55 protein-coding genes, 4 tRNA genes and 1 pseudogene (2 of these 60 cut by a window edge) are annotated in these 55,132 nt (G+C 72.9%); 19 read left to right on the forward strand and 41 right to left on the reverse strand.

The features are described from left to right. From pstC to AC3X7Z_RS05465, 5 genes are all read right to left on the reverse strand, one after another. A protein-coding gene (gene pstC, locus AC3X7Z_RS05445) for a phosphate ABC transporter permease subunit PstC (RefSeq protein WP_489975264.1) crosses the window boundary here: on the reverse strand, window positions 1–370 show its beginning. It extends 581 nt beyond the left edge of the window; the window shows 370 of its 951 coding nt (coding positions 1–370); it begins with the start codon at window positions 368–370; its stop codon lies beyond the left edge, outside the window. 78 nt (window positions 371–448) lie between these two features. Beyond that, window positions 449–1,579, reverse strand: a complete 1,131-nt coding sequence (locus tag AC3X7Z_RS05450; RefSeq protein ID WP_186339278.1) for a phosphate ABC transporter substrate-binding protein PstS — start codon at window positions 1,577–1,579, stop codon at window positions 449–451. Window positions 1,580–1,696: 117 nt separating this feature from the next. Further along, entirely contained in the window at window positions 1,697–2,563 is an 867-nt protein-coding gene (locus AC3X7Z_RS05455; RefSeq protein WP_489975265.1) for an NUDIX hydrolase, read from the reverse strand. Window positions 2,564–2,631: 68 nt separating this feature from the next. After that, entirely contained in the window at window positions 2,632–2,793 is a 162-nt protein-coding gene (locus AC3X7Z_RS05460; RefSeq protein WP_186339280.1) for a hypothetical protein, read from the reverse strand. A 197-nt stretch (window positions 2,794–2,990) separates the two neighbouring features. After that, window positions 2,991–3,194 carry a cold-shock protein gene (locus AC3X7Z_RS05465; RefSeq protein WP_056598399.1) on the reverse strand — a complete coding sequence of 68 codons (204 nt, stop codon included), beginning with the start codon at window positions 3,192–3,194 and terminating at the stop codon, window positions 2,991–2,993. A gap of 285 nt (window positions 3,195–3,479) precedes the next feature. On the opposite strand from AC3X7Z_RS05465, the gene AC3X7Z_RS05470 reads away from it, so the two are divergent. Then, window positions 3,480–5,006: a M81 family metallopeptidase gene (locus AC3X7Z_RS05470; protein ID WP_489975266.1), complete on the forward strand. Its 1,527-nt coding sequence runs from the start codon at window positions 3,480–3,482 to the stop codon at window positions 5,004–5,006. Here AC3X7Z_RS05470 and AC3X7Z_RS05475 read toward each other — a convergent pair. Next, the gene (locus tag AC3X7Z_RS05475; RefSeq protein WP_489975267.1) at window positions 4,989–5,717 is read right to left on the reverse strand and encodes a copper homeostasis protein CutC; all 729 of its coding nucleotides are present in this window, start codon (window positions 5,715–5,717) and stop codon (window positions 4,989–4,991) included. The two genes, AC3X7Z_RS05470 and AC3X7Z_RS05475, sit on opposite strands and share 18 nt — an antisense overlap. 101 nt (window positions 5,718–5,818) lie before the next feature. Here AC3X7Z_RS05475 and AC3X7Z_RS05480 point away from each other — a divergent pair, with 101 nt between their 5' ends. Next, window positions 5,819–6,589 (forward strand): aspartate/glutamate racemase family protein, encoded by a 771-nt coding sequence (locus AC3X7Z_RS05480; protein WP_489975268.1) that lies wholly within the window; start codon window positions 5,819–5,821, stop codon window positions 6,587–6,589. 74 nt (window positions 6,590–6,663) lie between these two features. On the opposite strand, the gene AC3X7Z_RS05485 is transcribed toward AC3X7Z_RS05480, so the two are convergent. Then, a complete protein-coding gene (locus AC3X7Z_RS05485) occupies window positions 6,664–8,433 on the reverse strand; it encodes an ABC transporter substrate-binding protein (protein ID WP_489975269.1) in 1,770 nt (589 codons plus the stop codon). A gap of 62 nt (window positions 8,434–8,495) precedes the next feature. Continuing rightward, window positions 8,496–9,674 (reverse strand): AfsR/SARP family transcriptional regulator, encoded by a 1,179-nt coding sequence (locus AC3X7Z_RS05490; RefSeq protein WP_489975270.1) that lies wholly within the window; start codon window positions 9,672–9,674, stop codon window positions 8,496–8,498. Window positions 9,675–9,763: 89 nt separating this feature from the next. On the opposite strand from AC3X7Z_RS05490, the gene AC3X7Z_RS05495 reads away from it, so the two are divergent. Together AC3X7Z_RS05495 and AC3X7Z_RS05500 are read left to right on the forward strand one after the other, a co-directional pair. Continuing rightward, a complete protein-coding gene (locus tag AC3X7Z_RS05495; RefSeq protein WP_489975271.1) occupies window positions 9,764–10,327 on the forward strand; it encodes a CGNR zinc finger domain-containing protein in 564 nt (187 codons plus the stop codon). Window positions 10,328–10,387: 60 nt separating this feature from the next. After that, window positions 10,388–10,460, forward strand: a tRNA-Lys gene (locus tag AC3X7Z_RS05500). Between the two features lie 27 nt (window positions 10,461–10,487). Here the strand turns inward: AC3X7Z_RS05500 and AC3X7Z_RS05505 are convergent. After that, a complete protein-coding gene (locus AC3X7Z_RS05505; RefSeq protein WP_489975272.1) occupies window positions 10,488–11,510 on the reverse strand; it encodes an NADPH:quinone reductase in 1,023 nt (340 codons plus the stop codon). Between the two features lie 113 nt (window positions 11,511–11,623). Between AC3X7Z_RS05505 and AC3X7Z_RS05510 the strand changes: the two genes are divergently transcribed. Beyond that, complete coding sequence (locus AC3X7Z_RS05510) at window positions 11,624–12,712, forward strand: phosphatase PAP2 family protein (RefSeq protein ID WP_186339286.1); 1,089 nt, start codon at window positions 11,624–11,626, stop codon at window positions 12,710–12,712. A 12-nt stretch (window positions 12,713–12,724) separates the two neighbouring features. On the opposite strand, the gene AC3X7Z_RS05515 is transcribed toward AC3X7Z_RS05510, so the two are convergent. Then, window positions 12,725–14,212 (reverse strand): NAD(P)/FAD-dependent oxidoreductase, encoded by a 1,488-nt coding sequence (locus AC3X7Z_RS05515; RefSeq protein WP_186339287.1) that lies wholly within the window; start codon window positions 14,210–14,212, stop codon window positions 12,725–12,727. A gap of 227 nt (window positions 14,213–14,439) precedes the next feature. Between AC3X7Z_RS05515 and AC3X7Z_RS05520 the strand changes: the two genes are divergently transcribed. Continuing rightward, window positions 14,440–15,375 carry an ATP-binding protein gene (locus AC3X7Z_RS05520; protein WP_186339288.1) on the forward strand — a complete coding sequence of 312 codons (936 nt, stop codon included), beginning with the start codon at window positions 14,440–14,442 and terminating at the stop codon, window positions 15,373–15,375. Between the two features lie 58 nt (window positions 15,376–15,433). Here the strand turns inward: AC3X7Z_RS05520 and AC3X7Z_RS05525 are convergent, their stop codons facing one another. From AC3X7Z_RS05525 to AC3X7Z_RS05535, 3 genes are all read right to left on the reverse strand, one after another. Further along, on the reverse strand, window positions 15,434–15,787 hold the full coding sequence (locus AC3X7Z_RS05525; RefSeq protein ID WP_186339289.1) for a metallopeptidase family protein: 354 nt from the start codon (window positions 15,785–15,787) through the stop codon (window positions 15,434–15,436). Between the two features lie 175 nt (window positions 15,788–15,962). Next, a tRNA-Asp gene (locus AC3X7Z_RS05530) sits at window positions 15,963–16,039 on the reverse strand. A gap of 88 nt (window positions 16,040–16,127) precedes the next feature. Continuing rightward, window positions 16,128–16,203: transfer RNA gene (locus tag AC3X7Z_RS05535), tRNA-Glu, on the reverse strand. Window positions 16,204–16,365: 162 nt separating this feature from the next. Between AC3X7Z_RS05535 and AC3X7Z_RS05540 the strand changes: the two genes are divergently transcribed. The 6 genes from AC3X7Z_RS05540 (at window position 16,366) to AC3X7Z_RS05565 (ending at window position 22,164) form a co-directional block, all read left to right on the forward strand. Next, window positions 16,366–16,755, forward strand: coding sequence for a response regulator (locus AC3X7Z_RS05540; protein WP_186339290.1), 390 nt, complete (start codon window positions 16,366–16,368; stop codon window positions 16,753–16,755). 218 nt (window positions 16,756–16,973) lie between these two features. After that, window positions 16,974–18,098, forward strand: coding sequence for a cytochrome P450 (locus AC3X7Z_RS05545; protein WP_489975273.1), 1,125 nt, complete (start codon window positions 16,974–16,976; stop codon window positions 18,096–18,098). A 343-nt stretch (window positions 18,099–18,441) separates the two neighbouring features. Next, window positions 18,442–19,428, forward strand: coding sequence for a sensor histidine kinase (locus tag AC3X7Z_RS05550; RefSeq protein WP_489975274.1), 987 nt, complete (start codon window positions 18,442–18,444; stop codon window positions 19,426–19,428). Between the two features lie 46 nt (window positions 19,429–19,474). Continuing rightward, window positions 19,475–19,548 (forward strand) — tRNA-Phe (locus AC3X7Z_RS05555). A gap of 92 nt (window positions 19,549–19,640) precedes the next feature. Next, complete coding sequence (locus AC3X7Z_RS05560) at window positions 19,641–20,954, forward strand: hypothetical protein (RefSeq protein WP_489975275.1); 1,314 nt, start codon at window positions 19,641–19,643, stop codon at window positions 20,952–20,954. A gap of 118 nt (window positions 20,955–21,072) precedes the next feature. Further along, window positions 21,073–22,164: a Glu/Leu/Phe/Val family dehydrogenase gene (locus tag AC3X7Z_RS05565; protein WP_489975276.1), complete on the forward strand. Its 1,092-nt coding sequence runs from the start codon at window positions 21,073–21,075 to the stop codon at window positions 22,162–22,164. 286 nt (window positions 22,165–22,450) lie between these two features. Here the strand turns inward: AC3X7Z_RS05565 and AC3X7Z_RS05570 are convergent, their stop codons facing one another. The 16 genes and pseudogenes from AC3X7Z_RS05570 to AC3X7Z_RS05645 all read right to left on the reverse strand — a co-directional run. Next, the gene (locus AC3X7Z_RS05570; RefSeq protein ID WP_186339295.1) at window positions 22,451–22,639 is read right to left on the reverse strand and encodes a DUF3073 domain-containing protein; all 189 of its coding nucleotides are present in this window, start codon (window positions 22,637–22,639) and stop codon (window positions 22,451–22,453) included. A 155-nt stretch (window positions 22,640–22,794) separates the two neighbouring features. Continuing rightward, complete coding sequence (gene purM / locus AC3X7Z_RS05575) at window positions 22,795–23,862, reverse strand: phosphoribosylformylglycinamidine cyclo-ligase (RefSeq protein ID WP_489975277.1); 1,068 nt, start codon at window positions 23,860–23,862, stop codon at window positions 22,795–22,797. Window positions 23,863–23,914: 52 nt separating this feature from the next. Further along, window positions 23,915–25,429: an amidophosphoribosyltransferase gene (gene purF / locus AC3X7Z_RS05580; RefSeq protein ID WP_186340313.1), complete on the reverse strand. Its 1,515-nt coding sequence runs from the start codon at window positions 25,427–25,429 to the stop codon at window positions 23,915–23,917. A gap of 83 nt (window positions 25,430–25,512) precedes the next feature. Continuing rightward, window positions 25,513–26,553, reverse strand: a complete 1,041-nt coding sequence (locus AC3X7Z_RS05585) for an NAD(P)H-binding protein (protein ID WP_489975278.1) — start codon at window positions 26,551–26,553, stop codon at window positions 25,513–25,515. A 67-nt stretch (window positions 26,554–26,620) separates the two neighbouring features. Beyond that, window positions 26,621–27,091: an SRPBCC family protein gene (locus tag AC3X7Z_RS05590; protein ID WP_489975279.1), complete on the reverse strand. Its 471-nt coding sequence runs from the start codon at window positions 27,089–27,091 to the stop codon at window positions 26,621–26,623. Between the two features lie 267 nt (window positions 27,092–27,358). Next, window positions 27,359–28,708 (reverse strand): dipeptidase, encoded by a 1,350-nt coding sequence (locus AC3X7Z_RS05595; protein WP_489975280.1) that lies wholly within the window; start codon window positions 28,706–28,708, stop codon window positions 27,359–27,361. A 137-nt stretch (window positions 28,709–28,845) separates the two neighbouring features. Continuing rightward, complete coding sequence (locus AC3X7Z_RS05600; RefSeq protein WP_186339301.1) at window positions 28,846–29,640, reverse strand: GntR family transcriptional regulator; 795 nt, start codon at window positions 29,638–29,640, stop codon at window positions 28,846–28,848. Between the two features lie 38 nt (window positions 29,641–29,678). Then, a complete protein-coding gene (gene pdxA, locus AC3X7Z_RS05605) occupies window positions 29,679–30,746 on the reverse strand; it encodes a 4-hydroxythreonine-4-phosphate dehydrogenase PdxA (protein ID WP_489975281.1) in 1,068 nt (355 codons plus the stop codon). Continuing rightward, the gene (locus tag AC3X7Z_RS05610) at window positions 30,743–31,861 is read right to left on the reverse strand and encodes a four-carbon acid sugar kinase family protein (protein ID WP_489975282.1); all 1,119 of its coding nucleotides are present in this window, start codon (window positions 31,859–31,861) and stop codon (window positions 30,743–30,745) included. The genes pdxA and AC3X7Z_RS05610 overlap by 4 nt, the downstream gene beginning before the upstream one ends. Continuing rightward, a complete protein-coding gene (locus tag AC3X7Z_RS05615; RefSeq protein ID WP_186339304.1) occupies window positions 31,858–32,904 on the reverse strand; it encodes a 2-keto-3-deoxygluconate permease in 1,047 nt (348 codons plus the stop codon). The genes AC3X7Z_RS05610 and AC3X7Z_RS05615 overlap by 4 nt, the downstream gene beginning before the upstream one ends. 364 nt (window positions 32,905–33,268) lie before the next feature. Further along, window positions 33,269–34,078 (reverse strand): GNAT family N-acetyltransferase, encoded by an 810-nt coding sequence (locus tag AC3X7Z_RS05620; RefSeq protein ID WP_186339305.1) that lies wholly within the window; start codon window positions 34,076–34,078, stop codon window positions 33,269–33,271. Between the two features lie 9 nt (window positions 34,079–34,087). After that, window positions 34,088–36,505 carry a phosphoketolase family protein gene (locus tag AC3X7Z_RS05625; protein ID WP_489975283.1) on the reverse strand — a complete coding sequence of 806 codons (2,418 nt, stop codon included), beginning with the start codon at window positions 36,503–36,505 and terminating at the stop codon, window positions 34,088–34,090. A gap of 71 nt (window positions 36,506–36,576) precedes the next feature. Continuing rightward, complete coding sequence (locus AC3X7Z_RS05630) at window positions 36,577–36,915, reverse strand: sterol carrier family protein (RefSeq protein WP_186339307.1); 339 nt, start codon at window positions 36,913–36,915, stop codon at window positions 36,577–36,579. Between the two features lie 112 nt (window positions 36,916–37,027). Then, window positions 37,028–37,753: an alpha/beta hydrolase gene (locus AC3X7Z_RS05635; RefSeq protein ID WP_489975384.1), complete on the reverse strand. Its 726-nt coding sequence runs from the start codon at window positions 37,751–37,753 to the stop codon at window positions 37,028–37,030. 101 nt (window positions 37,754–37,854) lie between these two features. Beyond that, on the reverse strand, window positions 37,855–38,115 hold the full coding sequence (locus tag AC3X7Z_RS05640) for a hypothetical protein (RefSeq protein WP_489975387.1): 261 nt from the start codon (window positions 38,113–38,115) through the stop codon (window positions 37,855–37,857). Window positions 38,116–38,293: 178 nt separating this feature from the next. Next, window positions 38,294–38,692: pseudogene (locus AC3X7Z_RS05645) on the reverse strand (hypothetical protein); the annotation flags it as partial. A gap of 19 nt (window positions 38,693–38,711) precedes the next feature. Here AC3X7Z_RS05645 and AC3X7Z_RS05650 point away from each other — a divergent pair. Beyond that, window positions 38,712–38,957: a hypothetical protein gene (locus tag AC3X7Z_RS05650; RefSeq protein WP_489975284.1), complete on the forward strand. Its 246-nt coding sequence runs from the start codon at window positions 38,712–38,714 to the stop codon at window positions 38,955–38,957. Here AC3X7Z_RS05650 and AC3X7Z_RS05655 read toward each other — a convergent pair. Beyond that, on the reverse strand, window positions 38,954–39,910 hold the full coding sequence (locus tag AC3X7Z_RS05655; protein WP_489975285.1) for a helix-turn-helix transcriptional regulator: 957 nt from the start codon (window positions 39,908–39,910) through the stop codon (window positions 38,954–38,956). The genes AC3X7Z_RS05650 and AC3X7Z_RS05655 overlap by 4 nt on opposite strands. Window positions 39,911–39,970: 60 nt before the next feature. On the opposite strand from AC3X7Z_RS05655, the gene AC3X7Z_RS05660 reads away from it, so the two are divergent. Both AC3X7Z_RS05660 and AC3X7Z_RS05665 read left to right on the forward strand, forming a co-directional pair. Beyond that, window positions 39,971–40,996 carry an ATP-binding cassette domain-containing protein gene (locus AC3X7Z_RS05660; protein WP_186339309.1) on the forward strand — a complete coding sequence of 342 codons (1,026 nt, stop codon included), beginning with the start codon at window positions 39,971–39,973 and terminating at the stop codon, window positions 40,994–40,996. After that, a complete protein-coding gene (locus AC3X7Z_RS05665; protein WP_186339310.1) occupies window positions 40,993–41,739 on the forward strand; it encodes an ABC transporter permease in 747 nt (248 codons plus the stop codon). Before AC3X7Z_RS05660 ends, AC3X7Z_RS05665 begins: the two co-directional genes overlap by 4 nt. A 63-nt stretch (window positions 41,740–41,802) precedes the next feature. Here the strand turns inward: AC3X7Z_RS05665 and purL are convergent, their stop codons facing one another. Genes purL through AC3X7Z_RS05680 form a run of 3 tightly spaced genes read right to left on the reverse strand, consistent with a single transcriptional unit; the run spans window position 41,803 to window position 45,797 of the window. Next, the gene (purL, locus tag AC3X7Z_RS05670; protein ID WP_489975385.1) at window positions 41,803–44,112 is read right to left on the reverse strand and encodes a phosphoribosylformylglycinamidine synthase subunit PurL; all 2,310 of its coding nucleotides are present in this window, start codon (window positions 44,110–44,112) and stop codon (window positions 41,803–41,805) included. A gap of 33 nt (window positions 44,113–44,145) precedes the next feature. Continuing rightward, on the reverse strand, window positions 44,146–45,420 hold the full coding sequence (locus tag AC3X7Z_RS05675; RefSeq protein WP_489975286.1) for a hypothetical protein: 1,275 nt from the start codon (window positions 45,418–45,420) through the stop codon (window positions 44,146–44,148). Then, window positions 45,417–45,797: a hypothetical protein gene (locus tag AC3X7Z_RS05680; RefSeq protein WP_186339312.1), complete on the reverse strand. Its 381-nt coding sequence runs from the start codon at window positions 45,795–45,797 to the stop codon at window positions 45,417–45,419. Before AC3X7Z_RS05680 ends, AC3X7Z_RS05675 begins: the two co-directional genes overlap by 4 nt. Before the next feature lie 144 nt (window positions 45,798–45,941). Between AC3X7Z_RS05680 and AC3X7Z_RS05685 the strand changes: the two genes are divergently transcribed. The 3 genes from AC3X7Z_RS05685 (at window position 45,942) to AC3X7Z_RS05695 (ending at window position 48,976) form a co-directional block, all read left to right on the forward strand. Continuing rightward, window positions 45,942–47,027 (forward strand): hypothetical protein, encoded by a 1,086-nt coding sequence (locus AC3X7Z_RS05685; RefSeq protein ID WP_489975287.1) that lies wholly within the window; start codon window positions 45,942–45,944, stop codon window positions 47,025–47,027. A 24-nt stretch (window positions 47,028–47,051) separates the two neighbouring features. Further along, entirely contained in the window at window positions 47,052–47,450 is a 399-nt protein-coding gene (locus AC3X7Z_RS05690) for a hypothetical protein (protein WP_186339314.1), read from the forward strand. Between the two features lie 152 nt (window positions 47,451–47,602). Beyond that, window positions 47,603–48,976 (forward strand): glycoside hydrolase domain-containing protein, encoded by a 1,374-nt coding sequence (locus AC3X7Z_RS05695; RefSeq protein WP_489975288.1) that lies wholly within the window; start codon window positions 47,603–47,605, stop codon window positions 48,974–48,976. A gap of 111 nt (window positions 48,977–49,087) precedes the next feature. On the opposite strand, the gene AC3X7Z_RS05700 is transcribed toward AC3X7Z_RS05695, so the two are convergent. Genes AC3X7Z_RS05700 through purS form a run of 3 tightly spaced genes read right to left on the reverse strand, consistent with a single transcriptional unit; the run spans window position 49,088 to window position 50,486 of the window. Further along, on the reverse strand, window positions 49,088–49,543 hold the full coding sequence (locus AC3X7Z_RS05700; RefSeq protein WP_489975289.1) for a DUF3817 domain-containing protein: 456 nt from the start codon (window positions 49,541–49,543) through the stop codon (window positions 49,088–49,090). Beyond that, entirely contained in the window at window positions 49,540–50,208 is a 669-nt protein-coding gene (gene purQ / locus AC3X7Z_RS05705) for a phosphoribosylformylglycinamidine synthase subunit PurQ (RefSeq protein WP_186339317.1), read from the reverse strand. The genes AC3X7Z_RS05700 and purQ overlap by 4 nt, the downstream gene beginning before the upstream one ends. After that, the gene (gene purS / locus AC3X7Z_RS05710) at window positions 50,205–50,486 is read right to left on the reverse strand and encodes a phosphoribosylformylglycinamidine synthase subunit PurS (RefSeq protein ID WP_186339318.1); all 282 of its coding nucleotides are present in this window, start codon (window positions 50,484–50,486) and stop codon (window positions 50,205–50,207) included. Before purS ends, purQ begins: the two co-directional genes overlap by 4 nt. Before the next feature lie 134 nt (window positions 50,487–50,620). Here purS and AC3X7Z_RS05715 point away from each other — a divergent pair, with 134 nt between their 5' ends. Continuing rightward, window positions 50,621–51,448, forward strand: coding sequence for a DUF72 domain-containing protein (locus AC3X7Z_RS05715; protein WP_489975290.1), 828 nt, complete (start codon window positions 50,621–50,623; stop codon window positions 51,446–51,448). A gap of 115 nt (window positions 51,449–51,563) precedes the next feature. On the opposite strand, the gene AC3X7Z_RS05720 is transcribed toward AC3X7Z_RS05715, so the two are convergent. The 5 genes in view from AC3X7Z_RS05720 to AC3X7Z_RS05740 are tightly spaced (at most 32 nt apart) and all read right to left on the reverse strand, a layout consistent with a single transcriptional unit that may run on beyond the window. Beyond that, on the reverse strand, window positions 51,564–51,749 hold the full coding sequence (locus tag AC3X7Z_RS05720) for a hypothetical protein (protein ID WP_186339320.1): 186 nt from the start codon (window positions 51,747–51,749) through the stop codon (window positions 51,564–51,566). After that, entirely contained in the window at window positions 51,749–53,311 is a 1,563-nt protein-coding gene (locus tag AC3X7Z_RS05725; RefSeq protein WP_489975291.1) for a long-chain-fatty-acid--CoA ligase, read from the reverse strand. The genes AC3X7Z_RS05720 and AC3X7Z_RS05725 overlap by 1 nt, the downstream gene beginning before the upstream one ends. Window positions 53,312–53,343: 32 nt before the next feature. Then, complete coding sequence (locus AC3X7Z_RS05730; RefSeq protein WP_241005459.1) at window positions 53,344–53,892, reverse strand: SRPBCC family protein; 549 nt, start codon at window positions 53,890–53,892, stop codon at window positions 53,344–53,346. Then, window positions 53,781–54,683, reverse strand: a complete 903-nt coding sequence (locus tag AC3X7Z_RS05735; RefSeq protein WP_186339322.1) for a phosphoribosylaminoimidazolesuccinocarboxamide synthase — start codon at window positions 54,681–54,683, stop codon at window positions 53,781–53,783. Before AC3X7Z_RS05735 ends, AC3X7Z_RS05730 begins: the two co-directional genes overlap by 112 nt. 16 nt (window positions 54,684–54,699) lie before the next feature. Continuing rightward, window positions 54,700–55,132: the 3' portion of an antibiotic biosynthesis monooxygenase gene (locus AC3X7Z_RS05740; RefSeq protein ID WP_489975292.1), read on the reverse strand. The gene runs 119 nt beyond the window's last position; the window shows 433 of its 552 coding nt (coding positions 120–552); its start codon lies off the right edge, out of view; it ends in the stop codon at window positions 54,700–54,702.

A 55,132-nucleotide genomic window follows, 5' to 3' on the forward strand; every position in this document is an offset into this window, starting at 1 on the left:
CGGCCGCCAGCAGGTCGACGAGGTAGCCGACCGGCTTGGCCAGTCGCCGGGGCGCGTAGTGCGAGATCACCAGCGCGAGCCCGATGGCCAGCGGCGTCACGATCACCATGGCCAGCGCGGCCGAGAAGACGGTGCCGAACAGCAGCGGCCCGACGTACGACCAGATGCTCGGCTTGCCGTAGGCCTGCTCGCCGGACGCCTCGAGCGCCGGCAGGCCCTGGATCACCAGGAAGACGGCGACGCCGGCGAGCATGCCGACGACGAGCAGGGCCGCTCCGAGCGCGGTGCGGCTGAAGACCGCGTCCCCCACGCGGGTGGTCCGGGCGCGTTGTCCCGAGTCGGGGACGGGCTCCTGGATCGCGGTGGTCACTGTGCTCCTCCGGGGTGACGACGTGTCGGACGGGGTCGGGCCCGGTGGCCCGACCCCCGCCTCGGTGCTGTGGGCGGCTCAGCCGGCCGAGATGGTGTCGACGATGGCCTGCGCCTCGGAGATCACCGTGGCGGTGAGGGGCGCCGAGCCGGCCTCGCTCTGGCCCATCTCCTGGCCCTCGTCGCTGAGGATGTAGGTGAGGTAGGCCCTGACGTTGGACGCGGTCGCCTCGTCGTCGTAGGACTCGCACGCGACCATGTAGGACGTCAGGACGATCGGGTAGACCCCGGCCTCCTCGGTCGTGTAGTCGAGCTCGTAGGCCATGTTGACCGCGGAGTCCTCGTCGAGCCGGGGCGACACCTCGAAGATCTTGGCGGCCGCCTCGGCGCTCGGTGCGACGAACTCGTCGCCGACGCCGATGTGGGCCTGACCCAGGCCGCCGGCCTGGCTGGCGTCGGCGTAGCCGATGGTGTGGGGGGCGTCGGTGACGACCTGCACGACGCCCGAGGTGCCCTTGCCGCTCTCGCCGCCGGCCTCGTTGGGCCACTGCTCGACCTCGCCGTGCGGCCAGGCGTCGCCGGCCACGGTGGACAGGTAGTGGGTGAAGTTGCCGGTGGTGCCCGACTCGTCGGAGCGGTGGACGGGGGTGATGTCCTCGCTCGGCAGGTCGGCGTCCGGGTTGTCCGCGACGATGGCCTCGTCGTCCCAGCGGGTGATGTCGCCGGCGAAGATGCGGGCCAGCGTCTCCGGCGAGAGGTTGAGCTCGTCGACGCCCTCGAGGTGGTAGACCACCGCGATCGGCGAGACGTAGTTGGGGATGGTGATGGGCTCCGAGCCGCACCTCTCGGTCGCGGCGCTGAGCTCGCCCTCCTCGTCGTCGAGGTAGGAGTCGGTGCCGGCGGTCGGGAAGCCGCCGGAGATGAAGTTCTCCCGGCCGCCGCCGGAGCCGACGGGGTCGTACGACACGGTCACGCCGGGCGCGACCTCGCTGAAGCCGACCATCCAGGCGTTCTGCGCGGACTCCTGCGAGGAGGCGCCGCCGATGGCGAGCTCGCCGGAGAGGTCGGCGAAGTCTCCGTCCCCCGGCCCGCCGGTGGCGGCGGCCGCCTCGTCGGCGGAGTTGCCGCCTCCGCAGGCGGTCAGGGACAGGGAGAGGGTGAGTACGGCGACGCTCGGGGCGAGCAGCGTGCGGAGGGAGGTGCGGTTCACGTCGGTCGCTCCTGCTGGAGGTCTGAGGGGTGCTGACGACCAGAAGGTAGGCAGCGCAGGAGAACGACCACCGCGCCGACGGTGAACGCGCGGTGAACTCGGCCGGACCGGTTGGCGTCAGGGGTGCACGAGCTGCGACGCCACGACCCGGCCCTCGCGGTGGTGGGCGATGAGCATCGCACCGGGCTCGAGGGTGACGTCGGGCACCTCGAGCGCGTCGAGCACGGTCGGCAGCACCGGCCGGTGGGTGCAGAGCACCGCGCCCCCTCCGTCGACGTCGTCGTCGAGGAGGGCGTCGACGAGGTCCACGACGGCCTCGACCGTGGCGTCCTCCTCGCTCAGCTCGTCGTGGAGCACGACGGGACAGCCCGCCACGTCGGCGTACGGCGCCACCGTCTGCACGCAGCGGGTGCTGGAGGAGGAGTGGACGGCCGTCACGCCGAAGGCGGCGAGCAGGGGCACGAGCCGCTGCGCCTGGGACTCGCCGAGCTGGACGAGTGGGCGGAGCCGGTCGTCCTTCGTCCACCCGCCGCGCGCGCGGGCCTTGCCGTGGCGCAGCACGACCAGCGCGCGGGTGCGGCGCCGCAGCGGGTGCGCCTCGTCGAGGGTGTCGCGGTCGTAGGGGTAGGTCAGCCGGTCGCGGGCGGCCTGCCGGTCCACCCACTCCACGGCGTCGATCTCGTCGTTGGCGCGGTAGCCGGCGACGTCGTCGCTCCCCACCGCCCGCGCGGTCCAGTAGTCCACGGACTTCCATCGACCGTTGGACATCCGGTAGCGCTGCCGGGGCAGCGCGGGCCCGAGGCACACGTCGAGGCCGGTCTCCTCGGCGACCTCGCGCACGGCCGCGGTGACGGCGTGCTCGCCGGGGTCGAGCTTGCCCTTGGGGAAGGACCAGTCGTCGTACTTGGGACGGTGCACCAGCAGCACCTCGCCACCCTTGCGGGTCACCACGGCTCCGGCAGCGCGCACGTCGCGGGACTCCATGCCAGTAGTCTCACACCCACCGCGACCCGCGAGGAGTGCTGCGCCGCCTCTCGCGCCGCGCGGGGTGCTCAGTCCTGCGGCTTGCGGGGGGTGACCCCGAGGATGCGGTCGATCTCGTCCTGCGAGAGGTGCTCGTCGGCCTCGCTGGCGGCGATGATCAGCGTGGTCGTGAGCTCGACCTCGCCGAGGAGGTCACCGTCCTCGAGGGTCACGTCGAACTGGTCGTGCATCCGTCACCCTCCTGACTCCCCTGACGGCACATCTGGCTCGCGTCGACTCTAGTGTTCGTGACAAGTGTGGCGGACTCCCGGGCGCCGCACATGACCCGAATGTGTCAAGTGTGCCCGCAAAACGGCTCTGGCCCCACCCCGCTAAGGGGGAGGGGCCAGAGTCGGATCAGATCTGGAACAGGTCCAGCGTCAGCCGATCAGAGCGGACGGACGTTCTCCGCCTGGGGGCCCTTGGGACCCTGGGTGACGTCGAACTCGACCTTCTGGTTCTCGTCCAGCGACTTGTAGCCGTTGGACTGGATGGCCGAGTAGTGCACGAACACGTCGTCGCCGCCGTCCTCCTGCGCGATGAAGCCGAAACCCTTCTCGGCGTTGAACCACTTCACGGTGCCTTGAGCCATGTGCTCGGTACTCCTGTTTATCGGAACGAGAAGCCGTCGCTTCGACGGCCCCGCAGCAAGTGCGGTGACACGTCGCTCCGACTTACAAGCTGGAAGGGCCCGAAGAGGGAAACGCCGTTGGATCACAAACTCCGCGGGCGTCAACCTGCTGGAACTTGCACCTGTTGCACGACAGACACTACCAAGAAATCCCGCGACGTCACCGGTCCGAAGGGACCTGTTGACGAACATCCGGCGAACGGGCCTGCCGACCGGCCCCTCGACACGCCCTGACACCATCGCGAGGTGACCACCGACGCGGTCCTCCCGGACCTCCCCCGCGTGGCCGTCTGCGGCATCAGCCTCGAGGCGTCCACCTTCTCCCCCGCTCTCACCACCGCTGCGATGCTCGCTCCCCGCCGCGGCCGCGAGGTGCTCGACGCCTGGCCGTTCTGGGCGGCCGGCGGCGCGCTCGCCGACCGGGCGGAGTGGATCGGCATCCTGCAGGCCCGCAGCATCGCGGGCGGCGCGATCCCGGCCGACGACTACGCCCAGCTCAAGGCCGAGGTCCTCGCCGGGCTCGTCGCCGCGGTGGGCGAGGCGCCGCTCGACGGCGTCGTCCTCGACATCCACGGCGCCGCGAGCGTCGTCGGCCTCGACGACATGGAGGGCGACCTCGCGGTGGCCGTGCGGGCCGTGGTGGGCCCCGACTGCCTCATCAGCAGCGGGATGGACCTGCACGGCAACGTCTCGCGCACCCTCGCCGAGACCGTCGACCTGCTGACGACCTACCGGACCGCACCCCACGTGGACTGGCAGGAGACCAAGGAGCGCGCCGCGCGCAACCTCCTCGACCGCCTCGCGCTGCCGTCGGGACGCCGTCGCCCGGCGAAGGCCTGGGTGCCCGTGCCCATCCTCCTGCCGGGCGAGATGACCAGCACCCGCCAGGAGCCCGCGACGAGCCTCTACGCGCGCGTGCCGGAGATCGAGGCGCTCGACGGGATCCTCGACGCCGGCATCTGGATCGGCTACCCGTGGGCCGACGAGCCGCGCAACGGCGCGGTCGTGATGGTGCTCGGCGACGACGCCGCCCTGGCGATGGCCGAGGCGAGCGCACTCGCGAGCGAGCTGTGGGAGCGACGCGAGGAGTTCGGCTTCGTCGCCCCGACCGGCACGCTGGCCGAGGTGCTGGCGGCCGCGATCGGCTCCGCCGAGGCGCCCTATGTCATCTCCGACTCGGGCGACAACCCGACCGCGGGCGGCGCCGGCGACGTCACGTGGACGCTCGCCCGGCTGCTCGCGAGCGAGGGGCTGCTCGCGAGCGGCAAGCGCGCGATCTACGCCTCCATCCCCGACGCGACCGGCGCGCTCGCGGCCGCGGAGGCCGGCGTCGGGGCCGACGTACGCCTCACCGTGGGAGCACGCGTCGACGCGCGGCCCGAGCCGCCGGTGGAGGTGTCGGGACGGGTGGTCGCCGTCGTGCCGTCCGAGGACAACCTCGAGGTCGTGGTGCGCACCCCCGCCGTGGACGTGGTCGTGACCCGCCGGCGCAGGCCCTACCACCTCGAGTCCGACTTCACCCGGCTCGGCCTGGACCCCCGGGGCGCCGACATCGTGGTGGTCAAGATCGGCTACCTCGAGCCGGAGCTGTTCGACCTGGCCGCCGACTGGATGCTCGCGCTCACCCCGGGAGGGGTCGACCAAGACCTCGTGCGGCTCGGCCACCGGCGGGTCCGGCGCCCGATCTTCCCCCTCGACGACGTCTCGGACGTCGACCCCCTCGCGGAGGCCGAGCTCTTCCCCGGCGACACCGGCTCAGCGACCCAGGGCTGACAGCACCTCCGCGACCACGGCGGCGCTCGTCACGCTGCGCGGAGCCTCGTCGTAGCCCGGCGACACCCCGGCGCGGGCGACCGGCGCGGCCGCCCGCAGGTGCACCTCGCGGGCGCCGGTCTCGGCGACGACGCGGGCCACGTTGTCCGGGCGCACGCCTCCGCCGACGGCGATGCGGACCTCGTCGCCGCCCCGCCCGACCAGCTCGGCGAGCTCGGTCAGGTGGTCGAGCGCGGGCCCGGGTCCACCGGCCGTGAGCACCCGGGTGATGCCGAGGTCGGCGAGCAGCGCCAGCGCGGACAGCCGGTCGGGCACGGAGTCGAAGGCCTTGTGGAAGGTGACCGGTGCGTCCCCGCAGGCCGCGACCAGGCGGCGTACGGCCGCCGCGGCGACGGTGCCGTCTGGCTCGAGCGTGCCGAGGACGAACCCGAGGCGAACCGACTCCCCCAGCGCGGCGCGGGTGGCCTCGATGTCGGCCACCATCACGTCGACCTCGGCCGCGGAGTGGACGAAGTCACCGGGTCGCGCGCGCACCAGCACCCGCACGTCCAGGCCGGCGGCCGAGGCCGCGCTGTGCCGGACGAACCCGAGGGTCGGAGTGGTGCCGCCCTCGGCCAGCCCGGCGCACACCTCCACGGCGTCCGCGCCCGCAGCGGCCGCGATCCCGGCGCCCCCGACGTCCTCCAGGCAGATCTCGACGAGGGCGTCCACGGGGCCACGGTAGGCGCTCCGGACGTCCGTCCCAGTCGGACCCCAGCGACGCGAGTCATGATGGACGTCTGGGGTGTGCCCGGACGAGAGGGGGCTGAGCCGTGTTCCACATCGGCGTCCTCGCTCCGCGCCTGCACAGCGCCGCCGAGATGTTGCGCCGGATCGACGAGGTCAGCGCCTCCCACCCGGACGGCCACCAGCAGCCGGAGCTGAGCCTGGTCTGGCAGCCGCTGGCGGGCGGCGCCGACGCGTGGCAGCGCAACGACCCCGACACCGTGCGCACCCAGCTCGCGCTCGGCGCCACCCGGCTGCGGGAGGCGGGCGCCCACTTCTTCGTCTGCCCCGACGACACGGCGTACGCCCCGCTCGACGAGCCCGGCGCCGACCTCGCCCTGCCCGGACTCCACGCGGCCTCGGTGGTGGCCGCCGAGGCGCAGCGACACGGGTACGCCAGGGTCGGCGTGCTCGGCACCCGCTGGACGCTGGAGTGGCGCCGCTACGCCGACGAGCTCGAGCCGATGGGCATCGCCGCCGTGCCGCTCGCACTGACCGACCAGACGACCTTGCACTCCATCGTCTTCGACGAGCTCGTGCACGGGAGGACCTCGCTGCGCTCGCGCGACGTCGTGCTCGAGCTCATCGACGGACTGCGACTGCACCGCTGCCAGGCGGTGGTCCTCGGCTGCGCCGAGCTGGGGGCACTGGTCACGCCCGCCGTCTCCCCGCTGCCGCTCCTCGACACGACCCGGCTGCTGGCCGACGCCGCCACCGCGGTCGCCGTGGGCGACGCACCGCTGCCGCACTGGCGCGGCGGCCCGGGCGAGCCGGCACCCGGGACCACCTCCCCCGACGTCCGCACCACCACGCGCTGACGCGCGCCGACACGCGCCGACACGTGGAATGAGGGCTCCCGGAGACCGGGAACCCCCATCCACGCGCGCCAGGATCACTGCATGACGAACAGGTCCTTGTAGTTCGGCGCGCCGATCGAGCCATCGCCCGTCGGATTGCCGACCTTGGTGCCGAACACGAACAGGTCGTTGCGGTAGGCGGTCGGGATGATCGGGAAGTACTCCGTCATGATCTTCTCGTCCAGCGCACCCCACGCGTCAGCCTGCTCGTCGAGGGGCAGCGTGTTGATGCGGTCCATCTCCTCGTCGACCGACTCCTCGGAGAAGTAGGCGGTGTTGTAGACCGCGCCGGTCCGGGCGAGCGAGGGCAGGACCGTGGAGCCTGACGGCCAGTCCGAGCACCAGTTGACGCCCCGGAAGTTGAGCTTCTTGTTGACCTTGTTGTCGGGGTCGAGCCAGATGTTGTAGGGCGACTCCTGCACCGGGATCGCCTTGACCGAGAAGCCGGCGGCCTCGAAGCCCTTGGTGGTCTGGTCCTGGGCCGCCTTGGCCAGCGGGTCGACCTCGTAGTAGATCATGGTGATCGGGTAGGGGGTCTCGACACCGGCCTCCTCCAGGAGGGCCTTGGCCTTCTCCGGGTCGTAGGTGATCTGCTCACCGTCGACCTGGAAGTCCTTCTTGCCGGCCATCCCGGGCGGCATCAGCGAGTTGGCCGGGACGCGGGTGACACCGGGCACCTCGCCGCTGGCGATCCAGACGTCCTCGTAGGGGTAGGCGTAGGCGAGCGCCTTGCGGACCTCGATCTCGGGGATCTTGGTGTAGTCCGGGGTCAGCGTGGAGACGCACTGCGAGGTCTGCTGGACCAGGCGGTCACCGAGCTGGTCGTTGGCGTCGTTGTACTTGTCCGAGCCGAGCGCGGTGGCCACGGCCGTCTGGCTGTCGGCGTTGTCGGAGAGCATGATCTCGTCGACCTTGGCCTGGTCCTGGTTGAACTTGAAGACGAACCCGTCGGCGTACTGGTGACGACCCGGGTCGGAGTCAGCGGCCCACTGATCGTTCTTCACCACGACCAGCTCCTCGTTGGGCTTGAAGCTCTCGATCTTGTAGGGACCGTTGGACAGCGGCTTGGTGCCGTAGTTCGGCGGCTCGGAGGCGTCGCCGAGGGGCGCGGGGCCCATCGCCATGAACGCGCCCCAGTAGTCCATGTCAGGGAACGGCTGCGACATCGAGATGGTGATGTCCTGGCCGTCGACCGCGATCCCGTCCCAGTTCTCGCACTTGGGGTCCTTGGCCGTGTAGGGACCCGCGTAGTCCTCGGCACCCGCGAAGTAGGTCTTGGAGTACTCGGTGCCCGGACCGGACGGGAACGCCTCGGAGTCGAGCGAGCGGCAGATGCCGAACGCGACCTCCTCGGCCGTGACGGGCTTGCCGTCCTCCCACGTCGCGTTGTCACGGATGGTGAAGGTCCACTCCGTGTAGTCGTCGTTGGGGGTGCCCAGGTCGGTGGCGAGGTCGGGCACCAGCACCGGCTGGCCGTTCTCGTCACGGATGTACTGGGTCAGCGAGCGGCTCGTGAGCGCCTGCTGGATGGAGTTGCCGGTCACCGACCAACCACCGGTCGGGTCGAGCGAGTTGGGCCCGGGATCGCCAGGCAGGTAGACCGTGATCGTCCCGCCCGCCGACGCTCCTTCGACCTCGGCAGCGGGGCCCTGGCGCTCGGGGTCCTTCGTCCCACCTCCCTGCTCGCTGAAGTCCCTCTCGGTCCCCGACCCGGACTCACCGTCGTCCGACGATCCGCCACCGCAGGCGGCGAGGGTGATCAGGGCAGCACCGGCAACGAGCGCGAGCGGCTTGTTCCGCCTCATCCTGTCCAACCTTTCTTCCTCGACCTGGCCGGAGAAGGGTGTCCCCGGCCCTCTCCAGGACGCTAGGCGGGGAAGGTCCGCCCGCGACGGCGGTGATCGTCACGAAACGGTGACCGTTGGGCCGGGTCGGTAACGGAGGGGTCACGGTGCGCCGGGCGGCGTCCGACGCCCGGGTGCTGCCCCGGACCGTCGTCGACGACCACCACCACGACCGGCTGGCGGAAGCACCCGTCGTGGGTGCACGCCCCGGCGTCACCGACGCTCGCCCGTCCCGGCACGGTGAGGGGCCCGCTCGCGCGGCGGACCAGCTCGTCCGCGAGGCGATGGTCCTGCTCGTCACCGCCGTCGAGGACCACCACGGCACGGTGCGCCCGCGACTCGTCGCGGGCGACGCCGCGGTCGAGGCCGAGGACGGCGGGGTGGTGGAGCAGGACGTCGGCCTGCATCGCGGCGAGCGCCGGCGTGGGGTCGACGCCCAGCTCGTCGGCGAGCCGGCTCCGCAGCGTGGCCAGCACCGCGAGCCCCTCCGCCTGACGGCCGTCGCGGACGAGGGCGACAGCCCAGAGCCCCCAGAGGCGTTCGCGCAGGGGGTGCCGTCCGGCCAGGTCCTCGAGCGCCGCGGCCGCGCTGGACGGGCGATCGAGGGACAGGTCGATGACGGTCCGGGCGACCCGCGCCTCGAGGCACAGCTGCTCGAGCCGGTGTCGCTCCGCGACCGCCGCTGGCAGCTCGCCGAGGTCGGCGTAGGCGTCGCCGCGCCACAGCCGCAGCGCGGCGGTGAGCTCCGCCCGCCGGGCCTCGGCGGCCTCGACGCCCGGCCCGACCGGGAGGTCCGGGAGCAGCGCCGGTCGCATCGGGTCGGGCAGGCGGCGCAGCCGCTCCCGCGCGGAGCGTACGGTCGCCTGGAACCGCTCGACGTCGATCTGCTCCGGGCGCACGGCGAGCCGGTAGCCGCTCGCCTCGTGCACGAGCAGCGACGAGGCGGCCCGTGGCCGCCGGCCGGGCTCGAGCAGGCGACGCAGGCCGGCGACGTAGCCCTGCAGCGTGTTGGCGGCACCGGGCGGAGGGGCGCCCTCCCACAGGGCGTCGATGATCCGCTCGACGGCGACCGGCCGGCCGCGCTCGAGCACGAGCAGGGCCAGCAGGCTGCGCAGCCGTCGCGCGCCCATGGCCACCGGGACGTCGCCGACCCGGGCCGCGCTGGGGCCCAGCACGTCGATCCCGACCTGCGCAGCCAGCATGCCCATCCCCCGTCTGTTACCTCACGAGACGTTATGATGGTAACCACCTCGTCACGGGGTTTCGCGAGGACGAGACGCGGGAGGGCTGAGTGGACACCGATCGCCCGGCACCGGGAGCGCTGGAGGAGGTGCGCCACCTCCTCAACACCGACGACCGGTTCCATGGCATCGACCACGGCCAGGACGTCGGCTCCCTCAACCGCTTCCTCGCCCGCGCCGGCTCGGCCTACGCACCCCTCCCGGCCACCGCGGACCTCAGGCCCTACCGCGCCTTCCGCGACGTGGTGCGCGACCTGCTGCTCCGGCCCTCGCCCTCGACCCGATCGGCCTTCAACGACGTCGCCCGCCGCCATCCCGTGCGGGTCGAGGTGGGCGAGCACGCCGCGCGCCTGCGGCGGGCCCGCCCGTCGCGTCCGGCGGCGGTCGAGCGGATCGTCGGCGACGCCGTCGCGATCGTCCACGAGGCGATGCTGACCGGGCAGTGGGAGCACCTGCGCGAGTGCCAGCGCGATGACTGCCGGTGGATCTACTACGACCCCACCCCCACCCACGCGATGCGCTGGTGCAGCACCGACCCCTGCGGCAATGTGATGAAGGTGCGCGCCTACCGCGCCCGGCGGGCGGCCGACGGGCACCACGACCGCGCGCTCTGAGAGGATCGCACCACGCGTGGGTCTGTCGGACGGTTCGCCGGACGCGGAGGCTCGCGCTCCGGGCCTCTAGCTCAATGGGTAGAGCAGCGGACTTTTAATCCGTTGGTTGTCGGTTCGAGTCCGACGGGGCCTACCGAACGCCGGTCGACGCGCGGCTCGCTCAGGCGTCGACGACGTCGATGAGCACCTTGCCGACCGCGCCGGCCTCGACGGCGGCGTGGGCGTCGGCCGTCCGCTCGAGCGGGTAGTGGTGCAGGGGCAGTCCGTGCTCGTCCCCGACCCCCAACGCACCGTCGGCGAGGGCGGCGGTGACGTCCGCCGCCGCGGCCCGGAGGGCGTCCGGTCCGACGGTGTAGAGCAGCACCCACTGGAAGCGGGCGTTGGTGGAGAACGTCTCGCGGACGCTGAGGGTCAGCTCGTCGCCGCCGTTGTTGGCGTAGATCGCGATCGTGCCGCGGGGCCGGATCACCCGGAGGTCGTGGCGCAGGTTGGGTGCGGGCGCCACCTCGACGACGAGGTCGACGCCGGCAGGGACCAGGGCACGCACGGAGCCGACGAGATCGTCCTCGCGGTGATTGACGACGTGGTGCGCTCCGGCAGCCGTCGCGAGCGACGCCTTCGCGTCGCTGCTCACCGTGGCGACCACCGTCGCGCCGGCCCAGCGCGCCAGCTGGATCGCCGCGTTGCCGACCGCGCCGGCGCCGCCGGCGACGAGCACCGTCATCCCCGCGAGCGCTCCGGGCGAGAGCCGGTCGGGACCGTCCTCGGAGGTCGTCAGCGCGCGATGGGCGGTGACCGCGGGGACGCCGAGGGAGGCGCCGAGGTCGTACGACGCGGCCTCGGGCAGCGGTGCCACGTGGGCGAGCGGCAGCACGACCTGCTCCTGTGCCGTGCCGCCCGGCCGGGTGTGCTGGGCCAGGATCGTCCACACCCGGTCTCCCACGGCGAAGGCGGTGACGCCGGGGCCCACGGCGTCGACCACTCCCGAGCCGTCCTGGCCCGGCACGATCTCGGGGAACGCGAGCTCGCCCATGCCGCCGGCGCGGAACTTCCAGTCCGTGGGGTTGACCCCGGCGCGCACGATCCTCACCCGGACCTCGCCCGGGCCGGGCTCCTCGGCCGTCCGCTCGACCAGCCGGAGCACCGACGTGTCACCGCTCTCGGAGTAGACCACTGCTCGCATCCCGTCATCCTCGCCCGGCGTCGCGTGGCGGACAACCGCCTCCCGGGTGCGCCCGGGCTTGACCAATCCGCGACAATGGGAGCATCCGCCAGCCTGAGCACGACCGGAGTCACATGCCCGCGCCTTCGCCCGCCGCCCTCGACGCACCGACAGGCAGCCGGCGACGGTGGACGTCGCGGCCCTACACGTTCCTGGTGGCCAACGCGATCCTGATCGGCATCGTCACGTTCGCCACGAGCATGCTGCTCGACCGGCCCGTCGCCGACCCCGAGGGGAGCTTCCTCGGCCCGTCGTGGGTGCGCCTGCCGGTCCTGTGCGCGGCGGCCATCGTGCTCGACCTGCTCCCCCAGGCGCTGTGGCGGGGGCGCCTCGACCCGGCCCGCACCGTCGCCGCGATCCGGGACCGCCTGCGTACGCACTGGACCCGCGCCCGCCTGCAGCTCGTCATCGTCGGCATCTCGGGCTTCTACGTGGTCTACGTCGCCTACCGCAACCTCAAGTCGCTGCTCCCGCTGGTGCGCGAGGTGAAGTTCGACAGCGAGCTGCGTGCCCTCGACCGCTTCCTGCTCCTCGGCCACGACCCGTCGACCCTGCTCCACGACATCCTCGGCACCGGCATCGCGGCGCACCTGCTGTCCGCGGTCTACCTCGCCTACATCCCGCTCGTCGCGATCCTGGTCACCGTCTGGCTGGTCTGGTCGCGCAACATCGGCCACGGCTGGTGGTTCGTCACCGCGCAGGGCATCGCGTGGACGCTGGGCGCCGCGTCCTACTACCTCCTGCCGACCCTCGGGCCGGGGATCATGTACCCGTGGCTGACCAGCGACCTCACGCCCAACGGCACCTCCGACCTCATGGAGTCGCTGGTCTACACGCGGCAGGGCTTCCTGTGGCACGAGGGCGACTACCAGGGCGTCGCCGGGTTCGCGAGCCTGCACACCGCGATCGCCCTGCTGTGGGCGCTGATGGCGCAGTACACGGTGAGCAGCAAGATCGTGCGGCGGATCTTCTGGGTCAACTTCGTCCTGACCGTCATCGCCACGCTCTACTTCGGCTGGCACCACATCGCCGATGACGTGGCCGGTGCCGCGATCGCGATCATCGCGTTCGTGGTCGCCGCCCGCGTGACGGGTCACCAGCTCCGCCGGCCGAAGGGCGAGCCGGCCCCGGAGTCCGATCCCGCGGCCCCGTCGAGCGCCTGAGCGCGTCCGCCCTCAGGCGCCGCCGACGCGATCGGCCGGGACGCCGCGCGCGCCCGAGTCGGTGAGCTCGGCCTCGCGGACGGCGGACGCCTCGAGCTCCTGGCGCCGCGTCTCCTGCATCATCGCGCGCGTCGCGTCGTAGATGCCCGGGTCGGAGACCAGGTCGGCCGCACCGCCGCGCAGCCGCGCGAGCGCCGCACGGGCGAAGATCTGCTGCTCGGTGGTCGTGCGCTCCGAGCGGCGGTTGCTCGCGAAGGTGATCGCCCAGCGCATCAGCGCCGAGACCTGGTTCTTGAAGCCGGTGAGGTAGACGAGGTGCACGCCGAGCCACATCAGCCACGCCAGCACGCCGGTGAGCCGGAGCTTGCCGACCATCGCCACGGCACGGAAGCGGCTGATGATGGCCATCGAGCCCTTGTCGAAGTACTTGAACGGCGCCTGCGGGGCCTTGCCGTCGAGCCGGTTGGCGATCTCCTTGGCGGCGTACTTGGCGCCCTGGATCGCGACCTGCGCGACGCCGGGGAGGTTGTCGAGCGCGATCATGTCGCCGACGACGAACACCTCGGGGTGGCCGGGGAGGGTCAGGTCGGGGTTGACCGAGATCCGCCCTGCGCGGTCCAGCGGGGCACCGGTCTGCTCCGACAGGGTCTTGCTCAGCGGGTTGGCCTGCACGCCGGCGGCCCAGATCTTGGCGACGGAGCTGATCCGCTCGACGCGGCCGTCCTTGAACTTCACGTCGAGGCCGCGCTCGTCCACGTCGGTCACCATCGCGCCGAGCATCACCTCGACGCCGAGCTTCTCCAGCTCGGCCTTGGTCTTCTCGCCCAGCTTGCTGCCGAACGGCGGCAGCACCTGCCCGGCGGCGTCGATCAGCACGACGCGGGCGGTGCGGGTGTTGATGGCGCGGAAGTCCTTGCGCAGCGTGCGGTGGGCGAGCTCGGCGATCTGGCCGGCCATCTCCACGCCGGTCGGTCCAGCGCCGACGACGACGAAGGTCAGCAGGTGGTCGACATCGTCGCCCCGCCTGGCACCCAGCTCGGCCATCTCGAAGGCGCCGAAGATGCGGCCCCGCAGCTCGAGGGCGTCGTCGATGCTCTTCATGCCGGGAGCGAACTCGGCGAAGTGGTCGTTGCCGAAGTAGGACTGGCTGGCCCCGGCGGCCACGAGCAGCGAGTCGTACGACGTCACGGTGTCGCGGCCGAGGACCGTGGACGTGACCGTGCGGGCGGTCAGGTCGATCGCCGTCACCTCGCCCAGGATCACGCTGGCGTTGTGCTGGCCACTGAGCACCTCACGGGTCGGCGGGGCGATCTCGCCCGCGGACAGGATGCCGGTCGCGACCTGGTAGAGGAGCGGCTGGAAGAGGTGGTGGGTGGTCTTGGCGATGACGGTCACGTCGACGTCGGCCTTGCGCAGGGCCTTGGTCCCGAACAGCCCGCCGAAGCCCGACCCGATCACCACGACCTTGTGGCGTTCCGACTGCGTCGCGGTCGAGGTCATGGGAGCTCCTGGGGTCGTGAGGTGCGGCGGCGTGACGCGCGCCATCACGCCATTCTCGCTCGGCGCGCACGGCTGGCGAAACGCCTGGCGCGTCTGCTTGCTCACACCCACTACCCAGCCGTGCGAGAAACTATGGTGTTCGTCAAGGTTTGAACCACGCGTGCCTGGGCAATCATGGATCCACTGGACTGTCCACCACTGCTCGTCCCCGCCCGAAATGAGTCCCAGTGCCGTTGAGCTCCGAGTTGACGCTTGCGTCCTCGCCGCGCGCTGCGGCCGACGCGCGTCGCTGGGTCGGGGACATCTGCCTGCGGCTCGAGCGTGACGACCTGGTGGAGTGCGCCGAGCTGGGCGTCTCGGAGCTGGTGGCCAACGCCCTCCTGCACGCCGCCGCCCCCTACCGGGTGCGGGTGCGTGGCACGGCCTCCCACCCGCGCATCGAGGTGATCGACGGCTCGCCCCGCCCGCCGGTGCCGCCGGCACCGGTCGAGGGCGACGACCTCGACCTCCTGCTCACCTTCGGCCGTGGCCTCTCCATCGTGGCCCAGTGTGCCCAGGCGTGGGGCGCGACCATCGAGTCCGACGGCAAGATCGTCTGGTTCGAGCCGGCCCCGGAGATGACCGACACCGGGTCGGTCGAGTGGGTCATCGACCGCCAGGACCCGGCCCGGGCCGAGCCCACCAGCGAGGACGCGGTCGACATCCGTCTCCTCGGCGTCGACCTCCCCCTCTACACCGCCCTCACCCGGCAGTACCACGAGCTGCGCCGCGAGCTGCGCCTGCTGTCGCTCTCGCATCAGTCCGACTACCCGCTGGCGGGCGACCTGACCTCGATGTTCGCCAACTTCGAGCGACAGTTCCCCGAGACGTACGTCGAGCAGGTCCGCGCCGCCGAGGCGCGCGGGCTGAGGCGCGTGGACCTGGCGTTCCCGATGGTCCGCGAGTCGGGGCCGATCTTCGTCACCATGACCGAGATGTTCGACGTCGCCGACGCGTTCTGCCGGGCCGAGCGGCTGCTGTCCATCGCACGCACGCCCCGCCAGCGGGCTCTGCACAACTGGCTCCTCGGCGAGCTGGTCCACCAGCTCGACGGCGCCAGCGCGCAGCCGTGGGACGGCAGCCCGCGCGCGATCACGTCGTCCTCGGCCAGCCAGGTCGGGTGACCTCGCTCCTCGCCGCACCCCTGGTCCCGGGTGGTCCAGCGCCGCGTGCGGGTCGGGTCTAGCCCCAGCCCAGCTCGTGCAGGCGCCGGTCGTCGAGGCCGAAGTGGTGGGCCACCTCGTGGACGACGGTGATGCGCACTTCGTCCTCGAGGTCATCGACGGTGTCGGCCATGTCGAGGAGCGGCCCGCGGAACAGCAGGATCCGGTCGGGGAGCATGCCGGAGTGGTTGGCCGGCCGCTCGGTCAGGGCGAGCCCGTCGTAGAGCCCGAGGAGGTCGGGGTCGTCCGGGGGCGCCTCCGGCTCGACGAGGACCACCACGTTGTCCACGAGCCGGGCGAGCTCGTCGGGGAGGCCGTCGAGGGCCCGCTCCACCATGGCGTCGAACGCGTCGGCGTCGAGGTCGATCGGCATGGCGTCAGCCTAGGGTCGCCCGGGAAACCCGCGAGAACGTGGTCACCCCGCCGAAGCGCCCAGCCACCGACGACCAGGCCCGAGGTGACCAGGCCCGAGATGACCAAGCCCGAGATGACCAACCTCGAAATGACCAGCAGGGTGAGCCTGGTGGCTCACCCTGCTGGTCATGCGTTGGCGACCCCGACGGGACTCGAACCCGCGGCCTCCGCCGTGACAGGGCGGCGCGCTAACCAACTGCGCTACGGGGCCAGGTGACAACTGGTCGAACTGGTGAAGCGGTGGAACTCTAACCCATGGTCTCCGGCGGCACCCAATCGGCGCCCACCCTCGACTCGGGTGGCACCCCCAACCGGATTCGAACCGGCGCTACCGCCGTGAAAGGGCGGGGTCCTGGGCCGCTAGACGATGGGGGCCAGCTCGTCCGGGACGGACCCGGTCGAGCAGCGCCCAGCATAGGGCCAGCCGTCGACGGGCACCCAACCCGTCGACGCCGCGGAGGGGTCCGCAGCCCGCTCCGCGGACAAGATTTGGGCAGACGCCCCACCACTTGCCACCCGTTTGACTAATCTTGACGCGTGAGCAACGAGCGGCAGCTGCGGTTCCTCGTCGTCGATGACAACGAGGACATCCGCGACGTCTTCTGCCGCCTGGTCGAGCGAGCCGGCCACGTGGCGTCCACGGCATGCGACGGCCAGGACGCGGTGGAGACCTTGGAGCGCGAGCGCTTCGAGGTCATGCTGCTCGACCTGACGATGCCCCGGATGAGCGGCGTCGAGGTGGTGCGGTGGTTGCGCGAGCACCCCGACGTGGCTCCCGGACTGCGCGTCGTCGTCATCTCCGCCTGGGCCGGCGACAACCGCGCGGTCCTCCAAGAACTCGGCATCACGACCGTCATGCAGAAGCCGCTGCGGATCCAGCAGCTGACCGACCTGATCGCCGAGACCCTGCGCGACCTGGAGTCCTGACCCGCCCCTGTCACCCCACGGGCAAGGAGTCCCGCGCAGAACCCCGTGCGCCTCCCCGGCGTACACCATCACCCCACCTTGGAGAACACCATGATGAACCGCATCCGCACCGCGATCGAGGCCAAGCGCGCTGCCCGCCAGATCCAGTCCTACTACATGTGGCGTCCCGGCCCCGGCGCCCGCTGACACGCTCGGACGCGCGACCAGCGCTCGTCCCCGTGACACAGCTGGACAGCGTCGAGTCGGCCGGAGGCCGGCTCGGCGCTGTCCTGTCGGCGCCACGCTCCGGGGTGGTCGCCCTCGGGCGTCACGGACCGTGGCTCACCACCTCGCTCGACCAGGCCCGCCAGGTCCTCACGGACGTCTCCGACTTCGACTTCCCCGGCGACGTCACCCGCAGCGGCGACCTGTCGGCCAGCCGCGGCGAGACCCGCTCCGGACACGTGGTGTTCCCCCCGGTCCCCCCCGACCGGGTCGCTCGCGGGCTGGCCGTCTTCGCCGCCGAGTGGGACGCCGCCCTGGCGGAGCACGACCGTTCGACGACCGACGAGCCGTACGACGCCATGGCGCTGCTGCGCCGCCCGGTGGCGCGCTGCACGACGGCCGCGGTGCTGCCCTCCCTCGACGTCACCCGACGTGACCTCGTCGCCGACCTGGTGCTCGACTGGATCGACGCCCTGGCGCCGGTGATCGCCGCCAGGAGGCCTCCTCGGCGGTGGAGCCGCGCGCGACGCCGCGAGGGCGAGGCCCGCTCGGCGCTCCATGCCGCACTGGCGGTGGCCCCCGGGCTCGACGGTCCTCCCCAGCTCGCGGCCACGATGCTGGCCGCCGGGATCCAGGTCCCCATCGCGGCAGGAGCCTGGCTGGTCGCGTGGCTCGCCGCCCACCCGTCGCAGGGCCCCCGCCAGGTCGACGCGTCGCACGTGGTCTGGGAGACGCTGCGCCTGACGCCACCCACCTGGATCACGGCGCGCATCACCACCCGGGAGGTCGACCTCGACGGCCACCGCGTCCCGTCGGGCGCCGTCGTGCTGGTGAGCCCGCTCCTGCTCGGCCGGCTTCCCGAGCTCGTGCCGGGCGAGCCCTCCGGACTGACCGGGTTCGCCCCCGACCGGTGGCGGGACGAGACGCAGCGTCCCGGCGCGTGGCTGCCCTTCGGGGCGGGCCCCCACGCGTGCCCGGGGCGCCACCTCGGGATGGCGATCCTCACGCACCTGTCCGAGTGGGGACTCGCCCGACGCCTCGCACTGAGCCAACCCGTGGTCGTCGACCAGAGCCGTGGCATCGCACCGCTACCGTGCAGGTTCGTCGTCGCCACGAGGGAGGCTGGGGCCGGTGCCTGATCACCCCGCTCTGCAGGACAGCTTGGTGGATGAGGCTGTCTCTGACGGGGCCGCGCGTCTGTCCACGTCGATCCTCGCCGGCGAGACGTCGCTCGACGAAGCGGTGGCACGCGTCGCTCAGCACTTCCTGGCCGAACCGCGCGTGGAGATCGCCACGATCGTGCTCACCAGTTTCACGCCCGCGGACCCGACCGGTTGGACCCAGCTCGGCGGACGGGCGTGGGTCAGGGAGTGGACCGTCCCTGGGTCCACGCGAACCCTCCTCCCCCCGCCCGGCGCGGGGCCAGAGGCGGCGCTCACCATGCCGTGGCTCTCGCGATTCGCGAGGAGCGACATCGTCGTGATGCCTGACCGCGACCTGCTCCCCGTCGAGGCCGGGGTGGACCGTGACGAGCTCGCCCGGGTCGAGGTGCGAAGCCTCGTCGCCTCCACCTTCACGTCCGAGGGCGTGATGTTCGGCAGCATGTCACTGGTAGGGGTCGAGGCCGGCGCCTGGTCCCCCCAGGTCATCCAGGAGTTCCGCCTGCTCAACGCAGCCCTCGTCGCCCGGCTCAACCTGGAGCACGCTCGACGCTCGCTCGCCGAGGCGATCGAGGCGCGCGCCGAGGCCCAGGCCGCCAACCAGCAGTTCTTCGGGGCGGTCGGGCACGAGCTGCGTACCCCGCTGGCGACCGTGCTCGGCTACACCGAGGCCCTCCTCGACGACGCCGAGCACGGGACAGCCGACGACGTCGCTAACGGGATGAAGCGCGACGGCCCGGCGATCGTCCGCTCCTGCGAGCGGCTGCTCACCATCGTCGACAGCCTGCTCGGCGCGGGCCGCGCCATGTCGGCCGACGTCGAGCGCCAGGAGGTCCGGCTGTCCGACGCGGTGGCCGACGTCGTGCACTGGCACCGCACGCCCGCCCGCACGGCCCGCGTCGACATGCAGGCCGTCGTCGACCCGCGGCTGTGCGCCTGGGGCCACCCGTCCGCCGTACGCCAGATCCTGGCCAACCTGCTGGGCAACGCCATCGCGCACCACCACCCCGCCGGCGGGACCGTGCACCTGTCCGCCGAGCAGCTCCTCGGCGAGAGCGGCCACCCGATGGTGCGCGTCGTCGTGCGCGACGACGGCCCCGGGCTGACGTCCGAGCAGCTCGAGCACGCCTTCGAGCCGTTCGTGCGCTTCGCCGCCCCCGCGACCCCGGGCAGCGGGCTCGGCCTGTCGCTCTCGCGCACCATCGCCGAGCGGGAGGGCGGCGCGGTCTCGGGGATGTCGTCCCCAGGAGCCGGGTCGTCGTTCTGGCTCGAGGTCCCGGCCTACGTCCCGCAGCCGTCCCCGGAATGAGCCGATTCCCGCACCCCCACGGGCCTCATGTATCCTCGTCCCGCTTGGGCAGGTAGCTCAGTTGGTACGAGCGATCGCCTGAAAAGTGATAGGTCGGCGGTTCGACCCCGCCCCTGCCCACAAGCACAGGAGGGCCCCGGTCACGTCCCGACCGGGGCCCTTCTGCGTGTCCCGGCGTCGGTGTCGACCCGTGTGCCCGGCACGATGGTGCGGTGCTCCCCCGCCTCGAGATCGTCCGTCGGCTCCGTCCGTTCGACCTCATCGCCCCCGGGTCGGTGCTGGTCGAGGCCGACAGCTCGGGCGAGGTCGCGATGCCCGCGGTGGCGCCGTACGTCGCCGCGACGACCGCCGACGTCGACGGACCGCTCGCGTTCCACCTGGGCGGGCACCGGCTCGCGGCCTCGATCGTCGGGGGGTCGGTGTCGCTCGAGGTCCCCGGAGCCGGCACGCTCCGCAGCCGACGGTTCCACCGCGCCGAGTCGCCGACAGGGCTCGGCCTGACGCTCACCGGCACCCACCTGACGGCGTGGAGCCGCGAGGCGGACGGCTGGGTTGCCCGCGCGCGCCACGACCTGCGCGAGGTGACGGACACCCGCGACGAGCAGGCGCTCGCCGGGCTCCACGTGGAGCTGCCGCCGGGCGGTGGCGTCGCCGGCAGGTTCGGCCAGCTCGGCCTGCGCGACACCCGGTTCGTCACCGACGAGGACGGCGGTCCGGTCCGCGCGGACGGGGCGCTCTGGCTGAGCGCCACATCGGCGGGACCGGGCTTCTTCGACACCGCCCACACGAGCGTGTGGCGCCTCGACCCGGACACCTTGGACGTCTCGCACTCCGCGGACCTGTTCTTCCGTCGGCCCGACCGGGCCGGGGTGTTCGGCGACCACGCGACCCACCTGGTGCGCAGCGACGACGGCTGGCTCGTCGCGACCAGCACGTGGGGCGACTTCGAGGCGCCGACCACGCGTGCGGGACGTCGTAGGCCCGCGGGCCTGCGGGTGACCGTGGCCGAGTCGGACGCCGACCTGCTGCGCGGCGCGCACGTGCTCGACACCCGCGAGCTCCCGCTGCCCGTCGACGGGCTCGGCTCCATCGCCACGTGGGACCCCCACCTCGTCCGGCGCGACGGCGAGTGGTTGGTGGGCTTCGTCAGTGCGCGCCGCTTCTTCGACTTCCACCCCGCGCTCGCGGGCGGGCCCGGGCTCGACCGGCTGCGGCTGCTGGGCGCCGCCACCGACCGCACCGCGACCGAGGGCACGACGCTGGTCGAGGTCGGCGGCGAGATGCGCGTGCTCGCCAGCGACGGCCGCGACTCCGCGCGTGGGCTGCGCGCCCGCTTCCCGGCGTACGACCTGACCATGACCGAGGTCGGCGCCCTGGACGCGCCCTACCCGACCAACCTGCCGTGGCCGAGCCTGGCGTGCGTCGACGGCGGGTGGCTCATGGTGACCTTCGACGGCCGTCCCGCGGGCGGCAGGCTGCTCGGCTACGGCACCCACGGCGACCTGGTCGTGATGCGCTCGGTGTGATGCGCGGGTGCCCCGACGGCGGGGATACCCTGACGGTGACGGCGGTCACCACCCCTCGACCGCGCCGACTGGCCCGCACACCCCGCGGCCGCACCCACCACGAAAAGGACCCACCGCAATGTCTGGAGTACCCAGTTCCGGCGTCGACGTCTTCGAGCTCGGAGTCGAGCACGAGCAGGTCGTCTTCTGCAACGACCGCGCGACCGGCCTGCGGGCCATCATCGCGATCCACTCCACCGCGCTGGGCCCGGGCCTCGGCGGGACGCGGTTCTACCCCTACGCCAGCACCGACGAGGCGATCGTCGACGTCCTCAACCTCTCGCGCGGGATGTCCTACAAGAACGCCCTCGCCGGCCTCGACCTCGGCGGCGGCAAGGCCGTCATCATCGGCGACCCGGCCGAGCTGAAGACCGAGGCGCTGCTGCGGGCCTACGGCCGCTTCGTCCAGTCCCTCGACGGCCGCTACCTCACTGCCTGCGACGTGGGCACCTTCAGCGACGACATGGACCACATCGCACGCGAGTGCGACTACGTCACCGGGCGCACCGTCGCCCACGGCGGCGCCGGCGACAGCTCGGTGCTGACGGCCTTCGGCACCTTCCAGGGCATGCGGGCCGCGGCCGAGCAGGCGTGGGGCGAGCCCACCCTCTCCGGCCGCACCGTCGGCATCGCCGGCGTCGGCAAGGTCGGTCGCCACCTCGTACGCCACCTCGTCGAGGACGGCGCCCACGTGGTCGTCACCGACGTGCACGCTCCCTCCGTCGAGGCGATCCGCGAGCAGTTCCCGCAGGTGCGGGCCGTGGCGTCGACCGACGAGCTCGTCGCGAGCGAGATCGACGTCTACGCCCCCTGCGCCCTGGGCGGCGCGATCAGCGACGAGGTGCTCGACGTGCTGCGTGCCACGATCATCTGCGGTGCGGCCAACAACCAGCTCGCGCACCCCGGCATCGAGAAGCAGGTGGAGGAGCGCGGCATCCTCTACGCCCCCGACTACTGCGTGAACTCTGGCGGCGTCATCCAGGTCGCCGACGAGCTCGAGGGCTTCTCCTTCGAGCGTGCCCAGCAGCGCGCCAGCGGCATCTTCGAGACGACCCGCACGGTGTTCGAGCTCGCCAAGACCGACGGCGTCACGACCGCCGAGGCCGCCGACCGGCTCGCCGAGCGTCGCATGCGCGAGGTCGGCCGGCTGCGCGGCATCCACCTCCGCTGAGCTCGCTCGCACGCCGAGTCGGCGCATCCTGACCGCCTACGCACGCCGAGTCGGCGCATCCTGACCGCCCACGCACGCCGAGTCGGCGCGACCTGACCGCGCTCGGGCCATGATGCGCCGACTCGATGCTGCTCAGGCGCGAGGATGCGCCGACTCGACACTGTTTGAGGGTGAGGACGCGCCGACGCGGCCAGGTAGCCGGGTAGCCGGGCAGTCCTGGAGCCGGTCCGATCGTGGGCGCGCTCGTACGCCGGACGACCCGAGGGCCGTGATCGGGTGCGATCAGTCAGTCTGCGCGACGACGCGGGTCGGCATAGTCGACCCACTCGTCATCGTCGGCATCGACCTCACTCGTGGGGTGAGTGTCTTCTCCGTGCAGCTCCTTCGCCAGCGCGCCGAAGTCCGTCTCGTGAGTCCGGTACTTCAGGTCGCGCGCGACCTTGGTCTGCTTCGCCTTCGCTCGGCCGCGCCCCATAGGGTCGACCCCCTCGCACACTTGGCCGGGGCTGTCGGAGAGCTGCCCGACGCGCCCGGTCTGATCGGTTACATATCGTGGGGTCAACGCTACCCGAGCGGTGGGTGTTCCCGCACACCAAGACCCGGCTTTTCGTCCGCGAAGTGCCGAATCACTCACCAGCCGGGGTGCTGGCCCTCCAGCAGGACGCGGCCGCCGTCGACGTCGTCGCTGCGCACCTCGCCGGCGACCCAGGCCCGGATGCCGTGCCCGGCGAGCACCGAGATGGCGGTGTCGACCGATTCGGCCGGGGTGAGCGACACCATGCCGACACCGCAGTTGAGGGTGGCCTCGAGGTCGGCCTGGGACACCTCCCCCACCCGGCGTACGACGTCGAAGACCGGCTGCGGCGTCCACGTCGAGCGGTCGATGCGCACCGACAGCTCCTCGGGGAGCACCCGCTCGAGGTTGGCGGCCAGACCGCCACCGGTGATGTGCGACATCGCGTGGGTGTCGGTGCGGGCGGCGACGTCGAGGCACGCCTTGGCGTAGATGCGGGTCGGCTCGAGCAGCTCCTCGCCGAGGGTGCGACCGAAGTCGTCGACCTGGCGCTCGACCGTCCACCCGGCCTTCTCGAGCAGGACGTGGCGCACGAGGGAGTAGCCGTTGGAGTGCAGCCCGCTCGCCTCCATGGCGATGACGACGTCGCCGGGACGGACCCGGCCCGGGCCGAGCAGCCGGCTGGCCTCGACGACGCCGGTCGTGGCGCCCGCGACGTCGTAGTCGTCGGGGTCGAGCAGGCCGGGGTGCTCGGCGGTCTCGCCCCCGATGAGCGCGCAGCCGGCCACGACACAGGCCTCCGCGATGCCCTTGACGATGGCGGCGATCCGCTCCGGGACGACCCGCCCGCAGGCGATGTAGTCGGTCATGAAGAGCGGCTCGGCGCCGCACACGACGAGGTCGTCGACGACCATCCCGACCAGGTCGAAGCCGATGGTCTCGTGCACGTCCATCAGCTGCGCGATGGCGACCTTGGTGCCGACGCCGTCGGTGGAGGTGGCCAGCAGGGGGCGCTCGTAGCGGGTGAGCGCGGAGGCGTCGAAGAGGCCGGCGAAGCCGCCCAGGCCGCCGATCATCTCGGGTCGGCGCGCCTTCTCGACCCAGCCCTTCATCAGGTCGATCGCGCGGTCGGCCGCCTCGATGGAGACCCCGGCGGCCTCGTAGGCGTTGGTCTGGTCGGTCACACGGAGCTCCTCGGCTGGCGGCGTGCGGGGCGGGCTCGGGTCCGGGCCCGGATCAGGGGTTGTTGAGGACCGGCAGGGCGCGACCCAGCGTGGGCGTCTGCAGCGTCGCCTCGAGCAGGTGCTTGCCGAGCAGGCTCTCGTCGGGCAGCTCGATCGGGTACTCGCCGGTGAAGCAGGCCTGGCACAGCCGGTCGGCCGGCTGGCCGGTCGCCTCGACCATCCCCTCGAGCGAGATGTAGCCGAGGCTGTCGGCCCCCACGCTGGACGCGATCTCGTCGACGTCGAGGCCGTTGGCGATCAGCTCGGCGCGGGTGGCGAAGTCGATGCCGTAGAAGCACGGCCACTTCACCGGCGGGCTGGAGATCCGTACGTGCACCTCCAGCGCGCCTGCCTCGCGGAGCATCCGCACCTGCGCGCGCTGGGTGTTGCCGCGCACGATCGAGTCGTCGACGACGACGATGCGCTTGCCGCGGATCATGTGCTCGAGGGCGTTGAGCTTGAGCCGGATGCCGAGCTGGCGCAGCGTCTGGCTCGGCTGGATGAACGTCCGGCCGACGTAGGCGTTCTTGACGAAGCCCTGGCCGAACGGGATGCCGGACTCGGCGGCGTAGCCGGACGCCGCCGGCGTGCCGGACTCGGGGACGGGCATCACGAGGTCGGCGTCGACGGGGAACTCGCGCGCCAGCCGGCGCCCCATCTCGACGCGCGCCTCGTGGACGTTGCGGCCGCTGATGGTGGCGTCGGGACGGGCGAGGTAGACGTACTCGAAGACGCAGCCCTTGCGCTCCGGCTCGGCGAACGTGTGCGTGCGCAGGCCGTTCTCGTCGATGACGATCATCTCGCCGGGCTCGACCTCGCGGACCACGCTCGCGCCGATCGTGGCGAGCGCGGCGTCCTCGCTGGCGACCACCCAGCCGCGGTCGAGCCGGCCGAGGACGAGCGGGCGGATGCCCTGGGGGTCGCGGGCCGCGTAGAGGGTGTGCTCGTTCATCCACACGAAGCTGAACGCCCCGCGCAGCTGCGGCAGCACCTCGAGCGCGCGCTCCTCGAGCGTCGTGTCGAGGTGGTGGGCCAGCAGCGCGGTCACCAGGGTGGTGTCGTTGGTCGTGCCCTCGACGCCCTTGATGTCGAGCTCACCTGCGGGACCGGGCAGCCCGACCACCATCTCGCGCAGCTCGTGGGTGTTGATCAGGTTGCCGTTGTGACCCAGCGCGATCGAGCCGTCGCCGGTGGGGCGGAACGTCGGCTGGGCGTTGTGCCAGGTGGAGGCGCCGGTGGTGGAGTAGCGCGAGTGGCCGATGGCGATGTGGCCCTTGAGCGAGTCGAGCGTGGACTCGTCGAAGACCTGCGAGACCAGCCCCATGTCCTTGTAGACGAGGATCTGGCGCCCGTTGCTCACCGCGATGCCGGCCGACTCCTGGCCGCGGTGCTGGAGGGCGTAGAGGCCGAAGTAGGTCAGCTTGGCGACGTCCTCGCCGGGGGCCCAGACGCCGAAGACGCCGCAGGCGTCCTGCGGGCCCTGGTCGTGGGGGTCGATCGCCGTGGTCAGACGGCCGTCGCCGCCCATCCGCTTGCTCGTCCGCTGGGGCACGGCTCGCAGTCTACGGGCGATCACCTCGGGCACCGCACCGACGCCGCGGGTCGGGCGGGTCAGCCGCCGGGCAGGACCGAGCGGACCCGGTGCAGGGCCAGCCGGGTGACGGCGCGGGCGGAGGCCGGGAAGGGCAGGACGTCGAGCAGCGGCAGCGGTCGCGCCCACGCCGAGTCGGACGTGAGCGAGCCCTCCGGGCCGGCGTACCTCGGTGCGAGCGCCCGCTCGACGGCCTCCTCGACGCCGAGCAGCGGGCTGCCGTCGCGCGGCTCCCAGGTGTGGCCGCGACGGCAGACCATGTCGTGGTGCAGCGACTCCACCAGCGCGGTGACGGTGTGGAACGGCGCCGTCGTGACGAGCGCGGCGCCGAACCCGACCAGCCCCGTCGGGGCGACGGGCGCCGGCACCCGGAGCCGCGCCAGCCCGGCGCCGCCGCCGATGATGCGCAGCAGGTCGGGGTAGGCGACGACGTCCGGGCCGCCGACGTCGACGGCACCGCGGGGACCGTCGTCGGCCAGCCCGTCGGTGATCGCGCGCAGCACGTCGGAGACCGCCACCGGCTGCACCGTGCGGTGCATCCAGGTGGGCACCGGCTGCACGAGGAAGAGCGTGGCGATCTGGCGCACGATCTCGAACGACGTCGACCCGGCGCCGATCACGACTCCCGCGCGGAGCGCGACCGCGCCCTCGCACGCGCCGAGCAGGATCCGCTCGACCTCCAGCCGCGACGCGAGGTGGGCCGACAGCTCGGCCTCGGGCACGTCGGGCACCAGGCCGGAGAGGTAGACCAGGCGACGTAGGCCCCCGGCCGCCACGGCGGCGGCCACGGTCTCGGCCCCCACCCGGTCGCGGTCGGTGAAGTCGCTGCGGTCGAGCGAGTGGACCAGGTAGACGACGGCGTCGACCCCCTCCAGCGCGGCGGCCACGTCGAGGGCGTCGGTCACGTCGCAGCGGATCGCCCGCACCCGGTCGTCCCAGCCGAAGCGGTCGGGACGCGGCACCGACGACGAGGCGGCCGCGACGTCGTGGCCGCGCTCGAGCAGGTGCGGCACCAGGCGCGAGCCGATGTAGCCGGTGGCGCCGAGGACGAGGACCCTCACCGCCAGCCTCCCGGTCGCCGACCGGCACGGCGCGCCCGGGGCGTACGACGGTTGGCTGCGGCGGGTGTCACGGCGTCTCGCCGAGGTGCTTGAGCAGGTTGCGCGAGAAGACGGTGCCCATGTGCTTCACGACGCCGGCCATCACCCGCTCGACGGCCGGGCGGGCCAGGCCGGGCAGGGGCAGGTGGCAGGCGATCTGGAGGTCGATGCTGACCTCGGTGCCGCCGTCGGGGTGGTCGGCGAGGTGGTAGTTGCCCATCACCGCGGTCATCTCGTGGGCATGGTCGGGGTCGTGGGTGAAGACGATCCGCTCCTGCGGGTGGAGGTCCATCACCTCGGTGAACTTCGGCGCCACCGACAGCCCCGCCACCGGGATGACGCCCATGTGCCAGGTCCAGCGGTCACCGTCGACGTCGATGGAGGTGACGAAGGGGGTGATCCGGGCGATGAGGTCGGCGTCGGTGAGCGCCGCCCACACCTCGCTGCGGGGGGAGCGGAGCACGGCCGAGGAGCGGTCGCGGGCACGGAAGGTCGCCATGGCCGCCACGCTACCGACGGGCACCAGCGCGCGGGCCACCCGCGCGCCGGGGGCGCCTCGGGGTTTCGGGGGTCGCTGGTCCCGGGTCGCCGCTGGTTCCAACCCGCGGGTTCCAAGTCGTCGCTGGTTCATCAAGGTATGTCGACGAACCCGCACTTCCCGCGCTCAGCACACCGTGGGAAGTGCGGGTTGGCCTGCATACCTTGATGAACCGACAGGACCAGGACGGCGACCGCCCGCCCGTACGCCCGACGACCGGACGCGGGGTCAGCCGCGCGGGAGCTCGCCGAGGTTGCGCAGCAGCAGCGCCTCGGCCTTGACGACCCGCTCGAACTCGGCGAGGTGCAGGCCCTCGTTGGCGCCGTGGGCGCGGGTGTCGGGGTCCTCGACGCCGGTGACCAGCACGCTCGCCTCCGGGAACGCCTCGAGGAACTCGGCGATGAAGGGGATCGAGCCGCCGACGCCCATGTCGACCGGCGCGGTGCCGTCCCAGGCCTCGGCGAACGCGGCACGCGCGGCGTCGTACGCCGGACCGCTGGCGTCGATCTGCGTCGCCTCGCCGGTGTCGACGACGGTCGTGGTCAGCGTCGCGCCCCACGGGGTGTGCTTCTCGAGGTGGGCCTGGAGGCACGCGACGGCGTTGGCGGTGGTGTCACCCGGGGCGATGCGCATGCTGATCCGGCAGCGGGCGGCGGGCACGAGGGTGTTGGAGGCACCCTCGACCTTGGGCGCGTCGAGGCCGGTGATGCTGATCGACGGCTTGGTCCAGAGGCGCTCGACGACCGGGCCCTCGCCGATCCACTCGATGCCCTCGGCGGCGCCGGACTCGGCGCGCAGGCGGGCCTCGGGGTACTCCACGTCGGCGGCGGGGCCGGAGTGCAGCCCTTCGACGGCGACGTTGCCGGCGTCGTCGTTGAGGCTCGCGATGACCCGGCTCAGCGCCATGATGGAGTCGGGCACCAGCCCGCCCCACATGCCGCTGTGCACGGCGTGGGTGAGCGTGCGGACCTCGACGTCCATCCGCACCAGGCCGCGGAGGCTGGTGGTGAGGGCGGGCTCGCCGATGTCCCAGTTGCCGGAGTCGGCGATGACGATGACGTCGGCCGCCAGGCGCTCCTTGTGGGCCTCGAGCAGGTCGACGAGCGTGTCGGAGCCGACCTCCTCCTCGCCCTCGATGAACATGACCAGGTTGACCGGCAGCTCGTCGCCGAGGATCCGCACGGCGCCGAGGTGGGCGGCGATGCCCGCCTTGTCGTCGGCGGCACCGCGGGCGTAGAGGCGGTCGCCGCGCTCGGTCGGCTCCCACGGCGGGGAGTCCCAGTCGGCGTGGTCGTTCTCGGGCTGGACGTCGTGGTGGGCGTAGAGCAGCACGGTGGGGGCGCCCTCCGGGCCGGCCTTCTTCGCGATCACGGCCGGCGGGGCGCCGTCGTACGCGCGCACGACCTCGGCCTCGAAGCCCTCGGCGGCGAACAGGTCGCGGGTCGCCTCGGCGCTGCGCTCGACCTCGCCGGCGCGGGCCGGGTCGGCGGAGACGGACTGGATGCGGACGAGGTCCTCGAGGTCACGGCGGACGCCGGGCATGACCTCGGCGAGGCGGACGGCGATGTCGACAGTCATGTGCCGACCCTAACCGTCCCGGCCGCCGCCCTTCGACGGCCCGGGCGCGGCGCCCGGCAGGACGCCCAGGACGGCGCAGAGCACGGCGCTCAGCACGGCGCTCAGCACGGCGCTCAGCACGGCGCTCAACGCGGTTCTCAGCGCAGCGTCTCGAGCTCGGCCAGGAGCTCGCGCGCGGTCCGGGTCAGCCGCTCGATCCGCTCCCCGTCGGCACCCTCGCGGCCCGCTGACGGCGGCACCGCCTCGACGTCGAACGCCGCGAGGTCGCCGCGGTGCCAGGTCGAGAACTCCTCGAGCACCACTCCCGACCGGTCGACGCTGCGGCCCTCGAGCAGCAGCAGCGGCGCGCCGGGGGTCGCGTGCAGCCGCTCGGCGAGCGACTCGGTGGCCGGCACGGCGCGCACCTGGTTGTGCCCGCCGGCCACCTCGCGCCCGAGCCGCTCGGCCAGCAGTCGGTGCAGGGAGGCGTCGACCAGGTCGTCGGCGCTGATTGCGTCGGCGACGTCTGCGGGCAGCCAGGTGCGGATGTAGCTGAGCACCACGCCACCCACTGCGCGGACCCGGCCGAGCTCCAGGACCTGCGCCCCGGTGATGGAGACGAGGTGGTCGGGGCGCGGGACCAGTCCGTAGGACGTCACGCGGGTGGTGACGGCGCCGTCCCCCGCCTGCAGCGTGAGCCCAGAGCGCAGCACGTCGCGGCGCACCTCGCGGTGCTCGGCGACCACGGAGCCCTTGCCCTGCACCTTCGTGACGAGCCCGTCGGCCTCCAGGCTGGCGAGCGCCTGGCGCACCACCGACCGCGAGACGGCGAACTCCTGCTGGAGCGCCGCCTCGCTGGGGAACAGGTCCCCCGGCCGGAGGTCGCGGCTGTCGAGGCGCTCGCGGAGCGCGCGCTCGACCGTCTCGTGGAGGGGGACGCGGCGCTCGGTCACGGGTGCCACCCTAGGTCCGCGACGACCCGCGTCGCGGCTCAGGCCTCGACGCGCTGGGCGGTGCGCCACACGGCGTCCCAGCCCGGCGCGAGCGCGGCCGCGCGGCGGGCGGCCAGCACGAGGCTGGCCTCGCGCGCGATCCCCTTGCCGGCGATGTCGAACGCGGTGCCGTGGTCCACCGAGACGCGCACGACGGGCAGCCCCACGGTGATGTTGACGCCGTCGTCGCCGTAGACCGCCTTGAACGGCGCGTGGCCCTGGTCGTGGTAGCAGACCACGACGAGCTCCCACTTGCCCTGGACGGCCTGCGGGATCAGGGCGTCGGCCGGCAGCGGGCCGACGGCGGCGATGCCGCGCTCCTGGGCCCGGCGCACGGCCGGCTCGAGGACGTCGGCGTCCTCGTCGCCGAAGAGCCGGTTCTCGCCGGCGTGGGGGTTGAGCCCCGCGACGCCGATGGGGGTGCCGGGCCGGCCGAGGGCGGCGGCGAAGGCCGAGACCAGGTCGAGCACGTCGTCGGTGCGCTGGGGCGTGATGCCGGCGATCGCCTGCTGCAGCGAGACGTGGGTGGTGAGGTGGAAGAAGTAGAGGTCGCCGGCCGACAGGACGAGGGAGAAGTTGTCGACGCCGAACTGCTCGGCGAGCAGCTCGGTGTGACCGGGGTACTTGTGGCCGCCCGCGTGCATGGCCGCCTTGTTGAGCGGCGCGGTGACGATGCCGTCGATCTCGCCGGCCTTGGCGAGGTCGCACGCCGCCACCACGAACCGGTAGGACCCGTCGCCGGCCACGGCGCTGAGCTCGCCGATCGGGACCTCGGGCATCGGCTCGCCGATCTGCACGACCTCCACGAGGCCGGGGTCGTTGGTCGCGTCTCCGGCGCGCTCGAGGGTGACGATCACGTCGGGGTCGACGCCGACGTACGGCGCGGCGCGGCGCAGGGCACCGGCGTCGCCCACCACGACCGGGACGCACTCCTCGCGGAGGTCGGGGTGCTCGAGCAGCGTGCGCAGGGTGATCTCCGGGCCGATGCCGGCGACGTCGCCCAGGGTGAGGCCGAGGACGGGCAGGGCCCCCGGGGTGGGGGCGGGGGTGCTGGTGGACGTGCTCATGAGGGGGCTCCTTGGGTGACGCGTACGGCGTCGATCAGCTGGACGAGGGTCGAGGAGGTGCCGAAGCCGCCGGCCTTGGTCGCGATCGGCAGCCCGTCGTGCGGGCCGCCGACGAGGGTCCCGGCGGGCACGCCCTCGACGGGGGCGTCGGCGACGTTGATGCCGGTGGCACCGAGGGCGAGGAGGGTCTGGGCGGCGCCGTCTCCGCCGACGAGGACCAGCAGGCCGTGGCGTCCCCCGGCGAGCGCGTCGACCGCCTGCCGGGCGAGCTCACGCGCCTGACGGACCGCGGAGCCGTCCTCGCGCTCCGACGGGGTGACGAGCAGGTCGACGCCGAGGCGCTCGGCGTCGGCGCGCAGCGCCTCGACCTGCCTGCGGGCCGCCTCGTGCAGGGAGGAGACGACGACGAGCGCGGACGCGTCCGCCGCGATGGCGACGGGGCGCCGCTGCGGCTCGGGGCCGTCCTGCCAGGTGCGGGCGAGGGCGATGGCAAGGCCTGCCGAGCCCACGGGGATCGCGTCGGGACCGATCTCGTCGATCGCGGCGGCGAGGGCGTCGAGGTCGGCCTGGTCGCGCGCGTCGACGACCACGACGTCGTGGTCACGGGCGGCCTCGCGTACGGCCGCGACGAGGTCGTGCCCCGTCGCGCGGACGGAGCCGGGGACGAGGCGCGTGAGCTCGGACTCGGTCACCGGGGTGACCGGGTCGGAGCCGGCGGGGCCCTCGTGCACGGGCCGCCCCTCCACGAGCACGTGGCCGTCCTCGACGGAGCGGCCCATGGCGGGGTAGGCGGGGCAGAGCACCGCGAACGCCCCGGGCCGGGCGCGCCGCCGCCCGCGCACCGCGCCGCGTACCTGCTCGGCGACGGCGCCCCGCACGGTGGAGTCGATCTTGAGGTAGAGCCGGTCCCCCGCGAGGTCGGCGACGGCCTGGGCGGTCACCTCGGCGGCGCGCGGGTCGCGTCGCGTGTCCAGCGTGACGGCCACGGCGTCCTCGTCGGGCGTACGCGTCCACCCGCCGCTGAGCGACAGCAGCGACGACCACCCGGACCGGGCGAACGACACGACGGTGTCGCTCGCCCCTGTCAGGTCGTCGGCGAGGATGAGGACCTTCACAACTGGGGTTCCTTGACCCCGAGGTCCATCTCGTCGATCCGGTCGATCTCCTCCTCGGTGAGCAGGCCGCCCTCGCGCTTGAGGGCCAGGGAGGCGAGCAGCGGCGCCAGGATCGCGGTCACCAGGACCGATGCGGCGACCTGGGCGGTCGCGGTCTCCACGTAGGGCTGGAACGACGGGTCGGCCATGCCGATGATCGCCGGGGTCGCGATGGCGTTGCCCGCGGTGGTGCCCGCGGCGAAGCCGATGCCGGAGCGGTAGCCGCGGCGCAGCACGAAGCGGTAGCCGATGTAGACCAGCAGGCCGGTGAACGGCGCGACCACCAGACCCACGACGAGGCCGGAGAGGCCGCCCTTGACGATGTTGTTGAGGTCGATGCCGGTGCCCAGCGCCAGGGCGAAGAACGGGATCACGATGGCGGGGGTGGGCCGCAGCACCTCGCGCCAGTGCGGGTTGAGGTTGCCGACCAGCATGCCGAGCAGGAACGGGATCACCGCGGCGACCATCGCCGAGACGGGGATGTCGGCCAGGCCGGAGGCGCCGAGGAACAGCATCGAGAAGAACGGGCCGTCGTTGAGCGCGGAGGCGATGTAGGCGCCACGGTCACGCTTGTCGCCGTAGCGACCGGTGAACGCCAGCCAGAGGCCGCCGTTGCTGTTGTCGACGGCGACGAGCAGGGCGAGGATCGACACGCCCAGGATGCCGTCGAGGCCCACGAGCTGCCCGAGCAGGATCACCAGCGTGGCGGGGATGATGCTCTTGAAGATCAGCACGACGCCCGCGGTGGCGAGCACCGGCCCGCTGGTCTTGATCGTGACCTGGGTGCCGGTCGCGAAGATCAGCAGCGCGATCAGGGGCAGCGCGCTCTGCTGGAACAGGGCGGTGGTGAAGGAGCCCATCTCCAGGAAGCCCATCGCGAACGTGCCCAGCAGCGAGCCGATGATCAGCGGGATCAGCATCAGCCCGCCGGGGATGCGGTTCATCATCTGGTAGAGCGGGACGATCTCGCGGTCGGGCTCGCGGTCGTGGGAGACGTCGGTCATGTCAGGTCACACACCTCGGGAAAGTTGTCCGTACAACTTGTACGTACAGGTAGTGGAGCACGCCGGGTCGGTCGTGTCAACCGTCACAAGACGGCTGCGAGACGGCGGCAAGACGCGCCCGCCGCGAGGTGGGGGCGCGCGTTGGGGCCGCGGCGTTGGGCCGTACGCCGTGGGCGGGAGCCGGCACCGCTACGCGTGGCTGGTGCCGCCGCCGAGGGCCGCGGCGGCCGACTTGGTGGCCCAGTCCGACACCTGGAGGCCGTTGCAACCCCCTCCCAGTGTCGGAGTCCCCGCTCGAGCGGGGACTCCGACAGCACGCCCGGCACGAGATCCCCCGAGGCAGGGCGGGCGACCCGCCGGGCGGCTACGCCGTCCGGGGACCGCCGGCGCGTCGCTCGAGCATGAGCTGGCGCTCGACGTCGGCGAAGCCGAGGCGGCGGTAGACGCCGATGGCCTCCCCGTCGTCGTCGGCGACGATCACCAGCGTGCGAGCACCGAGCCGGTCGAGGGCGTACCGCCCCGCCGCATGGACGGCCGCGGCGGCCAGGCCCTTGCGCCGGTGCTCGGGGTGCGTCTCGACGCTCTGGAAGCGGGCCACGCCCTCCTCGGTGGTGAAGGCGGCTGCGGTGCTGACGACCTCGCCGTCGACGAAGACGCCGAACCGCGCGCCCCGACCGGCCGTCGCGAGCAGCTGCTCCTGGACGTTGCGCCCGCGCGCGAAGCGCAGGTGCGACTCCTCGTCGTCGCGGTCCTCGATCGCATAGCTCAGGCGTGCCCGGCTCTCCCAGTCCTCCTCGGACTGCAGCGCTCGGACCTCGGCGCCCACCTCGTCCACCTCGCGCGGGGCCACGAGGTCGGTCGCGGTGAGCACCGACGCGACGTCGACCACGAGCCCGGCAGCCTCGAACGCCGCGCGCGCCTCGGGCGTGAGGTCGGGCCGGTCGATGCCGATGCTGACGTGGCCCGCCTCGGGGAACTCGGTGCGGAACGCCGCCACCACCTCCCGCTCGCCGCCGGGCACGGGAGCCTCGGCGAGGAGCAGGAAGTTGCCCCAGTAGTAGGTCGGGTTGGCCGGGGTGCGGACCACGAGGTGGGTGCCGCGGTCCTCCACGGTGCTGCCGGAGGCGGTCAGGAGGGCGAGGTCGGTGCGGAAGCCGAGCGAACTGACGTGCATGGGTGCACGTTAGAGGTTGTCCGCGCTCGTGTCGGGTTCGGCGGTGGTGGACGGCGAGGCACCCCGGCGCGGGTCGGCGGCCGGATCCCACCGCCAGTCGCGCACCTCGGGCAGGTCGTCGCCGTGCTCGCGCGTCCACTGGCGGGCGCGGCGGCGGGTGTCGGCCATCAGCTGGTGCACGGAGGCGGCCCGCTGACCGAGCCCGGGCACGCGGTCGATGACGTCCATGACCAGGTGGTAGCGGTCGGTGTCGTTCATCATCACCATGTCGAACGGCGTGGTGGTCGTGCCCTCCTCCTTGTAGCCGCGGACGTGGATGTTGTCGTGGTTGGTGCGCCGGTAGGTCAGCCGGTGGATGAGCCAGGGATAGCCGTGGTAGGCGAAGATCACCGGCTTGTCGGTGGTGAACAACGTGTCGAAGTCGCGCCCGCTCAGGCCGTGCGGGTGCTCGCGCTCGTCCTGCAGCCGCATCAGGTCGACGACGTTGACGAAGCGCACGCGCAGCTCGGGGAGGTGCTCGCGGAGGAGGGAGACCGCGGCCAGCGCCTCGACGGTGGGCACGTCGCCCGCCGCCGCCACGACCACGTCGGGCTCGCCGTCGTCGTTCGAGGCCCAGTCCCAGATGCCGAGCCCGCGCGCGCAGTGCAGGTCGGCCTGCTCGGCGTCGAGCCAGTCGAAGGTGGGCTGCTTGCCGGCGACGACGACGTTGACGTAGTGCTCGCTCTCGAAGCAGTGCGACATCGTCGAGAGCAGGGTGTTGGCGTCCGGCGGCAGGTAGACGCGCACGACCTCGGCCTTCTTGTTGATCACGTGGTCGATGAAGCCGGGGTCCTGGTGGGAGAAGCCGTTGTGGTCCTGGCGCCACACGTGCGAGCTCAGCAGGTAGTTGAGGCTCGCGATGCGCGGGCGCCACTCGATCTCGCGCGTGGTCTTGAGCCACTTCGCGTGCTGGTTGAGCATCGAGTCGACGATGTGGATGAACGCCTCGTAGCAGCTGAACAGCCCGTGCCGGCCGGTGAGCAGGTAGCCCTCCAGCCAGCCCTGGCAGGTGTGCTCGGAGAGGATCTCCAGCACGCGGCCGGAGTGGGCGAGGTGCTCGTCGACGGGGAGGATGTCGGCAGCCCAGACCTTGTCGGTGACCTCGTAGACGGCGTCGAGGCGGTTGGATGCGGTCTCGTCAGGGCCGAAGATGCGGAAGTTGGTGTCGTTGTCGCGCACCACGCCGACGAGCCACTGCCCGAGCACGCGGGTCGGCTCGTGGATGGACCCGCCAGGCCGCTCCACCCCGACGGCGGACGTACGCCAGTCGGGCAGGCGGAGCGGACGCTTGAGCAGTCCGCCGTTGGCGTGCGGGTTGGCGCTCATCCTCCGGTTGCCGGACGGCGCCAGGGCGCGCACCGCCTCGACGGGCGTGCCCTCGGAGTCGAAGAGCTCGTCGGGACGGTAGGAGCGCAGCCACTCCTCGAGCTGCGCGCGGTGGGCGTCGTTCTCGCGGGTGCCGGCGAGCGGCACCTGGTGGGCCCGCCAGGTGCCCTCGACCTGCTTGCCGTCGACCTCCCGGGGACCGGTCCAGCCCTTCGGCGTGACGAGCAGGATCATCGGCCACGGCCGCCGCTCGACGTCGCCGTCCTCGCGGGCGGCGCGCCAGATCTCGCGGATCATGTCGTGCGCCTCGTCCATCGCGGCGGCCATCTGGCGGTGCACGTCGGCCGGATCGTCGCCCTCGACGGTGATCACGTGGTGACCGAAGCCGCGCAGCAGGCTCTCGAGCTCGTCGCGGTGGATGCGCGCGGGGACGGTGGGGTTGGCGATCTTCCAGCCGTTGAGGCTCAGGATCGGCAGCACCGCGCCGTCATGGACGGGGTCGACGAACTTGTTGCCGTGCCAGCTCGTCGCCAGCGGGCCGGTCTCGAACTCTCCGTCGCCGACCACCGCGGTCACCACGAGGTCGGGGTTGTCCATCGCGGCGCCGTAGGCGTGGGAGAGCACGTAGCCGAGCTCGCCGCCCTCGTGGATCGAGCCGGGCGTCTCGGGGGCGACGTGGCTCGGGATGCCACCGGGGAAGGAGAACTGGCGGAACAGCCGGGACATCCCACTGCGGTCCTCACCGATCGCCGGGTAGACCTCGGAGTAGGTGCCCTCGAGCCAGGCGTTGGCCACCGCAGCCGGGCCGCCGTGGCCGGGCCCGCACAGGATGATCGCCTCGACGTCGCGCTCGCGGATCAGCCGGTTGAGGTGCGTCCACACGAGGTTGAGCCCGGGGGTGGTGCCCCAGTGGCCCAGCAGCCGTGGCTTGATGTCCTCTCGCTCGAGGGGGCGCTCGAGCAGCGGGTTGTCGAGCAGGTAGATCTGCCCGACGGAGAGGTAGTTGGCCGCGCGGAACCAGAGGTCGAGATCCTGGACCTGCTCGTCGGTGAGGGTAGCCATGCTCCTTCGTACCGGAAATGCGCGCGGGTGCACACCCCCGTCGGCCCTGACCTTCGGCCCGGTCCGGTGGGTCAGTCGCGCAGCGGGAGGTAGGGCGACAGGTCGGTCCGCTCGCCGCTCGCGGCCACGGCGCCGGAGTCGAGCGCCTCGGCCCAGGTCGTACGCCCGGTGGCCACGGCCAGCCAGGTGTCGGCGTCGGTCTCGACGACCGCCGGCGGCGTGCCGCGCGTGTGCCGCACGCCGGGCACGACCTGGACCGCGGCGTAGGGCGGCACCCGGACCTCGACGGAGCGGCCCGGGGCGCGCACCTCGAGGACCGCGAGGTAGTGCTTGACGAGCGCCCGGGTGTCACCCGCGGCCTCCGCCGTGGCGAGCTGGTCGGGCGTGAGGACCTTCAGTCGGGCAGGCACGGACCGAGGCTAGACGGCCACCATGCAGGCAGTTGGCGCGAGGTCGCCCCGTGCCGAGCGGGGCGCAGCGGCGGCGCGGCGCGCACTGCCTGCAGGGTGGTCGCCGAGCAGGTCAGCCGATGGTGTCGAGCACCCGCACACAGGCGGCCCACGCGTCGCTGTCGGTGTCGATGACACCGAAGTGGCCGCCGGTGACCTCGACGAGCCTCGCCTCGGCGCCTGCCGCGGTCGCCGCCGCCACGTAGGCCTCGGCCTGGCTGAACGGGACGGTGTCGTCGTCGCGCGCGTGCACCGCCCACACCGCGACGTCGAGCGGCACCTGGGCCAGCGGGTCGGCCTGCTCGTAGGCCGCCTCGTCCGGATCGCCGAGGAACGCCGTCGCGGCTCCGTCGCCGAGGCGGTCCGCGAGCGCCGAGCGGAGGTCGAGCACCCCGGCCTGGCTCACGACGTGGGTCAGTGCCGGGCCGTTCGCCCAGCGCCCGAAGCGGGTGCGCGCCCCCGCCCACGTGGCGAGGTGGCCACCCGCGGAATGGCCCAGCGTGACGACGGGGCCGCGGGCGTGGGCCGCGACCGCGCCGATGGCCGCATGGACGTCGTCGAGGGTCTCGGGGAAGCCCCCGCCGTTGCCGACGCGGCGGTACTCGACGTTGGCCGCCGACCAGCCGCGCGCTGCCAGGTCCTCGGCCAACGGGGCGCCGTAGTCGGCGCCGTACCGGGCCTTCCAGAAGCCACCGTGGATCACGACGACCAGTCCGCGGCCCTCGCCCGCCGGGACGTGGAGGTCGACCCACTGGCTGGGGTCGCGGCCGTAGGTGATCCGCTCGGGTCCGCTGGGCACGTCGTCCACCCTGCCGGACGACTCTTCGCCACAGCCGACGAGGGTGGCGGACACGCCGACCGCGCTCGCCCCGAGCAGCACGGCCCGCCGGCCCGGTCGGCTCACTCGGTGGCGTCGGGGTAGGGCTGGCCGACGCTCATCAGCAGGTAGGTGCGGCGCTCCGGGTCGCCGCGCCCACGGGTGCGGGCACCCCACGCCTCCACGAGCGCGTCGACCTCGCGCAGCAGCTCGGCCGCCTCGTCGTCGGTGAGCTTGAGGGCGTGGTCGGACAGCGCGAACACCCCGCTCCCCTCCGGGTGGGTGGTGTCGAAGGAGCGCTCGATGACGTGGTGGCCCCAGGCCTCCTTGGTGCGGCGGAACACCTCGACGGCGGCCCGACCGCCGGGCGCCTTCTCGAGCTGTCCCCAGCCGCACCGTGTAGCCGTCCGGGGCGGCGCTGCGCCACACGCGATCGCGCCGGTCGCGGGCCTCCTCGGGCGCCTCCTCGACCAGGCCGTACTTGGCGAGCTGGCGCAGGTGGAAGCTCGCCTGGTTGGCCGGGATGCCGAGCTCCCGGGCGACGTCGGCCGCGCGTACCGACCCCGACGCCTCGATCTCGTCGAGGATCCGCCCGCGCACCGGGTGGGCCAGCGCGCGCAGGACGCGGGGGTCGTCGAGGCGGCCTACCTCGGCGGCCTCTGCGCGACGCTGCTGCCGGCGGGCGTGCTCGCCGACCGCGCAGATCGGCCAGGTCTCCACCGCCGCAGGGGTCGGCGGCATCCTCGGCGCGGCGATCGCGCCGAGCCTGATCCACCGGATGCCGACGGGCCGGCTGACCGTGCTGATCGGGTGGATGTGCTGCCTGCCCCTGGTGCCGCTGGCGGTGTCGTCGAGCGTGTGGACCGCCTGCGCCTGCACCTTCCTCCTGCTGCTGCTCAACCCCGTCGGCAACGCCGGCATCAGCTCCTACCGGATGGCCGTGACCCCCGACCACCTCCAGGGCCGGGTGTCGTCGACCAGCCAGTTCGTCTCGATGTCGGTGATGCCGCTGGCCCCGCTGCTCGGCGGCTACCTGCTCGAGCACCACGGCGGCGCCACGGCGATCACGGTGCTCGTGGCCGCGACCGCGCTGCTGGCGGTGCTCCTCACCTCGAGCCGCTCCATCCGATCGGTGCCCCGGCCGTCCGAGTGGGCCCTCGAGGGCAAGCCCGCCCTTGCTGCCTAGCGCCCCCCGGCGGCGCGGGAGAAGCGGGCGCCCACCTCGGCCACCCGCTCGGCCAGGTCGGCCGGCGACTCGACCGTGAACTCGGCGCCGCAGCCGGCCAGCACCATGACCGGCCAGCCCAGGTCGTCGACGTTCATCTCCAGCACGCAGCCCTCGCCGTCGGGGGTGACGGTGCCCCACCGCCCGACCTGCGCGGCGAGGTCGTCGGCCGGCATCGCCACCCGCGCGCGTACGGCGTGGCGCTGGGGCATCCGCCGGATGCCCTGCTGCACGAAGGCGAGCGCGTCCTCGGCCGGCAGGTCGCGCGGACGGAACCGCTGGCCGGTGGGCTCGGGATCGGTGACCCGGTCGAGCCGGAAGCTGCGCCAGTCGCCGCGGTCGCGGTCGTAGGCCACGAGGTACCACCGCCGACCGAGCGAGACCAGCCGCAACGGCTCGACGCGGCGGTGGGTCACCTCGGCCTCGCGGGCGGCGTAGTCGAAGTGCAGCAGCTCGCTGTCGCGGCAGGCCTGGGCGAGGGTGGTGAGCACGGTCGCGTCGACGACGGGCGCCCCCTCCCACGGACCCGGCGTCTCGGTCTGCGAGGCGACCGCGTCCATCTGCCGACGCAGCCGCGGAGGCATCAGGGACAGCACCTTGGAGAGGGCCTGCACCGACCAGTCGTCGGTCCCGCCCACCGCGCCCACCGCGGCCGTGCGGAGGCCGACGGCGATCGCGACGGCCTCCTCGTCCTCGAGCAGCAGGGGCGGCAGTGAGGCGCCGGCGCGCAGCTGGTAGCCGCCGGCGGCGCCGCGCACCGCGTCGACGGTGTAGCCGAGCTCGCGCAGCCGGTCGACGTCGCGCCGGACGGTCCGCGGGCTCACCTCGAGCCGCTCGGACAGCTCCGGGCCCGGCCAGTAGCGGTGGGTCTGGAGCAGGGACAGCAACCGCAGCATCCGCTCGCTCGTGCTCATGGATCCAGATTAGTCCGATTGCGGACAGTAACTGGCCGCATGCGTTCCTAGCGTGGTGTCATGACTCACCACCACACCGGACCGGCGATCGTGACCCGTGGCCTGACGCGCCACTTCACCTCGCGCAAGCACACGGTCGAGGCCGTCCAGGACCTCGACCTCGAGATCGGGCAGGGCGAGCTGGTCGCCTTCCTCGGCCCCAACGGGGCGGGCAAGTCGACCACGCTCCGCATGCTCACCACGCTCATCGCCCCGACCGCGGGCTCGGCGAGCGTCGCCGGGCACGACGTCGTGAGCGCCCAGCGCGACGTACGCCGCGCCATCGGCTTCGTCGGCCAGGGCAACGGCGCCGGGCACCGCCAGCTCGGCCGCGACGAGCTCGTCAGCCAGGGCCGGGCGCACGGCCTCTCGCGCGCCGACGCCCGTCGCCGGGCCGAGGAGCTCGTCGAGGAGCTCGACCTCGCCGCGGTCGCCGACCGCAAGGTCTCCTCCCTCTCGGGCGGGCAGCGGCGTCGGCTCGACATCGCGATGGGGCTGGTCCACCTGCCCCGCGTGCTCTTCCTCGACGAGCCCTCCACCGGGCTCGACCCGCAGAACCGGGCCAACCTTCAGGAGCTCGTGAGGCGCCTGCACGCCGAGAGCGGCAGCACCGTCGTGCTCACCACGCACTACCTCGAGGAGGCCGACGCGCTCGCCGGCCGGGTGATCGTGGTCGACCACGGTCGGATGATCGCCGACGACACCGCCGCCCGGCTCAAGAGCGGGCTCGGCGACCTGGTGCGCCTGGGCTTCGGGTCGCCCGCCGACTCGGCCCGGGCCTCCGCCCGGCTGGAACGGGTCCCCGACGCCCGCGTCGAGATCGGCGCCGACGGCGTGGACCTGCGGGTCAAGGACGGCTCCGCCATGGTCGGCGACCTGCTCGCCGACCTGGCCGCCGACGGCGTCGCGCCGCTGCGGGTGGAGGTCGCCCGACCGACCCTCGACGACGTCTTCCTCGACCTCACCGGGCGCAGCCTGCGCGAGACCCAGTCCACCCCCGGCGCGGACGCCGCGTCCGCCCAGACCGAGAGCGAGGTCGCGGCATGAGCGCGTTCCTGTCCGACACCGTCAACGTGATGAACCGCGAGCTCAGGCCGGTCTGGCGCGAGCCGATGGCCGTCGTCTTCGCGATGATCCAGCCGCTGGTCTTCCTGGGCCTCTTCGCACCGCTCCTGCCGGAGATGGCCGACGGCTCGGCGCTGCAGTGGTTCGTGCCCGGCATCGTCGCGATGACCGCGCTGATGGGTGCCTCGTTCACCGGGGCCAACCTGATGGAGGAGATGCAGTCCGGCTCGCACGAGCGCCAGCTGGTCTCCCCGCTCAGCCGCCCGGCGCTGCTGGTCGGGCGGGCGCTCAAGGAGGTCGTGCCGATGCTGATGCAGGTCGCGATCATCGTCGCGGTCGTGACACCGTTCAGCTTCGACCTGCACCTCGCGGGCGCGCTGGCGGCGGCGCTGGTGCTGTCGGTCTTCAGCGTCGGCGTCGGCTCGCTGTCGTTCGCCCTCGCGCTCGCCTCGAAGGGACAGGACTGGATGTTCTGGACCGTCCAGCAGACGCTGCTGTTCCCGGCGCTGCTCACGGCCGGCGTGCTGCTGCCGGTGGACGGCGCGCCCCGGTGGCTCGAGGTGGTCTCGCAGCTCAACCCGATGACGTACGTCGTGGACGCGGTGCGCGCGCTCTTCGCGGGCACCTTCCCCGCCGACGTCGTCGGCCAGGGTGTCGCAGGTGCGGCCCTCGTCGCCGCCCTCGGCCTCTGGGTGGGCGTCCGCGCGATGCGCCGCTCGAGCTGACCCCCAGCTTCTCCCTCACTACCCCCGCGGCCGCGCCGGGCCGGGTGCTGGTGGGTGGGTGGGTCAGGAGCCGAGGGCCGCGGGAAGCGTGGCCCGCCAGGCGGCCTTGGCCTCGGCCACGGGCAGGTCGAAGACCCCCTCGACGGAGATCGTGTCGCCGCCGGTGCGCCCGAGGGGCGCGAGGGGGACCCCGTGGCGCTGGGCCAGGGCGACCAGGGCGTCGGCCTGCTCGTCGGTCACCGTCACCAGGGCGCGGGCGGTCGACTCGGAGAACAGCGCCACGAACGCGTCGGCGGCGACAGCGTCGAGCGAGACCGAGACCCCGAGGTCGCGCGCGAAGGCCGACTCGGCCAGCGCCTGGGCGAGGCCGCCGTCGGAGAGGTCGTGGGCGCTGGTGACGACACCGTCGCGGGCGGCGTCCTGCAGCAGCGCGGCGAGCGCCTGCTCGGCGGCGAGGTCGATCGCAGGCGGCATCCCGCCGAGGTGGCCGTGCACGACGTGGGCCCACTCGGAGCCGGACAGCTCCTCGCGGGTCTCGCCGAGCAGGAAGACCCGTTCGCCGGCCGCGCCGAAGCCGGTGGGCGTACGCCGGGTGACGTCGTCGATGACCCCGAGGACCGCGACGACCGGCGTGGGCAGGATCGCGGTCTCGCCGGTCTGGTTGTAGAGGCTGACGTTGCCGCCGGTCACCGGGATACCGAGCTCGAGGCAGGCGTCCTTGAGGCCGCGGCAGGCCTCGGCGAACTGCCACATCACCGCGGGGTCCTCGGGCGAGCCGAAGTTGAGGCAGTCGGAGACCGCCAGCGGGCGGGCGCCGCCCGTGGCGACGTTGCGGTAGGACTCCGCCAGGGCCAGCTGCGCACCGGTGTAGGGGTCGAGCTTGGCGAAGCGGCCGTTGCAGTCGGTCGAGACCGAGACCCCGAGGTTGGTGTCGGCGTCGACGCGCACCATGCCGGAGTCGGCCGGCTGCGCGAGCACCGTGTTGCCCTGGACGTAGCGGTCGTACTGGTCGGTGATCCACGACTTGTCGCACAGGTTGGGCGAGGCCACGAGCCTGAGCAGCGTCGCGCGGAGGTCGTCGCCGCTCGAGGGCCTCGGCAGCGCCTCCGCGCCGTCGGCCTGCAGCGCGTCCTGCCACGCGGGGCGGGCGTAGGGCCGCTGGTAGGTCGGGCCGTCGTGGGCGACCGACCGCGGGGGTACGTCGACCACGCGCTCGCCGTGCCAGTCGATGTGCAGGCGGCCGGTGTCGGTCACCTCGCCGATCACGACGGCCTCGACGTCCCACTTCGCGCAGATCGCCATGAACGCCTCGACGTCGGCGGGCTCGACGACCGCCATCATCCGCTCCTGCGACTCGCTCATCAAGATCTCCTCCGGCGCGAGCGTCGAGTCGCGGAGGGGGACGCGGTCGAGCTCGACGTGCATGCCGCCGTCGCCGGCCGAGGCCAGCTCGGAGGTGGCGCACGAGAGCCCGGCGCCGCCGAGGTCCTGGATGCCGGCGATCACCCCGGCGGCGAAGAGCTCGAGCGTGCACTCGATGAGCAGCTTCTCCATGAAGGGGTCGCCGACCTGCACGCTCGGCCGCTTGGCGGGCCCGGTCGCGTCGAACGTCTCGCTGGCGAGCACCGAGACGCCTCCGATGCCGTCGCCTCCGGTGCGCGCCCCGTAGAGCACCACCTGGTTGCCGGCGCCCGACGCCTTGGCGAGGTGGAGGTCCTCGTGGCGGAGCACGCCGACGCAGAGCGCGTTGACCAGGGGGTTGCCGGCGTAGGTCTCGTCGAAGACCGCCTCACCGCCGATGTTGGGCAGGCCGAGGCAGTTGCCGTAGCCGCCGACACCCGCCACGATCCCGGGCAGCACCCGGGCGGTGTCGGGGGCGTCGAGCGGGCCGAAGCGCAGCGGATCCATCACCGCGACCGGGCGGGCGCCCATCGCGAGGATGTCGCGCACGATGCCGCCGACACCGGTGGCCGCACCCTGGTAGGGCTCGACGAACGACGGGTGGTTGTGGCTCTCGACCTTGAAGGTCACCGCGTAGCCCTGACCGATGTCGAGCACTCCGGCGTTCTCGCCGATGCCGGCCAGCATCGTGCCGACGGGCGTCTCCTGCGGGATCTCGCCGAACTGCTTGAGGTGCACCTTGGTGGACTTGTAGGAGCAGTGCTCGCTCCACATCACGCTGTACATCGCCAGCTCGGAGCTCGTCGGGCGCCGGCCGAGGATCTCGCGGATCCGGGCGTACTCGTCGGCCTTGAGGCCCAGGTCGGCCCATGGCTGCTCGCGCTCGGCGTCGGTGGCCGCGAGGGCCACCGTGTCGAGGGTGGCGGTCGCGCCGGACGTCGTGAGACCGGCCTTCTCGGGGGCAGCGGGCAGCGGGGCGGCGCTCGTGTCGGGCACGGCGTCAATCTACCGGCGCGCGGCCCCGGCACCGCTCTCGGGAGCCGCCTCGTGGACGACGCGTACGGCCTGCCTCCGCTCGGCGGCCGGCTGGCCCGTCCGACCGTCGGCCGCGGCGTCGAGCTCGGCGTCGAGCTCCTCGTCCTGCTCCGGGCCCTCGGCGTCGTCGTGCGCGTCGTCCCGGCCGTCGTCCTGGCCGTCGTCCTGGGCGTCGTCGCGGCGGGCGCCGTCGCGCGAGCGGCCGGCGGGCTGGCCGTCGCGTGCGGCGGCGCGCTCTGCCTTGCGGGCGGCCCGCTCGGCGCGCTTCTGCTCCAGCGCCGCGCGCTTGGCCTCGCGCAACGCCTCCTTCTCGCGGGCGGCGCGCGCCGCGGCCTCCTCGGCGGCGGTCCTCTCCGGCTTCGGGCCCGGCATCCGGGCGGGTCCGCCGCGCCCGCTCGCCATCCCGCGCGACATCGTGCCTGCGCGCGCGGCCATCGCGCCGCCGCCCATGGCGCCCACGGGCGGCGTGCCGAGCGGCGGGCGTTCGGACCTGCCCCGTCCGGCAGCGGCGGCAGCACCGCTGGCCGCGAGCGGCGCGAGGGCGGCCGCGGAGACGCCCGTGAGGTCGGGCACCGTCACCGCGACGGGGGTCAGCGGCGGCAGGGCGGCGACGCCCCCGGCCCCCGCCTGCGAGGAGCCGGGCACGGAGGTCGACGGCGTCGCGACGAGGGTGCCGACACCCGACACCTCCCCTCCCGCACCGTCGAACACCGGGAAGCTGCCGCCGGTGAGCGGGAGCAGCTCGGTGCGGACCGTCACCAGCTCGGCGCGCGCCGCGCGAAGCCGGGCGCTCTCCTGGTCGAGCGCAGCGGCCAGTCGGCGCCGGATGTCGGCGGCCTCGGCCTGGCCGCGGGTGACCCTGCCGCGCTCCTCGTCCTCCGAGGGCCTGAAGACCAGGTGCCGCGATTCTCCGACGACCTCGTGGGGGACGTCCGCGACGGTCGTCCACGCCTGGTCGAGCTCCTTCTGCGACGAGGCGAGGAGACCCGCGGACGCGCGCAGCGAGTCGGCGATCCGCTCGGCCAGGGTGGTGAAGTGGTCGAGGTGCGCGAGCACCTGCCGGCGGTGCTCCTCGTAGCTCTCGGCGGCCGCCGCGTCCCATCCCTCGGTGGCGCGGCGCGCGGCCTCGACCAGCTCGTCCCCGCGGCGGGCCACCAGGGCGCCGACCTCGGCCCACCGCTGGGCGGCGGCCTCGAGCGGCATGACGTCGGCGCGCAGCTCCCACGGGTGGGCCGGCACGGTCATCGACCTCCCGGACCGGGCATCAGGCCGAACGGGCCCTCCCCCAGCAGCTGGGCTGCGCGCTCGAGCTCGGCGGCCACGCCGTCGTCGGCCCGGGTCGCGTCGCGCGCGGCGTCGACCAGTCCGGCGACGCCGACCTCGAGGGCACCGGACAGCGAGCCGAGCACCTCGTCGGCGTCGGCCAGCGCGTCGGCGTAGGACGCGGCGAGGTTGGCGGTGCCCGTCGCGTCACCCAGCGCCGCGCAGGCACCCGACAGCTCGGGCAGCGCGACGGCCCAGTCGTGCCTCATGGCGTCGAGGATGCGCTCGGAGGAGCCCGCCAGCTCGACCAGCCTGGCCGGCTCGACCTGCATCAGGGACCGCTTGCCGGGTGCGCTCACCCTGACGAGGTACCCGCGCCGCTGGGGGCCAAAACGCGCCCCGACCCCGGCTGTGGACGGAACGTTCCGGCGGCCGGGTGAGTTTCGCGGCGGCCTGCCAGGGGAACGTCTGCCTCACCACCCCACAGCCCTGCAGGAGCCGCGATGAACGCCGTCATGACCGTCGACCTCTCCGAGCTCGACGCCTGGTCCGCGCAGGTGCAGCGCGCCAGCGACGACCTCAGCGGGATCGCCCGCAACGGCGGCGCCAGCCTCGTGCAGACCGACTTCGGCCCGATCCTCGAGACGATGATGGGTGCCTACAACGCCTTGCTGCCCTCGGTGCACCAGTCGCTGGAGGACAACGGTCGCGGCATGGCCGACCACGCCGAGGCGCTGCGGGCCACCGCCCGCGACTTCACGCTGACCGAGGACGGCGTCGTACGCCGCCACCGCGCGTCGGGCGTCGACGGCCGCGACGGGTCGAGCAGCTTCTGGGACGTCGCCGACACCACCATCAAGCGCGCCGCCGCCACCGAGACGAGCCTGCCGCAGGTCAGCTTCGGCTTCCCCTACGACACCGTGTGCGACCTGGTGCGCATGCTGACCGGCTTCGACATCCGCGCCGAGCTGGCCGAGAAGATCGGTGGCGACGTGGTCGGCGCCTCCACCCAGGGATCGTCCTTCGGCGCCCTGGGCCAGTCGATGAGGGGCGTCTCGGCCAACCTGCAGAGCGGCGGGAGCACCATCTCGCAGACGTGGCAGGGCGGGGCGTCCGACGCGGCCATCGCCCAGATCGGCACCTGGGTCGGCTCGCTCGACACCCAGGCCGGGCAGCTCATCCAGATGGGCCAGACCGTCGTGCAGGTCTGCCGCGACGCCTGGCAGACCGCGCTGTCGGTCGTGCAGTGCGTGAAGTCGGCGGTGCAGACCGTCTCGGCCGCGCTCGCGACGATGAGCATCCCCGGTGTCGGCTGGGCGCGCGTGGTGCAGGCGGTGTTCCAGGCCTTCCAGGCGGTGATGAAGGCCTTCCGCACGTTGATGAAGCTCATCGACATCCTCAAGCAGGTCGAGTCGCTCATCTCGTCGGTCAAGCGGTTCTTCGACGGCGACCGGGCGCCGGTCTCCACTGCCGGCGGCCCGATGTCGAGCGGTGCGCCCAGCAGCATCGTGCGCGACCCCGAGACGGTCGCCACGCCCACGATCGGCAAGCACCGCGCGGTGGTCGCGGCGCCCGCCGCGCCGGCGTAGCCTCCCGCGCATGAGGGCACCCCGATGAGCACCGACCCCCGGAGCCAGGAGGAGATCCTGGCCGCGATCAGCGCCGCCCGCGACGACCTCACCTCGAGCCTGGCCGACCTGCAGGCGACCGTCGAGGAGCTCGACGCGCGCCCGCTGCTCACCGACGAGGAGAGGAAGGCGCTCGAGGAGCAGGCCGAGTCGGGGGAGCTGGGCGACGACATGCGCACGCTCGTGGAGAAGATCCGCGGCGGCGAGGACACCTGGGAGCGGGTGTTCTCCGGCGAGTCCCCCCACGGCGCCCTCCTGCAGGGCCACCTCGCGACGATGATCGACGAGCACCAGGAGGACATCGCGCTCGCGTTCGAGGAGCTCGTCGAGGCCGAGGAGGCCAAGGGCAACTTCCTCCTCGACGACGTCCCCACCTCCGACTGAGGCTGCTCCCTCCCGCGGCCGACGGTTCTCAGCCAGGCAGGGATGAGAACTACAGCGCTGTACTTCCGTGGAACGTCTGTTACCGGTGTGACAGGTGTGATTCCGTGGGTAGCCTGCCCGCGCCACGCCCTTCCCCGCAGCTGGAGTCACCCATGCGCCGCCCCCGCCCCATCCGCACCCTCGCCCGGACCGCCACCGCCGCCCTCGCGCTGCTGGTCGTCGCCCCACTCCTCGGCACGGCGCCGGCCACGGCCGAGGAGCCGATTCAGGCGCGCGCGCTCGCCTCGCAGCGCCAGATCGCCCTCGCGACGCCCGGCGACTTCACCGGCTACGGCTTCGACCAGTGCGTCGCGCCGAGCCAGTCGGCCATGGACACCTGGTGGAAGAAGTCGCCGTTCACCGCCGTGGGGATCTACATCTCCGGCGACTCCCGCGCCTGTCGTGCCCAGCCCCACCTCAGCCCGACCTGGGTGGCCGCCCAGGTCGCCCGCGGCTGGCGGCTGCTGCCCATCGCGCTCGGCCCCCAGGCGTCCTGCCAGCCGCGCTTCCCGCGCTACAAGGACGACTTCAGGATCTCCCCCGCCCCGGCCGGCGGATATGCCGCGGCGGCCGCGCAGGGGGCGGCGGAGGCGGACAAGAACGCCGCCGACGCGGCGGCGTACGGCATCGGCCCGGGCAGCACCCTCTGGTACGACCTCGAGGGGTTCGACCTCGCCAACACCCACTGCCGCGAGTCGGCGCTCGTCTTCACGAGCGGGTGGGTCACCCGGATCAAGGCGCTCGGCTACGTCGCCGGCTTCTACTCCAGCGCCAGCTCGGGCATCAAGATGCTCGACGACGCCCGGACGCAGCGCCCGGGGCAGTACGCGCTCCCCGATCGCATCTGGATCGCCCGGTGGGACGGCGCCGCCAACACGTCCACGACCTACATCCCCGAGGATGGCTGGCGCCCAGGCGGGCGGATGAAGCAGTACCGCGGCGGCCACGACGAGACGTGGGGCGGGGTGACCATCAACATCGACAGCAACTTCATCGACCTGGGCGCCGGGTCCCAGCCGCGGCCCGAGGGCCGTTGCCCCGGCACGCGGCTCGGCTACTGGAAGTACCCCGCCCTCTCCCCCGGCAAGGCCAAGCCCACGCGGGTCAAGGTGCTCCAGTGCCTGCTCACCGAGCGGGGCACCTACTCCGGCCCCGTCGACGGCTCGTACGACGCCGCCACCGTCGCCGCCGCCCGCGCCTGGCAGGCCTCGCGCCGGTTCGCCCCCAGCGACACCTTCACCCAGCGGCACTGGACCGCCCTCCTCGCCGCCGGGTCGCGTACGACGCTCAAGCGCGGCTCCACCGGCGAGTCGGTCCACCGGCTCCAGCGGGCGCTCAACGCGGCCGGGGCCGGACGCTTCCGGGCCACCGGCGTGTTCGACGCCAAGACCGAGGCCGCGGTGCGGACCTACCAGTCCCGGCTCCGGATCGGGGTCTCCGGGGTCGCCACGCGCCAGACCTGGAACAAGCTCCAGCAGGGGCGCTGACGCGGCTGCTCAAGCGGTGACAGACCCGCTCAACACGTCGGATCCGACGTGTTGAGCGGGGACGTGACCGCTTGAGCCCGGCCGAACGCGAGGAAAGGCGGGGCGGCAGGGTCAGACCGGAGGGCCGATGACGAGCGCGACGCCGGTCAGGCCGAGCACCGCGACGAGACCCACCGCGGCACCCTGGGCGGGACGACGGACCAGCCAGGAGGTGAGCCGCTCGATGATCCCGGCGGGCGACTCGGCGCGCAGGCGCCAGGAGTCGCTGAGCAGGCCGGCGCGCTCGGCGTAGCGCTCGAACGGCACCGTCGCGAACGGCGGCACCGCCGCGCCCAGGCCGAGCGCGAGCCGGCTGAGCGGCCACTTCTGGTCGACCGCCAGCAGCACGGTGACCAGGCAGTAGGCGATGAAGACCACGCCGTGGACCATGCCGAAGACCTGCACACCGAGCTCGGTCGTGTCGGTGACGTACTTGAGGAACATGCCCGTCAGCAGCAGCGCCCAGGTGATCGCCTCGGCGAGTGCGACGTAGCGGTAGAGCCTGCGGGGGGCGAGCTGGTCGTTCATGCGAATGCCTTTTCAGCGAGCGAGGTGAAGAAGCCGAGCCCGTCGGTGCCCGGACCGGTGAGGTCCTCGACCGCGTGCTCGGGGTGTGGCATGAGCCCGACGACGTTGCCGCGTTCGTTGGAGATGCCGGCGATGTCGCGCAGCGAGCCGTTGGGGTTGTCGCCGAGGTAGCGCGCGACCACCCGGCCGTCGCCGTCGAGCCGGTCGAGGGTGTCATCGTCGGCGACGAAGCCGCCCTCGCCGTTCTTGAGCACGATCGTGACCTCGGCGCCCTCGGCGTAGGCCGAGGTCCACGGGGTGTCGACGCGCTCGATGCGCAGCCGCTGGTCGCGGCAGACGAACTTGCGGTGGTCGTTGCGGATGAGCGCGCCGGGCAGCAGGTGCGACTCGCAGAGGATCTGGAAGCCGTTGCAGATGCCGAGCACCGGCATGCCCCGGCCCGCGGCCTCGATGACGGACGTCATCACCGGCGCGAAGCGGGAGATCGCGCCGCAGCGGAGGTAGTCGCCGTAGGAGAAGCCGCCGGGCAGCACGACCGCGTCGACGGCCTTGAGGTCGTGGTCGCCGTGCCACAGCGCGACGGCCTCGTTGCCGCCGATCGTGACGGCGCGACGCGCGTCGACGTCGTCGAGCGAACCGGGGAAGGTGACGACGCCGACCTTCATCGGCCGACCCCGCGCGCGACCTCGGCCACGGAGTGCTCCTCGACGTGGACCTCGAAGTCCTCGATCACCGGGTTGGACAGCAGTGTCCCGGCGACGCGCTCGATCTCCGCGAGCACCGCGTCGGTGATCTCGCCCTCGACCTGCAGCTCGAACCGCTTGCCCTGGCGGACGTCGGTGACGAGGTCGAAGCCCAGGCGGGGAAGCGCACCGAGCACCGCCTTGCCCTGGGGGTCGAGGATCTCGGGCTTGGGCATGACGTCGACGACGACTCTGGCCACGGGGGCGCTCCTGGAGACAGGTGGACTGGCACCGTCGATTCTAGTGATCCGCTGGGCACCTGCACCCGGCGGGCATGACGGTGGACCGAGCGGGTACGCCACGGGTGTCGGCGCGACGCGCGAGAGGAGCTCACATGGCACGGATCGGCATCTCCGGCTGGCGCTACGCCGGCTGGCGCACGCACTTCTACCCGCCCGGGCTCCCCCAGCGCCTCGAGCTGTCCTACGTCGGCGAGCGGCTGGGCAGCGTGGAGGTCAACGGCTCCTTCTACTCGCTGCAGCGCCCCTCGAGCTGGCACGCATGGGGCGAGCAGGTGCCCGACGACTTCGTGTTCGCCGTCAAGGGACCCCGCTTCGTCACCCACATGAAGAAGCTGGTCGACGTCGAGGCGCCGCTGGGCACCTTCCTGGCCTCCGGCGTGCTGTCGCTCGGCGAGCGGCTAGGCCCGTTGCTGTGGCAGCTGCCGCCCAACCTCGGCTTCCACCCCGACCGCCTGGCCGCGTTCTTCGACCTGCTGCCGCGCACCACCGCCGCCGCGTCGTCGTACGCCGCTGCGCACCATGACCCCGACAAGCTCAAGGAGCCCGCCGACACCGCGTGCCCGGTCGACCGGCCGCTCCGCCACGTGCTCGAGGTGCGGCACCGGTCGTTCCGCACGCCGGAGTTCTGCGAGTTGCTGCGCGCGCACGGGATCGGGATGGTCGTGGCCGACTCCGCCGGCACGTGGCCGATGTTCGACGAGGTGACCAGCGACGTCGTGTACGTGCGCCTGCACGGCGACACCGAGCTCTACGCCAGCGGCTACTCCGACGAGGCCCTCGACCGCTGGGAGCAGAAGGTACGCGGGTGGGAGGCCGACGATCGCGAGGTGTTCGTCTACTTCGACAACGACGCCAAGGTGCACGCGCCGTTCGACGCGATCGCGCTCCAGGAGCGGCTGTCCGGCCCCGCGGCGCCGTGATGGTTCATCAAGGTATGCAGACCAACCCGCACCTCCCTGCGTCAATTCACCGCGGGAACTGCCGGTTCGCCGACATACCTTGATGAACCGACGGCGGGGAGCAGACCGGCGTACGTCACTCCTGGCGGCGGAGCGCCACGATGAGCAACGCGACGCCCAGGCCGGCGAGGAGCGGGCCGATGATGGCCCACACGCTCTGGTCGGTCATCGCGCTGCCCTTGAGGTAGCCCAGGCCCTGGAAGGTCCAGATCGCGCCCGTGATGAGCATGAGGACGCCGAGGGCGATGCCGAGGGCGCGCATCAGGCGAGCTCCCGCTTCAGGATCTTGCCCGTGGCCGTCATCGGCAAGGCGTCGACGAACTCGACGATGCGGGGGTACTTGTAGGCAGCCATCTGCTCCTTGCTCCATTCGACGAGCTCGTCCTCGGTCACCGTGGCGCCCTCCTTGCGGATGACGACGGCCTTGATCTCCTCGCCGTGGCTCTCGTGGGGGACGCCGATCACGGCCGCGAGCGAGACGTCGGGGTGCGTCAGCAGCACCTCCTCGACCTCGCGGGGATAGACGTTGTAGCCGCCGCGGATGATCATGTCCTTGGACCGGTCGACGATGTAGTACCAGCCGTCGGCGTCCTTGCGGCCCAGGTCGCCGGAGCGGAACCAGCCGTCCACGATCGCCTCGGCCGTCGCGTCGGGGCGCCCGTGGTAGCCCTTCATGATGTTGGGCCCCTTGATCGCGATCTCGCCCACGACGTCGTCGCCGTCGAGGTCCTCGCGCACCCCGGGCACGGGGCTGATCAGCTTCATCTCGACACCGGGGATCGGCGTGCCGATCGACCCGACGCGCACCGGCTCGCCCCACACGGAGAAGCTGGCGACCGGGGAGGTCTCGGAGAGGCCGTAGCCCTCGAGGATGGTCACGCCGAAGCGGTGCTCGAACTCCTTGTGCACCTCCACCGGTAGCGCCGACCCGCCGGCGACCGCCACGCGTACGTGGTCGGCGATCGTCGTCACGTCGACGCCCGAGCCGTCGAGCGCACCGAGGAGGCCCCAGTACATCGTCGGGACGCCGGCGAAGAACGTCACGCCCTCCTGCTCCATCAGCGCGAGCGCCGGCCCGGGCTCGAAGCGCGGCAGCAGCACCACGGTGCCGCCGAAGGCGAACCCGGCGTTCATGATCACGGTCTGGCCGAAGGAGTGGAAGAGCGGCAGGACGCACAGGAGGGTGTCGGGGCGGTCGGCGTCGGCGCCGAAGAGCGCGTCGCTGACCAGCGCGTTGGAGATCATGTTGCGGTGCGTCAGCTCGGCGCCCTTGGGCTGGCCGGTGGTGCCCGAGGTGTAGAGGATGACGGCGGTGTCGTCGCCGTCGACCTGGCGGGTCTCGAAGACCGGCGACTGCCCCTTCAGCGCCCGGCCCAGCGTCTCGACGCCCTCGATGGGCGACGCGGCCGCCGGGTCCGCGGTGATCAGGAGGAAGTGCTCGCACCCCTCGGCCTGCTCGAAGCCGGCGTGGCCCTCGGCGCCGATCGGCAGCTCGGGCGTGCCCTGGAAGCAGACGTAGGCCGTCGCGTCCGAGTCGTCGAGGTGGTACGCCACCTCCCGCGCCTTGAGCAGCACGTTGAGCGGCACGACGCTCGCGCCGGCCTTGAGGATGCCGTGGTAGACGATCGGGAACCACGGCAGGTTGGGGCAGCTCAGCGCCACCTTGTCGCCGGGCTCGATGCCGCGCGAGACCAGCAGGTTGGCCACCTGGTTGGCGGCCGCGTCGACCTGGGCGTAGGTCAGCCGGGTGTCACCCAGCACCACTGCCGTGCGGTCGGGGTGGGCCGCGGCGGTGCCTTCGAGGAGCGAGGAGAGGTTGGCCATGGCGCCAACCTACTCAGCGCCCGTGAGCCGCGTCACCCGCCCGAGAGCTGGGCGATGCGGTGCCCGGCGGTGCGCAGGTCGGCCGCGATCGCGCGCCCCGCCAGCAGGCCCGAGCTGCGCGCAGCGACGCCGTAGAGGCCGTCGCCGGTGACCTCTCCCTCGGCCACGACGCGACATCCCTCGCGGGTGCCGGTGAAGCGCAGGTGCAGCGTCGCCTCGACCCCGCGCCAGGTGCCGCGCTCGGCCCACCACCGGAACGGAACGAACGCGGTGACCACCAGGCTCGGGCGCACCCCGACCACCGTCAGCTCGGTCCACGACTGGCCGAGGTGGGGCTCCTCGTCCTCCGGCACGTCGGTGGAGAGCAGGCTCGACTGCCACTCCGGACGCCGCCGCGGGTCGACGAGGTAGGCGAACGCCTGCTCCGCCGAGTGCGGGAGCTCGACGGTCGCGGTGAAGCGGCGCGTCGTCAGAACGACTCCCCGGTCAACAGCTCGTAGGCCTCGACGTAGCGGGCACGGGTGCGCTCCACGACCGCCTCCGGCAGCGGCGGCGGCGCCTCGCCGGAGGCGCGGTCCCAGCCCGACTCGCCGGTGAGCCAGTCGCGCACGATCTGCTTGTCGTACGACGACTGGGCGCGCCCGGGCTGCCACGCGTCGGCCGGCCAGAAGCGGGAGCTGTCGGGCGTGAGCACCTCGTCGGCGAGGATCGTGGCGCCGCCCTCGGCGGCGGGCCGTCGGCCGAACTCCAGCTTGGTGTCGGCCACGATGATGCCGCGCTCCTGCGCGACGGCGTGGGCCGTGCGGTAGACCTCCATGGTCAGCATCCGCAGCTCGGCGGCGGCGTCGTCGCCGACCGCCTCGACCACGGCCCGGTAGTCGACGTTCTCGTCGTGGTCGCCGAGGTCGGCCTTGGTCGCGGGGGTGAAGATCGGCTCGGGCAGCCGGCTGCCGTCCTGCAGGCCGGCGGGCAGCGCGATGCCGCACACCTCGCCGGTGCGGGCGTAGTCGAGCAACCCCGACCCGGTGAGGTAGCCGCGTGCCACGCACTCGACCGGGAACATGTCGAGCTGCTCGCAGACCACGGCGCGGCCCGCGACGGCGGCGGGCACGTCGGTGGACACCACGTGGTTGCCCACCAGCCCGGAGAGCCGGTCGAACCACCACAGCGACATCCGGGTGAGGATCTCGCCCTTGTCGGGGATGGTGGTGTCGAGGACGAAGTCGTAGGCCGAGATGCGGTCGCTGGCCACCATGAGCAGCCGACCCTCGTGCTCGCCGGAGTCGATGCGGTAGAGGTCGCGGACCTTGCCGGAGTGCAGGTGCGTGGTGCCCTCGATCGCGGGGGCTGCGGGGATCTCGGGCTCGGCCACGCGCCGAGCCTAGCCGTCACCGGCGGTGCAGCCACCAGCTCATGCGGCGCGTCATCCACGGGAGGAAGACGTAGGTCATCAGCGGCGTCATCACCGTGGTCACCAGCACCACGCGCGGCACCAGCGGCCAGTCGGGGATCACGCGGGAGGCGACGAAGTTGGCGGTCAGGCTCAGCGGCAGGAACACCATGAAGATCACCACCATCTGCTTCCAGCGCGGCGGCGGCACGGGAGCGGCGCTCAGCGCCTCGACCGACGTCGGCTCGTCGAACCAGCCCTCGATGCCCGTACGCCGCTCGCGCCGCTTCTCCTCCACGGTCCCGTGCGCCGCCTCGAGCCACCAGGCGCGCTGCGGCGAGGCCTCCCACGCGGCGAGGGACTCGCTGTCGGCGAAGCGGTAGAGCATGTGCCAGTCGCTCGAGTCCACGCTCGGGCGCACCCAGCCCGAG

Source organism: Nocardioides sp. Z24_21, assembly GCF_058134345.1.

What these genes read in the sequence shown, in the direction of transcription:
- AC3X7Z_RS05690 (WP_186339314.1), top strand. Translation starts at nt 47,052, where the DNA reads ATGAGCACCGACCCCCGGAGCCAGGAGGAGATCCTGGCCGCGATCAGC.
- AC3X7Z_RS05510 (WP_186339286.1), top strand. Translation starts at nt 11,624, where the DNA reads ATGCCCGCGCCTTCGCCCGCCGCCCTCGACGCACCGACAGGCAGCCGG.
- AC3X7Z_RS05660 (WP_186339309.1), top strand. Translation starts at nt 39,971, where the DNA reads ATGACTCACCACCACACCGGACCGGCGATCGTGACCCGTGGCCTGACG.
- AC3X7Z_RS05515 (WP_186339287.1), bottom strand. Translation starts at nt 14,212, where the DNA reads ATGACCTCGACCGCGACGCAGTCGGAACGCCACAAGGTCGTGGTGATC.
- pdxA (WP_489975281.1), bottom strand. Translation starts at nt 30,746, where the DNA reads ATGAGCACGTCCACCAGCACCCCCGCCCCCACCCCGGGGGCCCTGCCC.
- AC3X7Z_RS05465 (WP_056598399.1), bottom strand. Translation starts at nt 3,194, where the DNA reads ATGGCTCAAGGCACCGTGAAGTGGTTCAACGCCGAGAAGGGTTTCGGC.
- AC3X7Z_RS05675 (WP_489975286.1), bottom strand. Translation starts at nt 45,420, where the DNA reads ATGACCGTGCCGGCCCACCCGTGGGAGCTGCGCGCCGACGTCATGCCG.
- AC3X7Z_RS05700 (WP_489975289.1), bottom strand. Translation starts at nt 49,543, where the DNA reads ATGAACGACCAGCTCGCCCCCCGCAGGCTCTACCGCTACGTCGCACTC.
- purF (WP_186340313.1), bottom strand. Translation starts at nt 25,429, where the DNA reads ATGGGCGGCGACGGCCGTCTGACCACGGCGATCGACCCCCACGACCAG.
- AC3X7Z_RS05725 (WP_489975291.1), bottom strand. Translation starts at nt 53,311, where the DNA reads ATGGCCAACCTCTCCTCGCTCCTCGAAGGCACCGCCGCGGCCCACCCC.
- AC3X7Z_RS05695 (WP_489975288.1), top strand. Translation starts at nt 47,603, where the DNA reads ATGCGCCGCCCCCGCCCCATCCGCACCCTCGCCCGGACCGCCACCGCC.
- AC3X7Z_RS05490 (WP_489975270.1), bottom strand. Translation starts at nt 9,674, where the DNA reads ATGCTGGCTGCGCAGGTCGGGATCGACGTGCTGGGCCCCAGCGCGGCC.
- AC3X7Z_RS05460 (WP_186339280.1), bottom strand. Translation starts at nt 2,793, where the DNA reads ATGCACGACCAGTTCGACGTGACCCTCGAGGACGGTGACCTCCTCGGC.
- AC3X7Z_RS05595 (WP_489975280.1), bottom strand. Translation starts at nt 28,708, where the DNA reads ATGACTGTCGACATCGCCGTCCGCCTCGCCGAGGTCATGCCCGGCGTC.
- AC3X7Z_RS05485 (WP_489975269.1), bottom strand. Translation starts at nt 8,433, where the DNA reads ATGAGGCGGAACAAGCCGCTCGCGCTCGTTGCCGGTGCTGCCCTGATC.
- AC3X7Z_RS05615 (WP_186339304.1), bottom strand. Translation starts at nt 32,904, where the DNA reads ATGACCGACGTCTCCCACGACCGCGAGCCCGACCGCGAGATCGTCCCG.
- AC3X7Z_RS05655 (WP_489975285.1), bottom strand. Translation starts at nt 39,910, where the DNA reads ATGAGCACGAGCGAGCGGATGCTGCGGTTGCTGTCCCTGCTCCAGACC.
- AC3X7Z_RS05590 (WP_489975279.1), bottom strand. Translation starts at nt 27,091, where the DNA reads ATGGCGACCTTCCGTGCCCGCGACCGCTCCTCGGCCGTGCTCCGCTCC.
- AC3X7Z_RS05525 (WP_186339289.1), bottom strand. Translation starts at nt 15,787, where the DNA reads ATGCCGATCGACCTCGACGCCGACGCGTTCGACGCCATGGTGGAGCGG.
- AC3X7Z_RS05505 (WP_489975272.1), bottom strand. Translation starts at nt 11,510, where the DNA reads ATGCGAGCAGTGGTCTACTCCGAGAGCGGTGACACGTCGGTGCTCCGG.
- AC3X7Z_RS05550 (WP_489975274.1), top strand. Translation starts at nt 18,442, where the DNA reads ATGCCTGACCGCGACCTGCTCCCCGTCGAGGCCGGGGTGGACCGTGAC.
- purQ (WP_186339317.1), bottom strand. Translation starts at nt 50,208, where the DNA reads ATGAAGGTCGGCGTCGTCACCTTCCCCGGTTCGCTCGACGACGTCGAC.
- AC3X7Z_RS05620 (WP_186339305.1), bottom strand. Translation starts at nt 34,078, where the DNA reads ATGCACGTCAGTTCGCTCGGCTTCCGCACCGACCTCGCCCTCCTGACC.
- AC3X7Z_RS05720 (WP_186339320.1), bottom strand. Translation starts at nt 51,749, where the DNA reads ATGCGCGCCCTCGGCATCGCCCTCGGCGTCCTCATGCTCATCACGGGC.
- AC3X7Z_RS05565 (WP_489975276.1), top strand. Translation starts at nt 21,073, where the DNA reads ATGTCTGGAGTACCCAGTTCCGGCGTCGACGTCTTCGAGCTCGGAGTC.
- AC3X7Z_RS05665 (WP_186339310.1), top strand. Translation starts at nt 40,993, where the DNA reads ATGAGCGCGTTCCTGTCCGACACCGTCAACGTGATGAACCGCGAGCTC.
- AC3X7Z_RS05570 (WP_186339295.1), bottom strand. Translation starts at nt 22,639, where the DNA reads ATGGGGCGCGGCCGAGCGAAGGCGAAGCAGACCAAGGTCGCGCGCGAC.
- AC3X7Z_RS05685 (WP_489975287.1), top strand. Translation starts at nt 45,942, where the DNA reads ATGAACGCCGTCATGACCGTCGACCTCTCCGAGCTCGACGCCTGGTCC.
- AC3X7Z_RS05455 (WP_489975265.1), bottom strand. Translation starts at nt 2,563, where the DNA reads ATGGAGTCCCGCGACGTGCGCGCTGCCGGAGCCGTGGTGACCCGCAAG.
- AC3X7Z_RS05715 (WP_489975290.1), top strand. Translation starts at nt 50,621, where the DNA reads ATGGCACGGATCGGCATCTCCGGCTGGCGCTACGCCGGCTGGCGCACG.
- AC3X7Z_RS05625 (WP_489975283.1), bottom strand. Translation starts at nt 36,505, where the DNA reads ATGGCTACCCTCACCGACGAGCAGGTCCAGGATCTCGACCTCTGGTTC.